The organism is Micromonospora sp. NPDC005413 (genome assembly GCF_040606435.1).
GTDB lineage: Bacteria > Actinomycetota > Actinomycetes > Mycobacteriales > Micromonosporaceae > Micromonospora.
Genome location: NZ_JBEXEV010000044.1, coordinates 1 through 43,236, shown reverse-complemented (window position 1 = coordinate 43,236; position 43,236 = coordinate 1). Strand labels below are relative to the sequence as shown.

Annotated in this window: 39 protein-coding genes and 4 pseudogenes; 27 read left to right on the top strand and 16 right to left on the bottom strand. The window is 68.7% G+C overall.

What is annotated here, in order from left to right:
* Together ABZS37_RS30100 and ABZS37_RS30095 are read left to right on the top strand one after the other, a co-directional pair.
* Window positions 1-100, top strand: a 100-nt coding sequence (locus ABZS37_RS30100) for a transposase (protein WP_355174541.1), incomplete at its 5' end; no start/stop codon positions are given.
* Between the two features lie 730 nt (window positions 101-830).
* The gene (locus ABZS37_RS30095; RefSeq protein ID WP_355174537.1) at window positions 831-1,961 is read left to right on the top strand and encodes a cellulose binding domain-containing protein; all 1,131 of its coding nucleotides are present in this window, start codon (window positions 831-833) and stop codon (window positions 1,959-1,961) included.
* Between the two features lie 116 nt (window positions 1,962-2,077).
* Here ABZS37_RS30095 and ABZS37_RS30090 read toward each other — a convergent pair whose 3' ends face one another.
* Complete coding sequence (locus tag ABZS37_RS30090; RefSeq protein WP_355174535.1) at window positions 2,078-2,251, bottom strand: hypothetical protein; 174 nt, start codon at window positions 2,249-2,251, stop codon at window positions 2,078-2,080.
* 19 nt (window positions 2,252-2,270) lie between these two features.
* Entirely contained in the window at window positions 2,271-2,870 is a 600-nt protein-coding gene (locus tag ABZS37_RS30085; protein ID WP_355174533.1) for a hypothetical protein, read from the bottom strand.
* 321 nt (window positions 2,871-3,191) lie between these two features.
* Between ABZS37_RS30085 and ABZS37_RS30080 the strand changes: the two genes are divergently transcribed.
* Complete coding sequence (locus tag ABZS37_RS30080; RefSeq protein ID WP_355174531.1) at window positions 3,192-3,656, top strand: hypothetical protein; 465 nt, start codon at window positions 3,192-3,194, stop codon at window positions 3,654-3,656.
* Between the two features lie 34 nt (window positions 3,657-3,690).
* On the opposite strand, the gene ABZS37_RS30075 is transcribed toward ABZS37_RS30080, so the two are convergent.
* On the bottom strand, window positions 3,691-6,477 hold the full coding sequence (locus ABZS37_RS30075) for a transcriptional regulator (protein ID WP_355174529.1): 2,787 nt from the start codon (window positions 6,475-6,477) through the stop codon (window positions 3,691-3,693).
* Between the two features lie 336 nt (window positions 6,478-6,813).
* On the opposite strand from ABZS37_RS30075, the gene ABZS37_RS30070 reads away from it, so the two are divergent.
* Window positions 6,814-8,574, top strand: coding sequence for a hypothetical protein (locus ABZS37_RS30070; RefSeq protein ID WP_355174527.1), 1,761 nt, complete (start codon window positions 6,814-6,816; stop codon window positions 8,572-8,574).
* 765 nt (window positions 8,575-9,339) lie between these two features.
* On the opposite strand, the gene ABZS37_RS30065 is transcribed toward ABZS37_RS30070, so the two are convergent.
* From ABZS37_RS30065 to ABZS37_RS30050, 4 genes are all read right to left on the bottom strand, one after another.
* A complete protein-coding gene (locus tag ABZS37_RS30065; protein ID WP_355174539.1) occupies window positions 9,340-9,774 on the bottom strand; it encodes a GNAT family protein in 435 nt (144 codons plus the stop codon).
* Between the two features lie 628 nt (window positions 9,775-10,402).
* Entirely contained in the window at window positions 10,403-10,858 is a 456-nt protein-coding gene (locus tag ABZS37_RS30060; protein ID WP_355174525.1) for a VOC family protein, read from the bottom strand.
* Entirely contained in the window at window positions 10,855-11,205 is a 351-nt protein-coding gene (locus ABZS37_RS30055) for a metalloregulator ArsR/SmtB family transcription factor (protein WP_355174523.1), read from the bottom strand. Before ABZS37_RS30055 ends, ABZS37_RS30060 begins: the two co-directional genes overlap by 4 nt.
* Window positions 11,192-11,623: an SRPBCC domain-containing protein gene (locus ABZS37_RS30050; RefSeq protein ID WP_355174521.1), complete on the bottom strand. Its 432-nt coding sequence runs from the start codon at window positions 11,621-11,623 to the stop codon at window positions 11,192-11,194. The genes ABZS37_RS30055 and ABZS37_RS30050 overlap by 14 nt, the downstream gene beginning before the upstream one ends.
* Before the next feature lie 188 nt (window positions 11,624-11,811).
* On the opposite strand from ABZS37_RS30050, the pseudogene ABZS37_RS30045 reads away from it, so the two are divergent.
* The 3 genes and pseudogenes from ABZS37_RS30045 to ABZS37_RS30035 form a co-directional block, all read left to right on the top strand.
* Window positions 11,812-12,171: pseudogene (locus ABZS37_RS30045) on the top strand (transposase); the annotation flags it as partial.
* A 479-nt stretch (window positions 12,172-12,650) separates the two neighbouring features.
* Window positions 12,651-13,376: a hypothetical protein gene (locus ABZS37_RS30040; protein WP_355174519.1), complete on the top strand. Its 726-nt coding sequence runs from the start codon at window positions 12,651-12,653 to the stop codon at window positions 13,374-13,376.
* 206 nt (window positions 13,377-13,582) lie between these two features.
* Window positions 13,583-13,741: pseudogene (locus tag ABZS37_RS30035) on the top strand (IS701 family transposase); the annotation flags it as partial.
* 234 nt (window positions 13,742-13,975) lie between these two features.
* On the opposite strand, the gene ABZS37_RS30030 reads toward ABZS37_RS30035, so the two are convergent.
* On the bottom strand, window positions 13,976-16,711 hold the full coding sequence (locus tag ABZS37_RS30030) for a sugar-binding protein (RefSeq protein ID WP_355174517.1): 2,736 nt from the start codon (window positions 16,709-16,711) through the stop codon (window positions 13,976-13,978).
* A 523-nt stretch (window positions 16,712-17,234) separates the two neighbouring features.
* Between ABZS37_RS30030 and ABZS37_RS30025 the strand changes: the two genes are divergently transcribed.
* From ABZS37_RS30025 to ABZS37_RS29995, 7 genes are all read left to right on the top strand, one after another.
* Entirely contained in the window at window positions 17,235-18,383 is a 1,149-nt protein-coding gene (locus tag ABZS37_RS30025) for an ROK family protein (RefSeq protein ID WP_355174515.1), read from the top strand.
* 261 nt (window positions 18,384-18,644) lie between these two features.
* The gene (locus ABZS37_RS30020) at window positions 18,645-19,697 is read left to right on the top strand and encodes an extracellular solute-binding protein (protein WP_355174513.1); all 1,053 of its coding nucleotides are present in this window, start codon (window positions 18,645-18,647) and stop codon (window positions 19,695-19,697) included.
* A gap of 62 nt (window positions 19,698-19,759) precedes the next feature.
* On the top strand, window positions 19,760-20,833 hold the full coding sequence (locus tag ABZS37_RS30015) for an ABC transporter ATP-binding protein (protein ID WP_355174511.1): 1,074 nt from the start codon (window positions 19,760-19,762) through the stop codon (window positions 20,831-20,833).
* Window positions 20,830-22,578, top strand: coding sequence for an iron ABC transporter permease (locus tag ABZS37_RS30010; RefSeq protein ID WP_355174509.1), 1,749 nt, complete (start codon window positions 20,830-20,832; stop codon window positions 22,576-22,578). The genes ABZS37_RS30015 and ABZS37_RS30010 overlap by 4 nt, the downstream gene beginning before the upstream one ends.
* Window positions 22,566-23,438, top strand: coding sequence for a creatininase family protein (locus tag ABZS37_RS30005; RefSeq protein WP_355174507.1), 873 nt, complete (start codon window positions 22,566-22,568; stop codon window positions 23,436-23,438). The genes ABZS37_RS30010 and ABZS37_RS30005 overlap by 13 nt, the downstream gene beginning before the upstream one ends.
* A gap of 46 nt (window positions 23,439-23,484) precedes the next feature.
* Window positions 23,485-24,945 carry a lyase family protein gene (locus tag ABZS37_RS30000; protein WP_355174505.1) on the top strand — a complete coding sequence of 487 codons (1,461 nt, stop codon included), beginning with the start codon at window positions 23,485-23,487 and terminating at the stop codon, window positions 24,943-24,945.
* Window positions 24,946-25,043: 98 nt separating this feature from the next.
* On the top strand, window positions 25,044-25,943 hold the full coding sequence (locus ABZS37_RS29995; RefSeq protein ID WP_355174503.1) for an ROK family protein: 900 nt from the start codon (window positions 25,044-25,046) through the stop codon (window positions 25,941-25,943).
* Between the two features lie 506 nt (window positions 25,944-26,449).
* On the opposite strand, the gene ABZS37_RS29990 is transcribed toward ABZS37_RS29995, so the two are convergent.
* The 3 genes from ABZS37_RS29990 to ABZS37_RS29980 form a co-directional block, all read right to left on the bottom strand.
* A complete protein-coding gene (locus ABZS37_RS29990; protein ID WP_355174501.1) occupies window positions 26,450-27,736 on the bottom strand; it encodes an ArsB/NhaD family transporter in 1,287 nt (428 codons plus the stop codon).
* Between the two features lie 456 nt (window positions 27,737-28,192).
* Window positions 28,193-28,615, bottom strand: a complete 423-nt coding sequence (locus tag ABZS37_RS29985; protein ID WP_355174499.1) for a CBS domain-containing protein — start codon at window positions 28,613-28,615, stop codon at window positions 28,193-28,195.
* A gap of 180 nt (window positions 28,616-28,795) precedes the next feature.
* Window positions 28,796-29,068: a hypothetical protein gene (locus ABZS37_RS29980; protein ID WP_354997517.1), complete on the bottom strand. Its 273-nt coding sequence runs from the start codon at window positions 29,066-29,068 to the stop codon at window positions 28,796-28,798.
* A gap of 253 nt (window positions 29,069-29,321) precedes the next feature.
* On the opposite strand from ABZS37_RS29980, the gene ABZS37_RS29975 reads away from it, so the two are divergent.
* The 6 genes and pseudogenes from ABZS37_RS29975 to ABZS37_RS29950 form a co-directional block, all read left to right on the top strand.
* Window positions 29,322-30,341, top strand: a complete 1,020-nt coding sequence (locus tag ABZS37_RS29975; RefSeq protein WP_355174497.1) for a sensor histidine kinase — start codon at window positions 29,322-29,324, stop codon at window positions 30,339-30,341.
* Between the two features lie 4 nt (window positions 30,342-30,345).
* The gene (locus ABZS37_RS29970) at window positions 30,346-31,002 is read left to right on the top strand and encodes a response regulator transcription factor (protein ID WP_354997515.1); all 657 of its coding nucleotides are present in this window, start codon (window positions 30,346-30,348) and stop codon (window positions 31,000-31,002) included.
* Between the two features lie 305 nt (window positions 31,003-31,307).
* Window positions 31,308-31,472, top strand: a complete 165-nt coding sequence (locus ABZS37_RS29965; RefSeq protein ID WP_355174495.1) for a hypothetical protein — start codon at window positions 31,308-31,310, stop codon at window positions 31,470-31,472.
* A 131-nt stretch (window positions 31,473-31,603) separates the two neighbouring features.
* Window positions 31,604-32,296, top strand: a complete 693-nt coding sequence (locus ABZS37_RS29960; RefSeq protein ID WP_355174493.1) for a hypothetical protein — start codon at window positions 31,604-31,606, stop codon at window positions 32,294-32,296.
* A 265-nt stretch (window positions 32,297-32,561) separates the two neighbouring features.
* Window positions 32,562-32,822: pseudogene (locus ABZS37_RS29955) on the top strand (IS110 family transposase); the annotation flags it as partial.
* Window positions 32,823-32,943: 121 nt separating this feature from the next.
* A pseudogene (locus ABZS37_RS29950) lies at window positions 32,944-33,627 on the top strand (WD40 repeat domain-containing protein); the annotation flags it as partial.
* Here the strand turns inward: ABZS37_RS29950 and ABZS37_RS29945 are convergent.
* Window positions 33,622-33,909, bottom strand: a complete 288-nt coding sequence (locus ABZS37_RS29945) for an NIPSNAP family containing protein (RefSeq protein ID WP_355174491.1) — start codon at window positions 33,907-33,909, stop codon at window positions 33,622-33,624. The pseudogene ABZS37_RS29950 and the gene ABZS37_RS29945 sit on opposite strands and share 6 nt — an antisense overlap.
* 573 nt (window positions 33,910-34,482) lie before the next feature.
* Here ABZS37_RS29945 and ABZS37_RS29940 point away from each other — a divergent pair.
* Window positions 34,483-34,857, top strand: a complete 375-nt coding sequence (locus ABZS37_RS29940) for a tyrosine-type recombinase/integrase (RefSeq protein WP_355174489.1) — start codon at window positions 34,483-34,485, stop codon at window positions 34,855-34,857.
* Between the two features lie 306 nt (window positions 34,858-35,163).
* On the opposite strand, the gene ABZS37_RS29935 is transcribed toward ABZS37_RS29940, so the two are convergent.
* Together ABZS37_RS29935 and ABZS37_RS29930 are read right to left on the bottom strand one after the other, a co-directional pair.
* On the bottom strand, window positions 35,164-35,766 hold the full coding sequence (locus ABZS37_RS29935) for a response regulator transcription factor (protein ID WP_355174487.1): 603 nt from the start codon (window positions 35,764-35,766) through the stop codon (window positions 35,164-35,166).
* Window positions 35,763-36,917, bottom strand: coding sequence for a histidine kinase (locus tag ABZS37_RS29930; RefSeq protein ID WP_355174485.1), 1,155 nt, complete (start codon window positions 36,915-36,917; stop codon window positions 35,763-35,765). Before ABZS37_RS29930 ends, ABZS37_RS29935 begins: the two co-directional genes overlap by 4 nt.
* Before the next feature lie 107 nt (window positions 36,918-37,024).
* On the opposite strand from ABZS37_RS29930, the gene ABZS37_RS29925 reads away from it, so the two are divergent.
* The 4 genes from ABZS37_RS29925 (at window position 37,025) to ABZS37_RS29910 (ending at window position 40,565) form a co-directional block, all read left to right on the top strand.
* The gene (locus tag ABZS37_RS29925; protein WP_355174483.1) at window positions 37,025-37,906 is read left to right on the top strand and encodes an ABC transporter ATP-binding protein; all 882 of its coding nucleotides are present in this window, start codon (window positions 37,025-37,027) and stop codon (window positions 37,904-37,906) included.
* 26 nt (window positions 37,907-37,932) lie between these two features.
* On the top strand, window positions 37,933-38,652 hold the full coding sequence (locus tag ABZS37_RS29920; protein ID WP_355174481.1) for an ABC transporter permease: 720 nt from the start codon (window positions 37,933-37,935) through the stop codon (window positions 38,650-38,652).
* Complete coding sequence (locus ABZS37_RS29915; RefSeq protein WP_355174479.1) at window positions 38,649-39,329, top strand: GPP34 family phosphoprotein; 681 nt, start codon at window positions 38,649-38,651, stop codon at window positions 39,327-39,329. Before ABZS37_RS29920 ends, ABZS37_RS29915 begins: the two co-directional genes overlap by 4 nt.
* A 180-nt stretch (window positions 39,330-39,509) precedes the next feature.
* Entirely contained in the window at window positions 39,510-40,565 is a 1,056-nt protein-coding gene (locus tag ABZS37_RS29910; RefSeq protein ID WP_355174477.1) for a PHB depolymerase family esterase, read from the top strand.
* A gap of 23 nt (window positions 40,566-40,588) precedes the next feature.
* Here ABZS37_RS29910 and ABZS37_RS29905 read toward each other — a convergent pair whose 3' ends face one another.
* Window positions 40,589-41,110 carry a MarR family transcriptional regulator gene (locus ABZS37_RS29905; RefSeq protein WP_355174475.1) on the bottom strand — a complete coding sequence of 174 codons (522 nt, stop codon included), beginning with the start codon at window positions 41,108-41,110 and terminating at the stop codon, window positions 40,589-40,591.
* Between the two features lie 63 nt (window positions 41,111-41,173).
* Between ABZS37_RS29905 and ABZS37_RS29900 the strand changes: the two genes are divergently transcribed.
* Both ABZS37_RS29900 and ABZS37_RS29895 read left to right on the top strand, forming a co-directional pair.
* Window positions 41,174-41,623: a Rid family hydrolase gene (locus tag ABZS37_RS29900; RefSeq protein ID WP_355174473.1), complete on the top strand. Its 450-nt coding sequence runs from the start codon at window positions 41,174-41,176 to the stop codon at window positions 41,621-41,623.
* Window positions 41,624-42,073: 450 nt separating this feature from the next.
* The gene (locus tag ABZS37_RS29895) at window positions 42,074-42,571 is read left to right on the top strand and encodes a hypothetical protein (RefSeq protein WP_355174471.1); all 498 of its coding nucleotides are present in this window, start codon (window positions 42,074-42,076) and stop codon (window positions 42,569-42,571) included.
* A gap of 36 nt (window positions 42,572-42,607) precedes the next feature.
* On the opposite strand, the gene ABZS37_RS29890 is transcribed toward ABZS37_RS29895, so the two are convergent.
* Window positions 42,608-43,236: transposase family protein (locus ABZS37_RS29890; protein WP_355174469.1), on the bottom strand; the 629-nt coding region annotated here is incomplete at its 5' end.

Sequence of the window (43,236 nt, the reverse complement as noted above, 5' to 3'; positions counted from 1 at the left end):
CAACAAACTCTGGTCGGGTTCGTACTTCGCGGGCTCCGTGGGCGGGGCGCCGCTCAGTGTCGTGCGTCAGTACATCGAGCAGCAGAACCGCCCGGTCTAAGGCACTGCCCGGGCCTTGGCGGCCCTCCCAGCGCGGGCTCTCACCCCCGCCCTGAAGGGCGGAGCACTGGCCCGCAACCCGGTAGCAGCGTCGTGGGATCCCACCTCGACCCCGCTTGGTGCTCCATCACTCCGACCGCGGTGAGCGGATCAAGCAGATGCAGATGCCGTCGGCTAGCTGCTGCTAACTCCAAGGCGCAGCGCAGCACTCGATCCAGTCCGTCAGGTCAGGCAACTCACCTGGAGGTTGGAATGCCGACCGTCGTGAGGTGCCCCTTCCCCATCACGTGCACCAAAGATCGACCATCGGGAAGTAGCCGGTCGATGCGTGTGGGAAGTCGCACGCGAGCGGTGATGGCCCCGGTCCGGTTCACTACAACGAGTTGGTTGCAGGACCGGGCGAAGAGTGCACCTCCGGGGACGGGGACACCACCACAGGTGGCACCGTACGGAAGATCCGGTGCCCCGGTCGCCGCCGGATCCCTCCACCCACAGCGGTGGCACGTCCTGGCCGGACCACCTGGTTGCCCGAACCAATCGCGCTCGGGTTGCGGAGGCTCTCGACCAGCTCCGCAACCCGACCGCGAGCAACCGCGTCCGAAGCCCGATCGACCGGTGCCGGCAGTGTGTGGGATGGCGTTGAGCTTGACCCGAAGACCTGATCGAATGGCTATGGGAGCAATCGGGCCGTCACCGACCGTACGACGTCACGTGACAGGAGTCCCGTCATCATGCTTCGAAGGTCAACCGTTCCCACCCTGCTCGCCACCCTTGCGGCCGTCTCCCTCGCCCTGCTGCTCGGTTTGGCCGCCACGGCGCCCGCCAAATCCGCGATCGCTGCCCCACCCGCGGCTGCCGCGCCGGTACGGGTCATGCCGTTAGGCGACTCGATCACCGGCTCGCCCGGCTGCTGGCGGTCCACCCTGTGGAACCGCCTCCAGACCACCGGCTACCCCAACGTCGACTTCGTCGGCACCCTCGGTCCACAGGGCTGCGGCCAGCCGTACGACGGGGACAACGAGGGCCACGGTGGCTACCTGGTGACGAATGTCGCCAACCAGAACCTGCTGCCCGGCTGGCTCTCCGCCACCCGCCCCGACATCGTGCTCATGCATTTCGGCACCAACGACGTGTGGAGCAACATCACGCCGACGACCATCCTCGCCGCGTACTCCAAGCTGGTCGACCAAATGCGGGCCAGCAACCCCACAATGCGGGTGATCGTTGCGAAAATCATCCCGATGGCACCGCCCACCTGCGCCGAATGCGGGCAACGCGTTGTAGCCCTGAACGCCGCAATCGGCGGCTGGGCGGCGGGGAAAACCACGGCGCAGTCCCCGATCGTGGTCGTCGACCAATGGACGGGCGTCAACACCGCCGCTGACACTTACGACGGGGTGCACCCCAACGCCTCCGGCGACCAAAAGATGTCCGACCGCTGGTACCCGGCGCTGGCCGCCGCCCTCGCCAACGGCGGCACCCCGACCCCGACGCCCACCGCGACCCCGACGGCGAGCCCCACTCCGACGGCCACCCCCACCCAGACCCCGGCTCCCGGCCCGACCTGCACGGCCGACTACCGCATCGTCGGGCAGTGGCAGGGCGGGTTCCAGGGCGAGGTGACCGTCCGCAACACCGGCGCCGTCCGAACCGCCGGCTGGACCGTCGGGTACACCCTTGCCGGCGGCCAGCGGATCAGCCAGGCGTGGAACGCCGAGGTGACCCAGGCCGGCGACACGATCACGGCGCGCAACGTGACCTGGAATGGGGCACTCGCTCCGGGCGCGGAGGCCACCTTCGGCTTCCTCGGCAGCGCTACCGGCACCCCCACCGCTCCTACCGTCAGCTGCACGGCGAGCTGAGGCGGCACGGGTCGGCGGGGCTCCTCAGCGCTTCACGGGAGGGGCCCCGACGGCCCGGGAGCCTCCGGCACCGGCATCGGTGGTCGGGCTGGTGTCGCGCTCGTCAGCGTGCGGTTCTACGCCGGCTCGCGCACACCGCCGGCGTTGCCACCGTCGTCCGGCATCGGTTCGGCCGGGGCTTCTGGCAGTTCGTCAAGGGTGTCGGGCAGAAGGACGCCCGCGTCGTCGGGCACCGGCTCACGCGGATCGATGGGCGGATACTGTTCGGGGTCGAGATCCGGTCCAGTCATCAAGCGAGTATCCGTCGCCTTAGGGGTCTGCCGCTCGTCGGACCGCACGACCAGGCCCGGCGCGGCGGTCTCTCCTACCTTGAGGTGGTCCGCTGCTGATGGACGGACCAGGGTGAGCCGCAACGGGCAGGACGGTGGCTGTGGGGGCGTAGTCGATCTTCCAGTCGGTGTAGACGCCCAACCTGCCGTCGGCGAGGCAGCGTAGGCCGAGGCTGACCCAGCGAACCTCGTTATCGGCGTTCATGGCGTAGCCAACGCCAACAGAGAACGCCTCGCCCCCGCAGGGACAGCCGCATTCCTCCAGCGCCGCATCTTCGACGTGGTCGGCGCTGTCGGCGATGGGCGTCTCGGCCCGACAGCCTTCGCAAAGAATCAACGCGCAGCCTTCCTCGTCGTCGACCGTGACGCGAAACGCCGATCCATGGCAGTGCCGGCAGCTGATCTCTACGACGTGCTGGACGGGATAGCCGCCCGCTTGGTGCTCCCGAATATAGGTGGCGAGATCATCGAAGTCGTCACCACACCACAGACCGGCGGACTTCCTAACGGCCACGTCGACTCCCAGCAAGCTGAGCAGAGTGAAGGTGTCGCGAGCAACGTAGCGCTTGAGACACCGCATGATCTCGGTCCTGCTCTTCCCGCAACGCGCGACGGGTGACGTAGTCCCTGGCGGGGTTGAGGCAGCGACATGCGCACGAGGTGATGCGCCAGGGCGCTGTTGGCATCACGGTCATCGCCGAGGCGCAGGCGGTGGCGGTACGTCCGGAGCTGGCGCGACGGAATTGTTCGCGTCGATCCTCACCGCATCCAGGTAGCGTCGCCGCCGTTTGATGTGGCATATCCCCGGGCGTACCGACTCGACCGCCCGGGGCCCTATAGGGTCCACGCTCAGGCGGCCCGCCAGCGTGCCCGTTCCTCCCCAGCCTTGCGTGTGCACCGCATGGGCGTGCCTTTCGATGTGACACCTCGTGCGCCTTCCGGGGTGCAGAACGCGCCCGGGTGCACGCCCTGCCGCACTGACGGCGTTGGCGGTTTCGCGGTGGTCGATTTCGGTTTCGGCTTGACCGTGGTCGTTTTCGGCTCGGGAGCGGTCGTCTTCGCGGGCGCGGGTTTCGTCGCCGGTTTCACGGTGCGCGTCGGCGTGGGCGCCGGCTCCGGCGGGGCGATTGTCGCGTTGGCTGAAGTCTCGCCGACGGCCGGGGTGGGCGTGGTGTCACCGTCGACAAGCCGCCCGATGGCTGGTGGGGTGGACGAGCTCGGCGCGGACACGGGCTTGGTGCTGTCGTCGAACGCGCTGCCGATTCCGCCGCCGCAGCAGCACAGGCCGAGTAGGGCGGCGACTCCGAGGCCAATCTTCTGTTTCCGGTTGAGTCTGCTCACCGAACACATAGTGCTGAGTAGGTAGGGTGCTGGATACCCGCCGACCCGATGGGGCGGTGTCAGGTAGGTGACTCGCCTGCCGTCAGCGCCTTGGCCTGCTGCCGTCGCCGCACAGGCATCTCCGCGCGGCTGTTACGCAGTTGTGTGGCGAGCGTGATGGTGTCTTCGTGCGGTTCGGCGTCGAGGTCGGCGAGGGCTTTGGTCAGGGCACGCAGGAGGGTGCGGATGCCGTCGGCGTCGCCGAGTGCGTGTCGGGCGTGCATCGCTTTGGTGTAGAGGGCTTCGTTGTAGCGGTCGAGTCCGATGGCCTTGTCGAGTAGGTCGGATGCGGCCTGCGGGTTGCTGTCGAGCAGGTCGTCGGCCAGCAGGAGATGGGCTTCGGTGCCCCACCGGCGGACCGTCTCGCGGTGGGGCTGCAGCCACTCGTAGTCCTGGCCGTCGGCGAGGGGTGCGGTGTAGAGGTTGCAGGCGGCGGTGAGGAGTTCGCGGCGGCGCGGCTGGGTGGCGATGGTGGCGCTGCGCATCAGGTCTCGGAGGGTCCACACGTCGACGTCCACGGTGGCGGGGTCGAGCAGGTACCGTCCGGCGGATTTGATGACGTAGGCGTTCTTCGTCTCTGCGGTGCCGGCGCGGCCGAGGACGTGCCGCAGGTTCGAGGCATTGGTGTGGACACGTTGGTCGGCTTGGCTAATGCGGGCGTCGGGTTCGAGGAATTCGCCGATGTCACGGGTGCCGGCTCCGTCCGGGTGGACGGCGAGGTACACCGCGAGTTCCAGGGCTTTGGCTCGCAGCGGCCGGCCTTCCGCGGTAATGCCTTCGATGCGCGGTGCGCCGAGCACGCGCAGCCGCGCCCGTCCCGACAGGGTGGCGGTGGTGGGCTTGACGGCGGTCGGGGTGGCCGGGTCCGCGGCGGTGGGCGTCGTCTCGGTGCGGCTGGCGTGCAGGGGCACGATCGTGACCGGTACGGCGGGTGAGGTGATGGCGGGCGGTTCGCCGGTCTGGGCCTCGCGCAGCGTGGTCAGGATCTGGAGGGCGTTAGCCGGTTCGAGGACGGGCAGGCGCGGTGGCACCGGTTCGGCGGGCTGCCCGGATATGAGATTGGTGTGTCCGTCCGGGGCGACCTCGACGGTGACGCCGTAGGCCCATTCGCCGAGTAGCAGCGCGGACACGTGCAGGCCCTCGCCCAGGGCGAGGGCGGCCTTGGCGCGCATCTGGGCGCCAGTGGGTGGGGTCTCGGTGATGAGCATGACCGGCGGTAGCGCTTCCTCGTCGGGCACTGTCCGCCGCAGCTCATTCAGGTCGGTCAGGGCGTGTTCGTCGAGGATGCGGCTGCGGTGCAGCAGCCGGGACTCGATGACGGTGAGCGAGTCGTTGATGCTGTCGGTCACGTGCAGGCGCGGCCATGGGTTGAGGGTCACCGCGTCCGGGCCGAGCAGCGTGGCCATGGTGGCGGCGTCGATGACGACCTCGCCGCGGGCGTCGGGGTGGTGCGGGCCGCCGGAGGCCAGCACGGCGACGAGGGCGGCGCGGGCGGCAGCATGTGCGCCGTCGCCGACGATCCCGCATCCGCCACCCGGCAACAGCCCGAGGTCGGGTACGAGAGCGAGCGGCGGGCCATCGTTGCTGCTCGCATCCGACGGCTCGAGGTTACGGGCGGCCACGGCACGGTGGACCTGGACCACGGTCGGGGGCAGTCCGGTGGGCGGATCATCGTCAGGCTCGCCGGTGTAGCGACGGCGGCGTTGGAGCCAGAGCATCGCGGCGGCGGCGCTGATCGCGGCAGCGAGCGACCAGGGCAGCCAACCGGAGTCCGACAGATCAACACCCTGGTCGTCTGTGCCCGCCGTAGGACTGTTAATGGCGGGCGGCGACGTGGCGGGGTTGGGGACCCCCGACGACGGCGCTGGCGACGAACTGGACCCGCTTGGGGCTGCGGACCGCGTGGTGGTAGGAGTAGCGGCCGGTGGCGTGGGTGGCGACACGGCGGGATCGGGCGGGTCAGGTGCGGCGCTCGGCGATGCGGGTGGTGTCGCAGGCCGGCCCGACCGGGGGGTGGGGGGCGTTGCTGGTGTTGCGGCTTGTGGTGGGCGGGCGTCGGCAGGTAGGCGGAGCTCCCAGCCGGGGTAGATGAGGTCGCAATCGCGCAGGACACCGCCGACGGGAAAGTGGCGGTGCTTGTTCAGGCCGCACACCTCCGGCCACCGGCCCGCGTCGCCGAGCCACTCCTTCGCGACCTTGGACAAGGTGTCGTGTCGCTCGACGTTGTAGAGGTAGCGCTGATCGGCGACGTGGATGATGGCGGGTCCGCGGGCTGCGGCTTGCCGGGGAACGTCGGCGCGCTTGGTCGCGGCGGCGGGTGTAGACGGGCGATCCGTGTGCACCGCCGCGTCGAGGGAGCCGGCGGGGGTGACGGCGAGCGCGGCGGTGCCAGCCAGACCGAACACGAGCCGGTGCATCGGGGCCGGCAGCCTGAGTACGGGGATTCGCCACCGTGTCGCCGCCGCGAGGATCTCGGCGAGCAGGAGCAGTGTGAACGCGCCCCAGAGCAGCCACATTGCCCAGAGGGCCGCGCCGATGAGGAAGTCCGGGGTGAACCGTCCGCTGGAGCGCGCGAACCAGTCTGGAATCTGCGTCCAGGCCGGCAGCCGGCGGAGAGGGTTTCCACCCGTCGCCCACAGCAGGGCCGGAACGCCGGCCAGGAAGAGGCCGGCACCGATGACGCCGCGAACAGCGCCGCCTAGGGAGGGCCTTGCGCGGCGCGGCGGCGAATCGTGTGGAATGCGGACGGTGGCCCGTGCGCCGTAGTCGGCGAGTTTGGCGTCTCTGCCCCGGCGCGTCTGCGGCACCTGTCCCCCTATGGTTGATCCACGATCTTCTCCGGATACACGAGGGTGAGTGTCTTCGACTATCCCATCGGGAGAGATTCTCACCATCCGCGTACAACGAGTCACGTTCAGCGGATCACGGTTGACACCCAGTCGCCCTCAGGGGCGAGACTGCCCCCCATGCCAAGCGGGGGCACTGTGTTGTCGATCGACCTAAGCTCGTCGGCCATCGCGGCCACTGTCAGCCGGCACAGCCTGAAGATCCCCATCCTCATCGATGGTCGCCTCGCCATGCCCCCTGGTGTCGTTATCGGGCCCGCAGGGGAGATTTACGTCGGTCTCGACGCCATGGCTGCGATGTCCTTGCCGGTAGACCACCGGTTCGTCGATAACCCCGCGGACCTCCTCGGTCGGCCCGCCAACACCGCCGATGCGACGCAACCCGACCCGGTGGATCTACTCGCCGCCGTGCTGCGGCACGTCACCCATCACGCTGCCGTCCACGTCAACGGGCCGATCACCGCGCTCACCGTGACCGTTCCGCCGAGCTGGGGACCACGCCGCTGCGGACGCGTCAGCGAAGCGGCAACCCGCGCGGGATTTCCACCTCCCGCCCTGGTCACCGCACCCGCCGCCCTCGCCGCCTACGCCACAATCCTCGGCGTCACCGCGCCGGAAGGCTCCTGCGTGCTCGTCTGCCAGGCAGACCGCGAACCGGCGACACTGACCGTTCTGCAGAGCGCCGCCGACGGCTACCGCGAACTGGCGACACAGCAGATCACCCTTGCCCTTGGCCTCGACCACCTCATCGCCCAACACGTCGTCCAGACGGCCACCGCAGACTCCGACCCGCTCCAAGCGATGATCACCGTGCCCAGTGGCGACCAGGCAGACGGCGCACGTGCCCTCCTGGAATCTGTCCGCACCGCCAGGCATCTACTCACGACCCAGGACCAAGCCCCGATCCTGCTGCCCGCGCCCCGCCAACCCGCCGTCATCACCCGTAACGACGTCACGGCCGCCGCACAGCCCCTCCTCGACCAGATACCCGGCGCAGTCGACGGACTCCTCGACGCCGCCGACGTCGACAAAACTCACCTCGCCGGCGTCGTCCTCAGACCCGCCTCCGGCGTACCCGCGCTGACCGAAGCGCTCACCGCGGCCACCGGCAAAACCCCCACGCTCATCGACCACCCCCACGCCCTCGCCGACGGGGCCCTCTCGCTCACCACCACACACCAATCAGGCTCGGCAGCCGCCGCACGCCTACCCCGCGTCCGCCTACGTATCAGCGACCTCACCGGCGCCCTGCTCCTCGGCGCCTGTTCCCTGGCCCTGCTCCTGCAAGCCGTCCTCACCGCTTACATCTCCACCTACAGCACCTGGGTCGTCGGCGTCCGCACCTCCCTACCGCAACTCGGCACCGCCGGCGCACTCGTCATGCTCACCGCATTCGCCGTGGCGCACCTAGCACCCACCACCTTGCTCGCCGGAACGCCCGCCGCATCAACACCCGAACCCACCACCGGCAGCCTCATCCGACGCGGATACCTCACCGCCGCCGTCGTCGGCGCCATCACCGCCGCGCTCTACGGCCTCGCCACCGGCACCGCCGTCAAACACGACTACACCCCCTACCTCACATGGACCCTCGGCGCCGCCCTACCCCTGGCCGCCTGCGCCACCCTCATCGCCGCCACCGCACCCCGCATCCCCGCTGATGCACTACCCACCTGGCTCGCCATGACCCGCCCCGCCATCACCCACGCGATCACCGCCACCGCCGGTATCTACCTCATGCGCGCCGCGCTCACCCTCACGACACCCATCTCCACGAACACCATCGCCCCCATCGCCGGCAGCATCGGCGCAGCCCTCGTCGGCATAGCCACCGCCCTCACCATGAGCCGCAACCGGACGATCCGCGCCATCACCGCACCCGGCCTCGCCATCGGCTACGCCCTCGTCTTCACCATCGACACCAACAGCGCCCTCATCGTCGGCTACCTCGCCGCCCTCACCTGGTGGAGCATCCGACTCACCGCACACACCCTGCGGCTCGCCTTCCCCCAGCCAGGTACAACGCTGCGCCGCCTCAACGACCGGACGGGCGGCTGAAGGACCGCGAAGCCGCTCGGGCCGCTAACCCCGCACCTACAGCGCCGATGACAACGACGCCAATCGCATCGACCATGCGCGCATCCCCGTCGGCGAGCAGTAGATCCTCGACCAACTCGACCCATTGCTCGTCCGAGCTTTCCTACCTAACCCGCGTCATGGCAACAAGCCAGCAAGTCACAAACGACCAGTGAACTCCTGACACGCCCGCCGAGGAGGAGGTAGGCCAAATGCCGCACCTATAAACAGCGACGTAGAGCAGCAGGCACGCACGTTTGTCCAGGTCGCATGAAGCATAAATTGGCCGAGTCAAGGAGTGCTGTTGCTCTCCACCGACGCGGTGCCGCACCCGCCGGTGCTTGAGGCCCTCTGATGGGCACAGCCAACGGAAGATGCCGCTGCTCGTCCGGAGTTGATCACGCCATCACGGGTCCTGCGATTGGATTCGGCGTCGACGTGCCGCCGCCGAACGCTCAGCCGGTCGAAGCATGTACGCGGTCCTCGCGTGAGGCCAGGGCGGCTCGGACGTCCTCGGGCAGCGCGCCGTCGGGGTCGACCTGGCGCTCAAACCGGCGGAGGAACGCCCCGGTGCCGGAGGGGGTGCGGGCCGTACGGTCAGGGTGAGATGGTTGGTGCCCGTGTCGTGCCGGTTACACGGCACGGGCCGACCTTCGGTGCCACGAAAAGGTGTCGCGCTGCCGCGAGTGCGGGAGCGGATCACCGGTCAGCTTCGGCTCGACACTCGTCGTTCGATGAGCTGACGCGCTAGGGCCGATCGGCCTTCCACTGGCGAGCAAGCGTCGCGTAAACGTACTCGCTGCCCCAGCGCTCTCCGTCCAGATCGTTCTCGACGAGGTGCGCTTCCCGGCGCATGCCGAGGCGCTCGCACAGCCGCACCGACCCGCTGTTGAGTACGTCGAGACGGGCGAAGAGCCGGTGAACACCCAGTTCGGTGAAGGCGAGCGAGGCGACCGCAATCGCCGCCTCAGTCGCGTAACCACCACCACCATAGGCAGGGTCGAAGATCCAACCGATTTCGGCTTGACGCGCCCGCGCGCTCGCTAACTTTAGGACGACCTCACCGACGACCCCTGGCTCGCCGATCCGGCAACCGGCGATCACGAGATCATCGCCGTCCTTGGTCCACGCCGTGCCGGCCGCGCGCCGTGCCAGACTCTGCGCGCACTGCTCGCGACTCAGCGGGGACCGGTAGAGCTAGCGGGCCACATCAGGAAGGCCTTGGTACGCGTACAGGTCATCGAGGTCGTCCGGCGTGAACAGACGCAGGTTGAGCCGTGCGGTAGTGACTGGTAGCGACACGCTGGGCATCGGCCTCGTGTCTCCTTCTGTGGGTTACCCCGCTAGCCTAATCGATCACCCACGACCCGAAGGCAGGCGTCCCCGACGGATCATGGCTGCACCCCTTGTCAAAGCTCGGTAACACGACTTCGAACGTGAGGCTCGGCGTAGGGCAGCTGATCGTGCACTTCGCCGGCCTTCGGTGTCGCCTCCCTTATCCCGAGCAGGGTCTGTCGCCGTCGCCATATAGATGCGGGCTTGCTGCGCCGACTCCTCACCCTTATCGGGGGCGACATGATCGCTCCCGCAGTCGGCGGCCCTCAATGGGCAACGTAACGCTGAAAACGTTGGGCACAATTGACAACGGGCAAGTACCACCCACTGTCACAGCCGCAGGCGCCCTGCCCCCACGGCGGGCGTCCGGCTCCCGTTTGTGCGTGCTCACGCAGAGGAGGTCCGAAGTTCGTCGTAGCTGTCGTCCGTGAGTTGGTAGCGGCGACCTTCAGATGTCGTCACAAGGGCCCATCGATCACATGGTGGCGATCTTTGTGCGGGCCGCCCTTACCCGGTCTCTGCCATCAAGGTCGCAAAAAGTGTCGCTCATGTTATCCGGGAGCCGCACGATGTGCGGGATCCCGACCGGGTTGCTGATCCAGTGTGCGGCCATGCCCGAGGGCAGAGTTTCGAGCTCGTCCTGCGGATGCACGTGGTGCTCGGCGAGGTGGCGGGTGGCCACCTCCACGTCGTCGGTGAAGAGTTCCAGCCACACTTGCGCCTGGGCGTAGTTGTCCACTCGGTCGAACCACAGCTTCACCGGTCCGAACTGGACGGACGCACACTGCGCCACCGCATCGTCCACCCCCTCGCCGTTCTCCTCGGCCACCTCCATGCCAAGCACGTCTCGATAGAAGGCGACGGTTCGGTCGAACTGGGCCTTGGGCAGTTTCATGGCGATGTTGCGGCCGCCCTGGAACGTCGGTCTCATGGCTGGGTCTCCTGATCGCGGTCGAGGTAGGTGCTGAGGGCGTGCAGGGTGCGGTCCCAGTCGCGGGCGAGCACGGCTAGGAAGGCTTGGGCGGTCGTCATCGGGGCCGATTCGAGGTGGTAGCGGACGCGGCGGCGTTCCGCCGGCACCGCCCGCACGAGACCGGCGCCGGACAGCAGGGCGAGGTGCTTGGCGATCGCTTGGCGTGTTATGGGCAGGCGATCGGCGAGGTCGGTCGCGGACGCCGGGCCGCGGGCGGCGAGCTCGGCCAGGATGGCCCGCCTGCTGGAGTCCGCCAGCGCGGCGAACACGGCCACCGCCACATCCTCGGGGTCAGTGTCGGCCATCGAGGTGACGCACCAGCTTGGCCAGAGCCTCCCGCCAACCCTCGAGGTTGCCCCGGTAGGCAGCGGCGAACTCGTCGGGCAGCTGCGCGAACCCCGTCTCGGTCAGGCCGAGCCGGGTGCCACCGCCGACGGCATGGAGCACGATCTCGACGTGGGTGCGGCGCGGGTCGCCGGGCGGGAGCCCGTCGAGGGGCCAGGCGAAGCAGAGACGGTGCGGCGGCTCGACGGTCTCGATCCGCAGGACCGACCACGTGCCGCCCCAGCACACCCTGATTTCGGCGCCTGGCCGCAGGTCGTCGATCTCGGCCTTCTCGCCGAGCCAGCCGGCGAGCCCGTCGGTGGTGGTCAGGGCCGTCCACACCCTCTCGATCGGGTGGGCGACGTCGAGCGTTCGCTCGATGCGATTGGGGAGTGACATTCGGCACCTCCATAGCAACCATCCGGTTGCCACAACCGTACAGCAACCTGATGGTTGCGACTACCCCAGTAGTCCGGTGGCCCCGCGGCATGCTCACGCACGTTTGTCCAGGTTGCCGGCAGTGTGAACCAGCCGAGTAAAGAAGCCGTCCCAACACTCCCCCGGCAGCGCCGCGCCGAGAACCCGATGGCGCCGGCTCGGGCAACATCCGCAACGGCAGCCGGCCGAAGACGGTGCTGACCGACGCGTCGGGGCCGGTGCAGATTGACGTTCCGCGGGACCGGGCTGACACGTTCGAGCCCCAGATCGTCAAGAAGCGGCAGCGCCGCTTGTCGGGGGTCGACGAGGTCGTGTTGTCGTTGTATGCGAAAGGTTTGACGACCGGCGAGACCTCGGCGGACTTCGCCGAGATCTACGGCACCTCGGTCAGCAAGGAGACGATCTCGCGGATCACGGACAAGGTGATCGAGGAGATGACCGACTGGTCGCACCGCCCGCTGGATGAGACTTACGCGGCGGTGTTCATTGACGCGATCGTGGTCAAGGTCTTCCGGAACGTGGCCCGGCGCGGCGGCCGCGCGCAGTACCGGGCGGTAGCCGCGGACGAGGTGGCCGCAGCGGGCCGGCAGCGGCCGAAGGCGTACGGGGTCAACCGCTCGCCACGGCTGCAGGCTGTGGTCACTGAGTTGCTCAAGGGCGGCTGGTCGCCGGCGTCGATCGACCTCAGCGCTTCACGGCGTTTGACAGCCGTTTTCGGGCTCGATTGTGCCGAATCTGTGCCGGATGATCATGCAAAGCCATTGGCCTTTATCATCTTGATCAAGCTAGCTCAAGATCGTTAGAGTGCTTGGCGTGAAGCGGGAAGCCCCTGCCTGCACCCTGGCTAACTTCGATGAATCATGACAGCGATGGCCGGGCCCATGGATCTTTCGCCGAGCAGTAATCGACCAACCAGAATCCGGGCCGAGAAAGGTAGACTTCGTTGTCACGGGCGACCGGCGAAGCATCCGGTGGTGAGGAGGACCCGATGACACCTCGGCCGTGTACGGACGGCACATTCCAGCACCTGTCGGTGGATCTCGCTCTCGACAACGCTGGGGATCACGGGTATTCGGGTCTCACGCTATGTTCGGCTCCGGAGCGTCCGGTCTGGGGCCATGACCAGTGGGCGATCGACCTTGCCTACGAGATGCATCGCAGCGACACGTACGTCGACATCGCCGCGTTGCCGCCGTGTGTGGAGTGCCTGCGGGTGGCGGAGTTGCTGGCCGACCCCGATACGGCGCCACCGCTGCATCGGAGGCCTCCCCCGCCGGGTTTCGCTTCGGGGTTCACCGGTGACGCAATTCGGATCGCCCTGCGCACCGACATCGCCACCGGCGCCTTGCTCGGCCAGCGGGCCGCCGTGCACCTGCTGACCTTCACCGCGCTCCCGGACCAGCCGGGCTTCGGTGACCTCGTGCGGATCCTGGATCTGTTGTGGGACGACGAGATCGTGCGGATGGGGCAGGTCACCGATTGGTCGGCGGTGGTCGGATTCGCGGCGACCGCCGACGTGCCGGACCGTGACCGGCGAATGATCGCCGTGGCCGCGAGCCTCGCTGGCGGGCCGCCGGTCGACCTCGAAGCCGCCGCCAGCTTCGCCGATGACCCAGCGGCGGCCCGACGGGTGGTCGAGGCGGTCGCGATCGCCACGGGTCACGGCGACCGGTGGAAGCTCACGGAGTCACCCGCTCCGAGCGCCCACACCTAATACTCCAGCCGCACTTGCTTGATGCGGAGTTTCGGCAGCTCATCGGCATGGTTCGTGCCGATGTTACGCCAGTAGTTTAGCGGTCAGTGTCGATGCTATTCCTGCGGCGCGCGGTGATCGCACTGTCTGTCTGTTGTGGTCTGTCGTAGGCCGGGCAGGCTTCCGTGCTTGTGTTGATCGATGAGACCGTGGGCTGGCGGGCGGGTTTGGATGATCTACTGGCGCGGTTCGCGCACCGTTTTGGACGCGCGGAGCCGCGCCGGCAGGCGCTGACCTACCTGCTCGGGTTGTTGTCACCCCTGGCGAGCAAGAACGGCTGGACCTTGGCCGAGGCCGCCGGCGATGCGACGCCGGACCGGATGCAGCGGCTGTTCAAGCGGCCCTGATGACCTCTTTGTGCCGCCGACGAGGTCACCACTCAGAAGTGCCTGGTCAGGGCAGTGCCCATGAAATCGGTGTCTCGGATAACGGAACCGCAGCCGGTCACGTCCGCTGGTGGGTGACGTGACCGCACCAGCGGGGGCGGGTGCGCTCATGGGCCGGGCCTCGCGGCCCGGCCCATGAGGTTGTGCGTCAGGTCGACGCGGTGAGCTATCTGATCAGCGCAGCTGCTGGGCGAGCCCGGTGGTAGCACCACCACGCTCGTACGAGACGAGCAGCGAGGAGCCGGCCGGAATGGCCCCGTTCAGCGGCAGGACAAGCGTACGGTCCTTGCTCAGGTTGGCCGTGGTCTGCGCCACGACCCGCTGTCCGTCCCAGACGAAGACCCGGGCGGTGCCGGAGTGCTTCACGTGAAGCTCCACCGAGACCTTCGAGTTGGTCCGGGTGACCTTCTTGATCTTTACGGTGTTACCTGGCAGCGCCGCGTAACCACCCGGTGCGACTCCGTCCGAGGCGGACTGCAGGATGGTCTGCGGCGAGTCGACGCTCTGCGCCGCGGTGTCGGGCATGATCGGAGCCTTGGGCGCCGACGGCCGCGCCGTCAGACCTGGCAGGGTCGCCACGCCCCAGCGCCACGGGTCAGCCCGCACGCCGCTCCAGGTCGACCAACCAACCCGGGTCTGCCCGGACAGGTCCTGCGTGTCCGAGTCGTTGACCAGGATGTTCATCCCCATCCGGTTCGGGTCGATGGTGTCCGGCAGCACGCTGAACGGAACCTTGACCTCGATCCGGTACCCCGTGTAGGGGCTGTTGGTGACGACAGAGGCGACTTCGAGACCCGGCGCGGTCTCCGGTCCGCCCTGGTGGTTGTCCCGCTCCCGGGCGAAGCACGGCGGGTTGCCGTTGGCCGGGTCGTTGGTGGCCGGGAAGAGCGCCACGTTGAACACCGTGGAGGTGTTCGCCGAGTTGCCGCGCGGGTCGATGCCGAACTCGATGTTGTCGTTACGGCGCGGACGCTTGCAGTCCTCCGGAGGCAGGACGGTGCCGAGTACGTCATCGGTGATGTTGAAGACGGCGTACAGGGCGTCGTCGGTGTAGGTGAGCTGGGCGGTGCCGGAGATGTCCGACGCCGGAGCGGCGGTGCCCTCCCAGCGCGTCGAGATGTCGATGACCTCGCCGGTGTACTCACCCGGTGAAACCGTGCCGTCGACCGACGGCGCGGTGCTGGCCCGCGCGATCGTGGTGACCGGCACCAGGTTGAACGCCCCCGGCTCGGTGGCGCTGCCACCGTCGAAGCTGGTCTCGATCCGCACTTGGTACGCGCCGTTGTCCGGCGCCCGGTTGGCGGTCGGCAGCGACGCGTCGGTGTTGGTGACCGTGAAGGTCACCGAGCCCTTGGCGCCCGCCTGCAGTCCGCTGTACGGCAGCTGCTGCTCGGCCACCGAGAAGCCGGCCGGCAGGTTCAGCTTGACGTTGCCGGACTGGGTCCGGTTGCTGTGGTTGGTCAGGTTGACCTTGACGCTGCGGGTGCCACCGCTGGGGATGTTCAGCAGGGACTCGATGAGCGCGTCGAGCTGCTGGGTCTTGTTACGTACGGTCCACTCGCGGAAGTCGGCGATCTCCTCCAGCGGTTCGAGCGTGCCCCGCACCGGAGCGGTCGCCTGCACGAGCCCGCTGCTGGTGCCGCTGCCGTCCTTCTTGCTGGTCAGCGTGGCGTTGATCCGGAATCGCGTACCCACCTCAAGCTGCGCGGGAGGGGTGACCGTGAAGCTCTTCACGACCTCCTTGCGCGGGGTGAGCGTGCCGACGTTGCCGTTGCCGGTGACCTTCCAGCCGGCCGGAACCTGCAGGGAGACGTTGGCGCCGGGGATGGCCTTCTCGGCGTAGAGAACCGTGTCGACGCGCATGGGCTGCCCGGCAAGGGCCTCCCAGTTCTGCGGGCGCACGTGGACCTCGGTGCCGAGCGGCAGTCCACCAGGGGCACGGAGGTTGGCGCCCTGGAGCGCACCGAGGCCGGCGCCCACGTTCGGGTCCGGGTACGGGGTGCGGGTGTCGATCAGGGTCAGCCGGTTGCAGCCGATGCTGGCCGGGTTGGTCGTCGGGAAGGAGCTGTTGCCCCAGCCCTGCGACGCGTACTCCCGGCGGGCCCAGGTCTGGACCGTGTTCCACCGGTTGCCGTCGTGACGCGCCGACTCGTAGCCCTGCCAGGTGCCGAAGATGACGTTGCTGGCCTCAGCCGGGGTGAAGGTGGTCTCGCAGGCGGGGCCGTTGGTGCCGGTGGTGCCGCTGCCACCGGCCTGGAAGATGCGGGAGACCCGCCAGGGCTTGAGCCCTTCCTGCTTGATCTGCTCCGGGAACGCCTTCGGGTCGGCCGCGGCGTAGAAGGCCTCGACGGCCAGCATGGCCGCCTTCTGGTGGTTGCCGTGGTTGCCCTGGGTCGCCGAGGGGTTCATCGTGAGAATGACCTCGGGCTTGGTGGTCCGCAGCACCCGCACGATCCGGGAGAGGGTCTCCTGGTAGCCCCAGACCTCCTCGGTCAGCGGAGCGCTGGCGGTGTACCAGAAGTCGAGAGCGTCCAGGTTGTAGACGTTTTCGACGCCGGCCCAGCCCACCGCCCGACGCTCCTCGGCCTCCCGGAGGATGCCGAGCTCGGGGCCCTCCTCAAGGCCGGTGGCGTTGCCGCCGCCCTCGCCGCGGGTGGTGGTGATGACGCCGGCCTGCATGCCGTGATACTCGTTCCAGTACCCCAGCATGCCGAGCTGGCCGGCCTCGTCATCGGGGTGCGCGCCGATGAACATGATGTCCAGGTCGACCGGCTTGATCGGCTTGTCGGACGGCTTCTTGGGGGATGTCTGCTCGGGCGATGGGCCCTTGGGACCGGCCTGGACGGGACTGGCCAGGCCAAGCGACAGCAGACCGCACAGGGCGATCGACGCCGTGGTGCGCCATTTCATGGCATACCTCTTCGTGTGGGGGCGAGTGCTGCGTGGGACGGTTACAGGCCCGGCAGAGACCTACTGGCAGTTGGCTCCTGCCGGGACTGAAGCGTGAACAGCTGTCCACTGGAGACCGAAGATGGTCTCCACGCGTGCGTGTCGCTCGACAGTGGGGGTAGTGGTGCCTGCCCAGCGTTACGTGGTGAGCGTGTACGCACAGTGGTAGGGATAGATCCACCGAAGGCCTTCGGCCGGTAACGCTAGGGATCTTGTCGGCGGCCAGTCAATAGTCCGGTACGACTTTCTTCCTTCTTTGAAGAAACGATGTGCCTGTTCATGCCCCATGGGCTATCGCTCAGCAGTGGCGATCGGCGCTTTTTGTCCGACTTTGGGCCGCACGACTTCTGCACTGAGGCCGGATTAGTCCGATCGGACGGAGCAATCCTCGGCAGCGTCCCTTGTGGATCTACGTTCTCCCTAGCCGAAGGCCGAGATGATCTCGTTACTTGACGCCACCGTTTTTTCTCAGTAGGAAATAACTGTGTCCGACAAAGCCCCGACCAGCCCGGTCAGCCGTGAACGATCCCGTGAGATCAAACGTCTCTCGGTGATCCTGGCTGCCCGGCAGGCTCGACTGCTGTCCCGAGTTGATTTCGCCGAGATGACGGGACTCCCGGCAGCCACGGTGACCGCGCTGGTGCGGGAGCTCATCGCCGAGGGTTACCTCATCGAACGGGGGCCGGGTGCCCCCACTACCGGCCGTCCCCGGGAGATGCTCGAGTTCAATCCGCGTGCCGAGCTCGTCGCCGCGGTCTCGCTCGAACCGTCCCGGATCAGTTGCGAGATCGCCGACAGCGAGGGCGCGCTCATCGCCCATCGCACCACGCGGTTCAGTGGCGACGTGGTCGAGACCATCTGCTCGTTCGTCCTGGACCTGGTCGGCGACAAACTGCCGTCACTTCGCGGCGTCGCCATCGCGGTGCCGGGCGTCTCCACCAACGGCGCGGTACGCCTCGCGCCATCGGTTGGACTGGTCGAGGCGTGGCCGATCGGCGAGTCAGTTCAGCGACGGCTCGGCGTGCCCGTCGTGGTCGACAACGACGTCAACCTGATGGCCGCTGGCGAGTGTGTCGCCGGTGCCGGAGCGGACGTCGCCAACCTGTTGCTGATCCACGTCGCGGACGGCATCGGCGCCGGGCTCGTGCTCGACGGCAAGGTCCGCCGGGGCGCCAGCGGAGCAGCGGGCGAGGTGGGCTTCCTGCCGCTGGACGCCGCACCCAAGCGCAGCTACAGCGGCGTCGGCGAGTTCGAGGCCCGCTGGTCGGTGAACGCCATCGCCGAGCGGTTGGTCGCCCTGCACCCGGGGCGGCGACCCGAGTCGCCGGTACGGGAGCTGATCGAACTCGCCGCCGCGTCGCGTCCGGCCCGCGACTACCTCGACGAAGTTCTCGACGCCTGGGCCCGACTCATCCTCTCCTGCGTCTGTGTGATCGACCCGGGGATGGTGCTGCTCAGCGGCGCCGCCGCGGAACTCGACGACGCCGCACTCGAACAGCTTCAAGGGCTCCTCTCGGCCAAGACTCCCGCCCCCACGGAGGTACGCCGGGCCACCCTCGGCGACCAGGCCGTGCTGCACGGAGCGATCAGCTACGCGCTGTCGGCCGCGGTTCCACTGCCCTCACTGCCCTGACCACCCCACCGCCGACCGACGACCCCAGACCGCCCCCGACACCGACACCCTCGTTCGCCGCCGCACCTCCGTACCCCGAAACAACCGGATGCGGTGCGCCCGCGACGCCCGCCCCGGCGGAACCCCCGAACCCCGCTCCGGGCACGACCCGATCTCCGACGCCGTAACCCGGACCGGCGAACCACCGCATTGGCACGACGAGTTCGATTTACGACCTGCTATCAGAACCTTCCCGTAGATCCCCCGTGAGTGGAGGTAACAATGAGACGTCCCTGGGTCATGGCGATCGCGCTCGGCGCGATGCTCGCTGCCACCGCCGGCTGTGGTAGCAGCGACGACAGCGACACCGGCTCGTCCGCGAACGCGTCGGCCGAGAAGTTCGTCATCTACAGCGCCCGCGACAAGGCGGTCACCGACTACGTCGTCGAGCAGTTCACCTCGAAGAACCCCGAGTACAAGGGCAAGGTCGAGGTGCTCAACATGGGCGCCCAGGAGGTGCTCGAGCGGGTCCGCGCCGAGAAGGCCAACCCGCAGGCGTCGGTGTGGTGGGGCGGCACTCAGCAGGGCCTCGCCACCGCCGCCACGGAGAACCTGCTGGAGGCCTGGCAGCCCTCGTTCGCGGGGAAGATGGACGCGCGGTACAAGGACGCGCAGGGCCGCTGGCACGGCGAGATCCTGCTGCCCGAGGTCATCATGTACAACAACAAGGCGCTGAGCCCGGAAGAGGCGCCGAAGGACTGGGACGACCTGGTCGACCCGAAGTGGAAAGACAAGATCATCATCCGGGACGTGGCTGCCTCCGGCACCATGCGCTCGATCTACTCCTCGATGATCCAGCGCCTCTCGGCCGACGGGTCCAACCCCCAGCCGGGCTACGACTGGCTGCGCAAGCTCGACACCAACACCGTCGAGTACGCCGCCAACCCCGCAGACCTCTACCTGAAGATGTCGCGTGAGCAGGGCGTCGTGAGCGCCTGGAACCTGCAGGACGTCCTGCTGCAGGCCGACAAGAAGATGCCGTTCGGCTACGTCATGCCGGCCTCGGGCGCCCCCGTGCTCGTCGACGGGGTGGCCGCAGTCAAGGGCGGCAACACCGCCGCAGCCCAGAAGTTCCTCGAGTTCCTCTTCGACGACTCGCTACGGGCCACCCTCGCCAAGGACTACTTCCAGATCCCCGCGGTGGAAATCTCCGAGAAGCCGGAGTGGTTGGCCAACCTCGGCCTCAAGCCGATGGACGTGGACTGGGACGTCATCGGCAAGAACGAGACGGCCTGGATCAACCACTGGAACGCGGAGATCAAGGACAAGGGCTGAGTTGACCGGGACCGGGTCGTGCCACGGCACGACCCGGCTCCGTCCTGGAAGGACCCAGAAACATGATCGATGTCCGGCTGGCAACCGTCAGCAAACGTTTCGACACGTCGAGCGACGCGGCGGCGGTCGACAACGTCACCATCACCATCGGAGCCGGTGAGTTCTTCACCCTCCTCGGACCGAGCGGATGCGGCAAGACCACGACCCTACGGATGGTGGCGGGGTTCTACTTTCCGACCTCCGGGCACATCCACTTCGGCGATGACGACGTGACGCGCTGGTCGCCGAACAAACGGGACACTGGCATGGTGTTCCAGAACTACGCGCTCTTTCCGCACATGTCGGTCGCGCAGAACGTCGCGTACGGGCTGAAGGTCCGCCGGGTCCCCCGCGCGGACCGGGCCCGCCGGGTCGAGGAGGCCCTCGCCCAGGTACACCTCACCGGGTACGGCGACCGCCGCATCGACGCGCTCTCCGGCGGTCAGCAGCAGCGGGTCGCGCTGGCCCGGGCGCTGGTCATCCGGCCCCGCACCCTGCTGCTCGACGAACCGCTGTCCAATCTAGACGCGAAACTCCGTGAGGAGACGCGCACCGAGATCCGCCGGATCCAGCGGGAGAGCGGCATCACCAGCCTCTACGTGACGCACGACCAGGCCGAGGCGATGGCGATGTCGGACCGGATCGCCGTCATGCAGTCCGGCCGGGTCCAGCAGGTCGGCACACCGCATGAGGTCTACTACCAGCCGGCGAACGCGTTCGTGGCACGCTTCATCGGACGCAGCAACGTACTGAGCCTGCCGGTGGTCAGCGCGAGGGAGACCCGGGTGGAGGTACGCCTGCCCGGCGGCGCGACGCTCGACGTCCGCGCGGCCGTGGGGCACCGCCTCGCCGAGGGAGACACCGCGCTGGTGTCGGCCCGGCCGGAACACATCACGATCGCCGGCCCGGACGAGGAGTCGGCACTGCGCGGCCGGATCAGCCACATCGAGTTCACCGGCATGGCGACTCACCTCAGCGTCGACGTCGACGGCACCGACGTGATGGCGGCGGTGATCGACGCACCGGTCGGCATCCAGCTCGGCGACGTCGTGGGTCTGCGTCTCGTACCCGAACGGCTCTGGGTGGTCCAACCGTGACCGTTCGTTCCCTACCCGCCCCCGGCTGGCTGACCGGGCTCGGCCGGCGCGTGAGCGGCGGCGCCAGCTCACGGTGGTTCCCCTACCTGCTCGTGCTGCCCCTCGTCCTGGTGCTCTGGGGCTACGTCGTACAACCGATGTTCGCGACCTTCGCCGAGAGCGTCAGTGCCGACGGCACGGAGAACTACCTCCAGTTCCTCAACTCCTCCGGGGTGGCCCGGCAGTCCCTGCTCACCTCGCTGTTCATCTCGGCGGGGAGCGTGCTGCTCTGCGGCACCGTCGGCGTCTCGATGGCCTTCCTGCTCAAGCGGTTCACCTTCCGGGGCCGCCGGCTCCTCGAGGCGTTCATCCTCGTGCCGGCGGCGCTGCCGCCGCTGATCGGTGCCGTGTCTTTCCAACTGCTCTACAGCAACATCGGCATCCTGCCGCGTGGGCTGCAGGCGCTCCTCGGCACCGACAAGCCGGTCCTCGCCTTCGACGGGATCGCCGGGGTCCTCGTGGTGCACACGTTCACCATGTACCCGTTCTTCTACCTGGCCGCCGCCGCGGCGCTGGCCGGAATGGACCCGTCAGTCGAGGAAGCGGCGTACAACCTCGGTGCTGGCCGGGTGCGGGTCTGGCGGACCGTCATGCTGCCGATGCTCACCCCGGCGCTGGTCTCGGCGTCCCTGCTGGTTTTCATGACCTCGCTGGCGTCGTACACCGCGCCGCTGCTGTTCAACGTCAGCCAGACCATGACGATGCAGATCTACATCAACCGCACCAACGGCGACCTGCCGATGGCCTCGGCGTACGCCTCCGTGCTGGGAATCGTCTCCATCATCTTCCTGCTGTCAATGCGGTGGTACGAGGGTCGGCGCAGCTACCAGTCCCAGTCGAAGGGGATCTCGGCGACCCGGCGGGAGATCAACAATCCGATCGGTCGCTGGTTGGCCCCGCTCGCCTCGGTGCTTGCCACGATCGTCCTGCTCGCACCGGTCGCCACGATCGCGCTCGTGGCCTTCTCCGAGAACCGCTCCTGGACCACCCAGGTGTTGCCGACGACGTACACGCTCGACAACTTCGTCACGATCTTCTCCGACCCCAAGGCCTTCCAGCCGATCCTCAACTCGGTGCAGATGAGCCTGATCGCGGTCGTCGGCTGCGTGGGGATCGGCGTGCTCATCGCGTACGCGGTGCGACGGCTGCGGTTCGTCGGGCGGGGTCTTCTCGACGTGGCGGTGATGATCGCGTGGGCGCTGCCCGGAACGGTCGTCGCGATCAACCTGATCTCGGCGTTCAGCACCGGCAACGCCTTCAGTCTCGGGCAGGTCCTGGTCGGTACCTTCTGGATCCTGCCGCTGGCCTACTTCGTGCGGTTCCTGCCGATCGTGTTCCGGTCCAGTTCAGCGGCCCTGGCACTGATCGATCCGTCGTTGGAGGAGGCCGCACGCAACCTCGGTGCCTCCTGGGTCCGGGCCTTCGGCAGCGTCACCCTGCGGCTGATGCTGCCCGGCGTGCTCGCCGGCGGACTGCTGGCGTTCGTGCACGGTGTCGGCGAGTTCGTCGCCTCGGTGCTGATCTACACCTCTTCCACAGTGCCGATCTCGGTGGCGATCAACAATCGGATGTACTCCTTCGAACTCGGTACCGCGGCGGCGTACGGCATGCTCCAGGTGCTGCTCATCTTCGTGGTGATGTGGTTCTCCGGCCGGCTGGAAAGCAGCCGCACCGCGACCAGGAAGGCCGTTCAGTGGACGAACTGATCGATCGCTGGCGGGCCGAGGGCGGGCTGCTGCCGATCACCCGGGTCCCCGGCCACGCGCTCGCCGCTGTGGCCGAGGCGGCGGACCTCGCGGTGCTGCCGGTCGGCGCCGTCGAGTGGCACGGCCCGCACCTGCCACTCGGCACCGACCTGCTCCTCGCCGAAGGATTCGCCGGAGAGTTGGCCGCCGGGTCCGCCCGTGCCGTGCTCTTCCCGGCCGCACCGTACGCCGCCTGCCCCGGCCAGACCCGGCCATGGCCGGGCACGGTGGCGCTACGGCCCGAGATCGCCGTCGGGTACCTCAGCGACGTGCTCGCCGGCATTGTCGAGGCGGGTTTCCCTCGGCTCCTCGTGGTCAATGGTCACGACGCCAACCTCTCCACGGTCCGTGCCGCCATGGAGTGGGTCTCCGGCCGACACCTGGCGAGCCTGCTGCTCGCCAACTGGTTCCAGCTGGTCAGCCCGGACGAGACGGGCGAGATCTTCGGCGCCCTGCCGTCCCGGGGGCACGGCGGAGCGTACGAGACGTCGGCCGTGCTCGGCTTTGACCCCACGACGGTGCACCTGGACGCCACACCGGACCTGCCGCCAAAGCCGAAGCTGGCCACCGGCTACCCGTACGTGCTGGTGGAGTCGCGGCCCGACCCGTGGCAGGGCTGGTCGGGTCATGTCTCGCTGGCCAACGAGTCGGCCGGGCGACGGATCCGCCAGCTGGCCGGCGCGCGGCTGCGTGAGGTGATCGAGGCGTGGCTGGCCACGCCGCTACCCGGCCCGCCCGGGGCGGACCGACCCGCCTCGTCCAACCAGGCCGCCTGGTCCGACCAGCGCGGACGGGACCGGTCGGACCAGGCCATTGGATGACCCCGCTCGTCACCCGTAGGACACCGCACCGCATTGGGAGGCCACGATGACCCCATCACTGACCATCTACCAGCAGCACCACCTTCGCGTCGTGTTCGATCACCACGCCGCCCACCTGTACCCCGCGATGGTCAAGGCGAGCCAGGCCCACGTCGTCATGCTCGCCGAACAGGGGCTGATCCCCGCCGACTCCGCCACGATGATGCTGCGCGGGCTGCTCGTCCTCGCCGAGGACCGGCCCGAGGACCTGGACTACGACGGCAGCGTCGAGGACGTCTACTACACGTTGGAGAAGCGCCTCGCCGCCGCCTGCGAGGTCGAGGTGTCCCAGCTCAGCGTGCAGCTCGCGCGCAGCCGTAACGATCTCGACGCCGGCGTCTTCCGGATGGTGCTGCGCAATCAGCTCCTTCAGGTGCTGGACGCGATGCTGGCGACCGGCCGGACGGTGCTGGACCGGGCCGACCGGCACGCCGACGTGGTGATCACCGGCTACACCCACCGCCGCCCCGCCCAGCCGACGAGCATCGGGCATGTCTTCGCCGGCTACGCCGAGGCGCTGGCCGGCGAAGGGCTCGCCTACGCCGACCTGCTGGACGAGATGAACCGTTCGCCCCTGGGCTCCTGCGCCTTCGCCGGCACCGACCTGGACATCTCGCCCCGCCGCCTGGCGGACCTGCTCGGCTTCGAGCGGCTCATCGTCAACTCGTACGAGGCGGTGGCCGGCGCCGACCACCTCGTCCGGGTCGCCACCCTCAACGCGCAGGCCCTCGCCACGGGCGCCCGGCTGGCCCGCACCCTGATGGACTGGCTGAGCTGGGGCTGGGTCGTCACCCCCAGCTCGTTCACCCAGGGCAGCAGCATCATGCCGCAGAAGCGCAACCCGGTCGTGCTGGAACACCTCGTCTCGATGGCCGGCGCCGCGGCGGGCGATGCCGTCAGCGTGCTCAACAACGTCGGTGCCGCCTGGTGGGAGGACTCCAACAACGCCACCACCGACGTGCAGGCCCGGCTCTGGGACGGTGACGACCGGGCGTACCGGTTCTTCTCCCTGCTCGGCGGGCTGATCGCGGAGCTGGACCCGCTGCGTCCGCCGACCAGCGAGGAGATCGTCGCCTCGGGCGCCACCACGACGGCCGCCGCCGACGCGCTGGCCCGCCACGGCGTTCCGTTCCGGGGCGCCCACTCGCTGCTCGGCCGACTGGTGCGGACCGGCCCGCCGGCCACCTGGACCGAACAGGACGTCCGGTCGACCGCCGCCCACCTCGGTCTGGCCGACCAGCTCGACGAGGCCGCGATCCGGGACCTGCTGGCCGCCGCGGTCCACCCGGAATTCGTGCTCCGCCGGGCCCAGGCCGACGGCCCGGGAGAAGCGGCCGTACGGGAACAGGTCGCGCAGTTGCGTACCATGCTGGCCGCGGTATCGGCACGGGTGGATGCGTTCCGCGACCGCCTGGCCCGCGCCGACGAGGCGCTGGCCGAGGCGGTCGCGGCGAGGGTGGGCCGGTGACGGGGCAACAGACGCAGCACTGCGTGAACGAGAATGTTGTGTCGCCGCGACCGCGGCACAACCTGGACCGACGGCCCGAAGGGCGATCTGACATCACCATGGAACAATCGGCAATCCCGCGGCTGCTCGGCGTCGATTTCGGCGGCACGAAGATGGCGATCGGTGTGGGCGACGCCGACGGCCGGCTGCTCGTCTCCGAGCGACTGCCCACGCACGCCGAGCAAGGCGCGCAGCAGGCCCTCACCCGGGCTCTCGACCGGGCCCGGGAACTCGTGGCCCGCACCGGCGGCACGCTCGTGGCGGCCGGCATCGCCTCCCCCGGGGTGGTCCACGACCACGACATCGAACTGGCGCCGAACGTACCCGGCTGGGAGCAGCTGCGGTTGGCCGACGCGGTCCGCGCTCACCTCGGGCTGACCTCCGTGCGGGTGTCGAACGACCTCAACGCGGCCGCCTACGCCGAGCTGCGCCTCGGTGCGCTGCAAGGCATCGATCCGGGCCTGGTGATCGGCATCGGGACCGGGGTGGCCGCGGCGGTGACGGTCGGCGGCGAGGTGATGGCCGGTTACCACGGTGCGGCCGGGGAGATCGCCTACGGTCTGACCGACCACAGCTGGCCCTCCGGCCTGGAGCCGATGCTGGAGACGACCTTCTCCGGTCGAGCCCTGGACGAGCTGGCGCAGCGGCTGGGGCTGACCGGCCAGGCCGCCGCGCTCTGCACCGCCGCAGCGCAGCCCGGCCGGGCCCGCGACGAGTTGCGTCAGCGCGTCGACGAGTTGGCCCGCCAACTCGTCACCTGCTGTCTCCTGCTCGACCCGCAGCGGATCGTGCTGGTCGGCAGCGTCGCAGGCAACGAGGTGGTGCGGGAGCTGCTCATCGAGCGGCTCACCCACGCGCTGCCGTACCGGCCGGACATCGTCCTGTCGGCCTTCGCCCAGGACGCCGCGCTGCTCGGTTCGCTCGCCATGGCCATGGAGGCCCTGCCCGCGCCCGTCTGAGCGCCGCCGGTCGTTCCCACCCCCGGGGGTCTGCTCCTGACCGAAATGTTCCCGGGGGCCGGTGCGGTGCGATAGGTGACCACCTTCCAGCGTCGAAGCTCCGATCGTTGGCGAGGGCGGGTGTCCGTCGGTCGTCGGACAGCCGCCCTCGACCGACCGGCCGTTCCGGTGGTCGCGCGCCTGGACACCTGTGACCCGCCGACGTACGAGCGGTGCAGGCCGCAGTTGCGCAAGACATCGAGGCGACCATCCACCGATACGGATACCAATAGCGGGTGGTCGCCAAGATGCCGGCCCCGGCCTCGATGATGTGAATCGCAACGGCTGGCAATCCCTGCTGAAACTGTGAGCTGAGGCGATAGCCGGCCGGGTCGATGCTTCCCTCAGGCCCGGCCGGCACCGCCGCCCACCACTGCGGCCGGCGCACTGTCGCGGAGATCGGTGCAGAAGCAGAGGCCTCCGCCCCGGGGAGAACCCGGGGCGGAGGCCTGCGACCCGCCTCGTCGTTAGGTGAAGTAGCGGAGCCAGACGTACAACCAGGCGATCAGCGTGCTCAGGATCGTGACCACGATGCCGTACTTGGTGAACTGCCAGAACGAGATCCGGTGCCCGTTCCGCGCGGCGATACCGATGGCCACCACGTTGGCACTGGCCGCCACCGCGGTGCCGTTGCCGCCGAAGTCCGCGCCGAGGGCGAAGGCCCACCAGAGCGCCTGACCGGTCTGCGGATCTGGTGCTTCGGCGACCAGACCCTCCACCACTGGCGCCATCGTCGCCACGTACGGGATGTTGTCGAAGAAGGCGCCGAGCACCGCGGAGCCGAAGAGCAGGGACGTTGCCGCGGCGAAGAAGTTGTCACCCACCGCGTCGATCGCCCACTCGCCGATCGTGCCGATGACGCCGGTGTGCACCAGCCCCGCGACCATCACGAACAGGCCCATGAAGAAGACCAGCGTCGGCCACTCCACCTCCTCCAGCACCTCGGAGATGTTCATTTTCGAGACCAGCACCATCACCCCGGCGCCGATCAGGGCGACCACCGAAGGGTCGATGTGCAGCACGGAGTGCAGTCCGAAGCCGAGCACGACGAAGCCGAGGACGATCAGGCAGCGCACCAGCAGGCGTACGTCGGTGATGGCCCGCCGCTCCTGCAGCGCCATCACCGACTCGACGCGTTCCGGGTTGTAACGGAAGGACTTGCGGAACAGCACCCGGGTGAACAGGACGAACACGGCGAAGATCACGACGACGATCGGTGCCATGTGGACGAGGAAGTCGACGAACGTCAGCCCGGCCCGGCTGCCGATGATGATGTTGGGCGGGTCGCCGATCAGGGTGGCGGCACCGCCGATGTTGGAGGCCAGCACCTCGGCGATGAGGTACGGCTGCGCCGGGATGTGCAGCCGGTTGCAGACCACCACGGTGACCGGGGCGACCAGCATGATCGTGGTGACGTTGTCCAGGAACGGTGAGGCGACGGCCGTGATCAGCATCAGCAGCACCATCAGCCGGTACGGCTTGCCACGCGACTTCTTCGCCGCCCATATCGCGAGGTAGTCGAAGAGTCCGGTCTGCTTGATGACCCCGACAATGATCATCATCCCGAGTAGCAGGAAGATGACGCGCCAGTCGATGCCCTCGTGCTCGGAGAAGAAGACCTCGGCACCCGGGATCAACCCGAAGATGGCCATCGCCGCGGCGGCGATCAGCACAACCTTGACCTTGTCCACCTTCTCGGTGGCGATGAAGAAGAACGCCACCACGAAGATGACGAGCGCGATGATGGCGCTCATCGGGCGGACCCCGGCGGTCCGGAACCGACGCCGGCCACGGCCCGATCGGCGATGTTTCTACAGAACGGGATGACGTCCGTGTGGGGCGATCGCCGGGCAGGCGTCACCGCAGGACCGTGGAACATGAAGGTACCTCCGGACGATGGCGTTCCGCGGCGCGGTACGCCGGGCGGATACGAGGTCAGCCGTGCGCGCACGCCGCAACGCGGGGCGCGCGGGTGGCGCAGGGCTCCCGGGCCCAGCGCGGTGCCGAGGGCCTGTCGGCGGCGGCCACCGCAGTGGGCCCGCCGGGTGGCGTCAGACGCGCGACGCGCGACGGACGTGCGGCGCGCAGGGCAGCGCGGGTTGCCACGCGCGCGGCGGCGCGCCCGGTGGCGCGCGGGGCGCCACACAGCGCACCGGCCACGCGGTCATGGTGGTAGAGGTAGCGGGCACCCGTCAGGCGGGTGCTCCGGATCAGGCGTCCGGGTCCGGAACGGCCAGCCGGGCGAGCAGGCGGTCCAGAGTGATCGCCCCGACGAGTACGCCACCTCGGTCGACCACTGCCACCAGCGGGCTGCGCTGGCGGGCCATCAGGGCCGCCACCTCGAGCAGGGTCCCATCCAGGCCCACGATGATCGGCCGAGCCGCGTCGCGGACCAGGCAGTCGCCGACAGTGAGGACGCCCAGTTCCTCCCAGAACAGATCGGCGTGGGCCTCGTCGATGGCCCGGGCAAGCGCGGAATCCTCCTGGTACGTCCGGGGAACCGCCAGGCGGAGCACCTGGGTTCCGGGCAGCACCGCCCGGGGCCGCCCCCGGTCGTCGACGACGATCAGTCCAGGCAGCCTGTTGAGCGCCATCAGGCGCACGGCTTTCGCCACGGAGTCCCGGACGGTCACCGTCGGAACTGTCACGGCGATCTCTCGTGCTTGCATAACACCATTCCTTGGGACATGGCCCAGCCTCGGGCAACGCTCTCGGATCCGGCCACCGGCGGGCCGTGCTCAGGTGTTCCGCCGACTCGGGTACCAGCGAACCACGGAAACTGTCGCTGAGCTGACCATCCTCGCGTCGCAAGATCATGTGGAATCGCCAGCCAGCTCGGACAAGCGCCGCTCGATGGTGGCCAGCCGGTCGGCGACCGAGCGGCTGTGCAGGATCTCGGCGAGCTGATCGGCCTCGTCGTGTTCCATCGCGATACGGTCGACCGGTACGTCCGGGTCGTCGGGGCCGTAGATCAACAACACCCGCTGATCGACGTTGTCCACGAGCATGCCGAATCGCTGCCCGCCCCTGGTCCGGAAGTGGTGCACTACGCCGATGCCGGGGACCGTGGTGTGGGTGATCTGCACTGTGCCTCCGCTCGTGTAGGCGGCCATCGGTCGGGAAAGAACATCGGCCGGACGGGGCCGGCTACCCGGCCGGGTCCGCTCGACGTCCCGGTTCCAAGCCTCCGGGCAGGGCAGACCCGCCACCATTGGGTCCAGCACCCATCTCCACCCGGGTGGAACGTGTAGGTACCGCTGGTGTGGGGGCAGATGTTCGAGACCTGATGAGTGGCGCGCCGGATGGACAAGACCGTCGTGTCACGTCGACGCTGGCGACATGACCAACACCGCCGTCCGGCGAGGGCGCCCGCCGCGCGGCCACCTTCCGCGCGGCCGACCGCCGACGCATGCCCTGTTCCGCCGGCTGTTCGCGCTCAACGGCCTGGTCTTCACCGTCGGCACGCTCGTCCTCGCGCTCTCCCCCGCCACGGTCTCCTCGCCGGTGCTGCTCACCGAGGTACCCGTGCTGATCATCGGGCTCACGCTCATCCTCGCCGTGAACGCGCTGCTGCTGCGGACCAGCCTGGCGCCACTCGGCGTGCTCACCGCGCTGATGCAGCGGGTGGATCTGCTGCACTTCGATGACCGACTGCCCGACAGCAGCAACGGCGACCTCACCAATCTGATCGAGACCTTCAACGCGATGCTCGACCGGCTGGAGGCCGAACGCAGCGCGAGCAGCGCCCACGCGCTCGCCGCTCAGGAGGGTGAGCGGCAGCGGATCGCGCGGGAGCTGCACGACGAGATCGGGCAGAGCCTGACGGTCGTGCTGCTCGGCCTGAAGCGGGCAATGGACCGAGCCCCGAAGGAGCTACGCGAGGAGTTGCAGGCCGTACAGGAGACCGTCCGATCCAGCCTCGACGAGGTGGGGCAGGTCGCCCGCCGCCTGCGACCCGACGTCCTGGAGGACCTCGGGCTGCACAGCGCTCTGAACGCCCTTGCCACAGAGTTTTCCCAGGTCAACGGAGTGCCTGTGATGAGAAAGTCGGATCCGGACCTACCAGCCCTGAGCGCCGAGGTGGAACTGGTGATCTACCGGATCGCCCAGGAGAGCCTGACGAACGTCGCACGCCACGCGCACGCCACGAAGGTGGACCTGTCGCTGCGGGCCGAGGACGACACCGTGGTGCTGAGGGTCGCGGACAACGGGACCGGCGACATACGCCACGAGGGCGCCGGGATGCGCGGCATGCGGGAGCGGGCGTTGCTCATCGGCGCGCGTCTCACCCTCTCCACGCTTCCCCGTGGCGGCACCGAAGTACGCCTGATCGTTCCTATGATGGCCGAGGGGAGTTGAAGCGGTGACCGTTTCCACAACGAGGATTCTGCTGGCAGATGATCATGCGTTGGTCCGTCGAGGGCTGCGCCTGATCCTCGACGCCGAACCGGACCTGACCGTGGTCGCCGAGGCGGCCGACGGCGCCGAGGCGGTGGAGGCCGCCAAGGAGTCAGAGGTCGACCTGGCCATCCTCGACATCGCGATGCCCCGGATGACCGGGCTCCAGGCGGCCCGCGAGATCTCCCGGCGGGCACCGGGCATCCGGATCCTGATCCTGTCGATGCACGACAACGAGCAGTACTTCTTCGAGTCGCTCCGGGCCGGCGCCTCCGGCTACGTGCTCAAGTCGGTCGCCGACCGGGACCTGCTGGAGGCCTGTCGGGCGGCGATGCGCGGCGAGCCCTTCCTCTACCCGGGCGCGATCACCGCGCTCATCCGGGACTACCTGCACCGCGACCGGCAGGGAGAGCGGATCCCAGAAAGCATCCTGACCCCACGCGAGGAGGAGATCGTCAAGCTGATCGCCGAAGGCAACTCCGCGAAGGAGATCGCCGAGGCGCTGTTCATCAGCACAAAGACGGTCGATCGACACCGGGCCAACATCCTGCAGAAGCTCGGGATGCGCGACCGGCTCGACCTCACCCGGTACGCGATCCGGGCCGGCCTGGTCGAACCGTGAGCAGGGCGGTGGTGTGCACCGCCAGGCGCTGGATCGACCCGGCGGTGTCCGTGCTGGCCGTCATCGGCGCTTGCCCCTCAGCGAACGGGAGATCGACGGGCACACGACAGGGCTGAACGTGAACCCGGGAAGTGGTGGGCCAACACCGGTTACCGCGGCGCGGAAGGGCTCAGCGAGGAGCAGCAGTTCTACAACCGTGTGCCGGCCGAGCCCGTCGCGGAGGCAGCCGCACATAGCCGGGACCAGGTCAGCGCAGAAGGAACGAGCCGTGGCCCCTGGACGCCTGGCCAGACGTGCCGACGACGGTGCTCATCACACGCGAGGACCGGTTCTTCCCGGCGGACTTCCAGCGCCGGGTGGCCGCCGACCGACTCGGCGTCGCCCCGGACGAGATGGACGGCGGCCACTCAGTGGCACTCAGCCACCCGAAGCAACTCGCCGACCGGCTAACCGCGTACCTGCTGCCCTGAAGTCGGGACCACCACGGTCCGAACCTTCGGGCGCCCCAGGGAGACGAAGATGGTCGCACAATAGCGACCTCTCGGCGGCATGTGCGGACGCCTACGGCGAGGCAGAATTTGATCCCGGATATGTTCGTGCGATGAGTGACCGGTTACCAAGCGGTGGTATCCAGGTATCGCCGGGCGACCTTCGGGCACTCGAAGCCCGCTGGGCGGGATGCTGGACGCCCCACGAAGTCGGACAGCGCCTGGCCGGCATCTCCGCGCCTTGGTACGTGGCGGCGGGCTGGGCGCTGGACCTGTTCCGCGGTGAGCAGACCCGCGACCACCACGACATCGAGATTGGCGTGCCCGCCGGGCGGTTCCCGGAAATTCGCGAGCGCTTCGCCGAGTTCACCTTCGATGCGGTCGGCGACGCCCGGATTTGGGAAGCGGCGACAGCGCAGGTGCTGAATGCCACTCGGCAAACGTGGCTGCGCGATCCGGCGACCGGACGCTACCTGCTTGATGTCTTCCGTGAGCCGCACGACGGCGACATGTGGATCTGCCGAAGAGACGAGACGATCAGGCTGCCCTACGCCGAGATCATCCGGCACACCGTGGACCGGATCCCCTACCTAATACCCGAGCTCGTTCTTCTCTTCAAGGCCAAGCACGTGCGCCCCAAGGACCAGGCCGACTTCGACGGCGTTCTCCCGCTGCTGACCCGTACCCAGCGCGAGACGCTGTCCAGGCTGTTGACGCGAATACATCCAGGACACACCTGGCTGGCGGCCTTGTCGACCCCGTCCGCAGCGAGCCACGGCACTGGTAGCCCGACGTCCCCGCACTGATCTCGGCTACTTGTTTCATTGACCTGCGACCGTCCCGGCCAGGCTTCGGTCGAGGCGCTCGGGTTGTCGCTCTCAATTCGGCTGCCCACGCTGGTCGTGTGGCTCTCATTTGGCCTGGGCGGCTCGGGCGTCGCTCTAGAGCGGGGAGAGGCTCAAGAGGGGTTTGCTCGGCTCGAAGTAGCGTTGCCCTCCCGGCTCGACAACCCAGGTGGATCGAGCATCGGAGGGCACGTTGACTGTCACATCAGACCGCGTGGTCATCGGAATGGACCCGCACAAACGCTCCGCCACGATCGAGATCATGGCCGGCGACGAGAGCATCGTCGGCGGCGGCCGGTCCGACACGGACCGCGACGGCTACACCATGATGAGGAAGTACGCCAAGCAGTGGCCGAACCGAGTCTGGGCGATCGAGGGCTGCCAGGGCATCGGCCGGCACATCGCCAACCGGCTACTCGCCGACGGCGAACAGGTCGTCGACGTCCCGCCGAAGCTGTCGGCCAGGGCACGGGTGTTCGCCACCGGACAGGGCCGCAAGACCGACGCCACCGACGCCCACTCCATCGCGCTGGTCGGCACCCACCGGTGGCGCCGACGGCACCGTACGAATTTGGCAGCCGGACGGCACGGCCGCCGTCACGACGTGGCCGGAAGCGGTCGTGGCCCTTGCCTGCGCGCCGACAGCCGACGTGCTCGCCGTGGCCCTGCGCGACGGCTCGGCCCACCTGGTCGGTACCGACGGCGACGTGCGCTTCGGGGCCGAGGTCGAATCGCTGGCCTGGTCACCGGACGGGTCCCGGTTGGCAGCAGGCTGCAAGGACAATTCAGTACGAGTGTGGGACGTCCGCACAGGCAGTTCTGCCGGCGTTCTGCGTGGGCACGCCGACTGGGTGGGTGCGCTCGCCTGGTCCCCGAGCGGCCGCTACCTCGCCTCCGGCTCCGACGACCGAACCGTCCGCGTCTGGGACCTCACCGGCACCAACCAGCCGCGGGTACTGACCGGCCACGACAAGCGCGTCCGCGCAGTGGCATGGGCACCGGACGGCCGGCGCCTCGCGTCCTGCTCCGACAACCGCACCGTACGGGTCTGGGACAGCGCGGACGACGACCAGGGCGAGGTAATCGGCGTACACCGCGACGGCGTCACCAGCCTCGCGTGGCTGCCGGACGGGCGGCAGGTCGCGACTGGCTCAACGGACGGCACTGCCCGCGTCTGGGCGGCCTCCGTCGACTTGGCCGAGCTGACCGCAGTAGCGCGCTCACGGGTGTTCCGCGCCCTCACCGACGACGAGCGGCAGGCACACCTACTACCCGGCGACGCGGACTCATAGCGTCTGCTCGACCTCGCGAGTCTCCTCCCCCACCAGGTAATCGTCCGGGTCCAGGCCGAGCCTCTTGCGACGCTCCGAGGCCCAGTAGGCCGCATTGGCCTCATCGAACGACTCAGGCCCCTCGTGAGAGATCACCCAGACGTGCTGACTCCGCGCCCGGTCCTTCCACGACCCATGAATCTCAAAACCGAGATCACGACGCAGCGGGACGACCAAACGCTGCCATCTATCCACCCACTCGTCCAGCAGCCCCGCCCGGACCGTGTAGGTACGGATCCGCACAGTCCTCGCAATCCCTGTCACCTCAGCCGCGCCGCGTCCCAAGGCGTCCTCTCCGACCCTAACCGAGGCCGTGGATCCAAGCCGGCTAGACAATCCGACGTCGAACGACGTCGGGCAGCGAGGCGAGACACTCCTCTTCAGACCTGTCCGCCATCCTGTCTGCCATCGACCCGCCCGCCGGGGAGCGGACCGGCGCCCGGTCCGCTTTGTCACGCGGACCCAGAGGGCTCGTACGGACGCTGGCGGGTCGGGCGGCGGACTGCTCGGCTTGCCCGGGTCGATGGCAGACAGGATGGCCCACCACCGCCACCCGCAAAGCCGGCGGCCGCAGACGGCCTCCGGCCATCCTGGAGCCGGAGCGCCCCCGCCGGAGGCGCAATGACCGCAACCCACGGGTGGCGCGACTCGCCGAAGCAGCCGAAGCCCTCGCCCACATCGGGCTTGGTCATGCCAACGTGCCCAGCGCCAGGCGAACGACGAGCCCCTGGCCGGCGTCGGCGCCGGCCAGGGTTTGGTCAGGAACTGCAGGTATAGAAGGAAGTCAAATCGGCGGCTGGCAAACGGGGCCGACCGATGCCCGCGACGGTGACGAAGGCGCTCAAGGCGTTCCACACCCTCCAGAAGAAGGAACGCCTGAAAGCCGGAAACGCCTACACCGACAGCGGCTACGTCCTGGTCAACGAACTCGGCCAGCCGCAGCGCACCGACTGGCTCCGCCGCCGGGTCTACGAACTGATGGCCAAGGTCGGTGTCCGCAAGGTCCGGCCATACCACGCCCGGCACGCCTGCCTGACCTACCTCGCCGGCGCCGGAGTGCCCGACGTCGTGCTGGCGGCCTGGGCCGGCCACGCAGACGGCGGCACGCTCGCTAAACGGGTCTACGTCCACCCCGACAGCAGCCACCTCAAGGTGGCGGCCGAGCACCTCGAATCAGGCCTGTTCGGGTGACTCGATCGCCCGAAATTCAGCAGTATGGGCGTACGTGAGAAATTGTGAGACGAACGGCAAAAGGCCCCGACTCACCGAAGTGAATCAAGGCCTCTGACCTGCCGAAACCTGTCGGGACGGCCGGATTCGAACCGACGACCCCTTGTTACCATCCGTAGCCACCCGGACCTTGTCGTTGCCTGCCAGAAATGTCGCGGAGTTCATGCCGATCCGGCATGAGCCCCTGCCCGGGACGGCCCATCTTGGATCTCAGCCGGTGACGAAGAGTCGGCCGTTGCCCTGGAGTCCCCCGGGCCGGACCGCCGGTTACAGCCAGTCGTGTTCGCGGGCGTAGCGGGCCGCTTCGTGGCGGGTCCGGGTCTGGGTCTTGCGCATCGCGTTGGAGAGGTAGTTGCGTACGGTCCCCGGGGCGAGGTAAAGCCGAGCGGCGATGTCGGCGACCGAGTAACCCTCGCCGGTGACCCGCAGCACGTCGGCTTCACGGTCAGTGAGGGGGCAGTCCTCGGTAACGGCGAGCGCGGACACGTCCGGGTCGATCCAGCGTTTCCCCGAGTGCAGGGTGGCGATGACCATGGTGATGTGGGCCGGCTCGGCGGATTTGCTGACGAAGCCCTGGACGCCGAGCCGCAGCGCCTTGCGCAGCACGCCGGGGCGGGCGTGCCGGGTCAGCATGAGGATCACCTGCTCCGGTCGCTCGCGGCGGATCTCGGCGACCGCGCCCAGGCCGTCCACGCCCGGCATCTCCAGATCGATGACCAGCACGTCGGGCCGGTGCCGCAGGGTGGCGGCGATCGCCGTCCGGCCGTCCTGCGCCTCGGCGAGAACGGTGATGTCGCCCTCCATCGGCAGCAGCGCGGCAAGGGCCGTGCGCAGCAGCGCCTCGTCGTCGGCGAGCACGATGGTGGTCATCGGCCGTCCTCCTCCGATGCTGTCGGGGCCGCGTCGGCCCGAGCGGGTGGGAAGACCGCCGCGGTCAAGAAGCGTCCGTCCTCCTGTTCCACGGTCAGCTCACCTCCGTCGCCCGCCACCCGTTGCCGCAGTGCCGCCAGTCCCCTGAGCTCGAGGGGCGTGGTGGCGGTCACGCCGTCATTGACGATGGTGATGCCCGACGCGGCGAGCATGATCTGCACCTGGGTGGCCTGCGCGTGCCGCAGGATGTTGGTGGTCGTCTCCCGCAGCACCTGCCCGAGCAGTTCGCTGGTAGGGGCATGAACCTCGGCCTCCCGGGTCACCCGGACCCGGATGCCGGCGGCCTCGAAAAGGTTCTTCGCGTTCTCGATCTCCGCGGTGAGGTTGAGCCGCCGTTGCGCGTAGGCGAGTTCCTTGGTCTGCGCGATGGTGTCGCTGACCAGCGCGTACGTCTCCCGCAGCTCCTTCTCGGCCCGAGCGGTGTCGCGGAGCAGCAGTCGCTGGGCCAGGGCGATCTTCAGCTTGACCACGTGCAGGGTGTGGCCCTGGATGTCGTGCAGGTCGCTGGCGAAGCGCACGCGCTCCCGGACCACGGCCAACTCCGCCTCGCGTTCCCGGGTCTGTTCGAGCTCCCGGATGAGGTCGTAGAACCGCTCGCCCACCACCGTGAAAACCGTCACGATGACGGTGAGGGCGGTCGGGATGAAAACGTAGGTGACCAGAACGTGACCGATGTCGTCCCGCTGCACCAGCAGCCGCGCCGCGCCGACGGCGGCGACATAGGTGAACAGCCCGGCCACCGCCAGCCTCCGGTGCCGCCGGACCTCGCGCAGGGCGAGGGAGCCCACGGCGCAGAACCCCCAGTAGGCGTTGGGGCTGCCGGTGACCAGGACCCCCAGTGGCCACACCGCTCCCGCGACGATCAGGCATGGCAGCGCCACCCGTGGCAAGTCGTTGGCCGTCCACCGTTCGAAGGCGACCAGGGCCGCCGCGGCCCCCGGCGCCAGGACGACGACGTGCCACCAGGTACGCGCGTCGGTATAGACCAGGACCACCGCGGCGAACACCACCGGTGGCAGTGACGTGGCGAGATTGAGCCGGCGCAGCTTTCCCTGCGTCGACTCCGTAAAGCGCGGCGATCTCGCGGTCACCGCACCAGTATCCGGCAGCCAGGGGCCACGACCAGTGACACCACGTCACATGCGGTGGTGACGTGGTGCCACTGACGGGTCGGCCGCGCCCACGCTGTCATGGGTACATGTCCAACACATCTGTCATCGAAGTCGAACGGCTGAACCTCACCTACGGCGACTTCCACGCCGTGAAGGACTTTTCCTTCGAGGTACGGCCCGGAGAGCTCTACGCACTGCTGGGCACCAACGGAGCCGGGAAGACCTCGACCCTGGAAGTTGTCGAGGGACACCGGAGGCCGACCTCGGGCACGGTACGCGTGTTCGGGCACAGCCCCGCCGACCGGCGAGCGGTACGTCCCCGGACGGGTGTCATGCTCCAGGAGAGCGGGTTCTCCCCGGACCTCACCGTCCGTGAGTCCGTCGGTCTGGTCGGCCGGCTCACCCGACGCACCGACGACGTCGACCGGGTGCTCGACCTGGTCGACCTCACCGGCCGATCCGGCCGCAAGGTGTCGCATCTGTCCGGTGGGGAGAAGCGGCGGCTGGACTTCGCCACCGCGGTCTACGGCAGCCCGGAGCTGATCTTCCTCGACGAGCCGACCACCGGCCTGGACATCCAGTCCCGCGACGCGGTCTGGGCGACGGTGGACCGGCTGCGGGAGAACGGCGCGACCATCCTGCTCACCACGCACTACCTGGAGGAGGCGCAACAGCGCGCGGATCGGATCGGGCTGATGCACGAGGGCGCCCTCCACCGGGAGGGCACCGTCTCCGAGCTGACTCGCACTTTGCCGGCGGTCATCCGCTTCTCCCTCCCGGCATCGGCGCCGATGCTGCCGATGGGGGCCGCCGTCGACGCGGACGGGAAGGTCACGGTCGAGACCTTCGAGCTGCAGAAGGACCTGCACCTCCTGCTCGGCTGGGCGCAGGACCACGCCGTGGAGCTGCGAGACGTGGCGGCGGGGCCGACCCGGCTCGACGACGTCTTCCGCGCCATCAACAGTTGATTCGTTCTTCCGAGAGGGCCATCACCGTGTTTTCCATCGCGTCCAGCGAACTGATCCAGATTTTCCGCAACCGGCTGGTGCTGATCACCAGCCTCATCATCCCGGTCGCGGTCTGTGTGTTCTTCGTCCGTCAACACGAGACCTACGCCGCCATCGGGAGCCTCGGCTACATCGCCGCGATCGTGATGTTCACCGTGGCCGCCTTCGGGCTCTACGCCACGGCCGTCACGACCCTGGCCTCCCGACGACAGAATCTCTTCCTCAAGCGGCTGCGCTCCACCGCCGAAGGCGACGCCGGCATCCTCGCCGGCCTACTGCTACCTGTGGTCGTCCTCGCCGTGGTGCAGGTGACCGCGATCCTGACCGCCCTGGCGGTGGTCGCCGGCGGACCGGCCAACGTCGCCCTGCTGGTGGTGGCGCTCCTCGCGACCGTGGCCATGATGATCGGTATGGCGCTGGCCACGGCCGGGCTGACGAACTCCCCCGAACACGCCCAGGTCACCACCCTGCCCGTTACCCTCGGTGTGATCGCCATGGCCAGCTGGGTGGGCATCTCCGGCACCGAGAACCTCGCCTGGCTCAAGCGGCTGCTGCCCGGCGGCGCGGCCACCGAACTGACCATGAACGCCTGGAACGGCGGCGTCGCCGTGACCGACTCCCTGCTCCTGCTCGCGCCCACGCTCGGCTGGGTCCTCATCGCCGTCGCCCTCGCCACCCGACTCTTCCGCTGGGAGCCCCGCCGATGACCACCGAACCCCGGTCGGACGTCCCGACCCTCGTGGAAGATCTCCTACTGCTTCTGTTCCAACCCAGGTCCGGGACCATCGCGGGTGAGAACACCCTCTTCTACGTCCTCGGTGGAGCGGTCCTCGCGGACCTCGCCCTCGGCGATCACCTGACGACGGCGGCCCGCGGGCGGGTCAAAAGCGTGGCGGGTCACCCACCGCAGGATGGCCTCCTCCGCCCGGCGTGGGACTACCTCGCCGAGAAACCGAGGGGGGTGCAGACGGCACTGGCGGCGATCGGTCCCGCCCTGCGCAAGCCGGTGTTGGAGCGGCTCATCACGCGAGGTGACATCGACCAGGAGCCCCGTAAGGTGCTCGGCCTGTTCCGGACGACGGCCCTGCGGGACGGCAGGACCGAACGACGGGCCCGCCTCCTCGCCGACGTTCGGCAGGTCCTCGTGGACGGTACGGAGCCGCAAGCCCGTGTCGCCGCGCTCGCGGCGCTGCTCTCGGCGAGCGGGACGCTCCCGCAGTTCCACCGCGAGATCCCGTGGACGTCATCGGTGATCAGCCGAGCCAAGGAACTCGAGCAGGGCGACTGGGGTGCCGACGCCGCGGCGGCAGCCGTGACCCGCACCGTGACGGCCACGGTCGTCAACAGCGCCATCGTGGCCATCACCGTGCTCCCTCGAAGCTAGGGCCTGGGTGAGCCCTCGTCGAATGGTTCGGGGCGGACCTTTCGCTGGCGGTCGCCGACCAGGGGCACCTACTACGCCGGCTGCGACGACGGCTACCTCACCTATCCGGTGTACGCCCACCCACGTCTCGCCGCGACGACATCCGTCTGACGCGGTCCCCGTACTGGAAAGGAGGCCCGTGTGACCTCCCCGCCAACCGAATCGCATGCTGGCATCGAGCCCACCCGTCCCCCGCGCCGGCGGTGGCTCCGGATCGTCTCCGGCGTCCTCGCCAGCGTTGTGGCCGCCGGCAGCGTCGGCGTCGCCGCTCTTCAGCTCGGCCTACCCTGGCAGATGGGTGAGGGCGACCGCAACCACGTCTACGAGGGCGATGCCGGTTCGCAGCGCTACCAGGTCCATCTTCCCCCGCAGCACGACGGGACGGCCCGGCTGCCGGTCGTCATGGCGATCCATGGCTGTGCGATGACCGGCTACGGATGGAACTCCATGAAGTCCACGACGCAGTTCAACCGCCTGGCCGACCAGGAGGTCTTCATCGTCGTCTACCCCACGCAACTGGTCTCCCGCAACGTGATCGCCTGCTGGAACTCCACCGACCCTCAAGACCAGCGCCTGGACACCGGCGAACCCGCGCTGCTGGCCGGTATCGCCCGCCAGGTGGTCGAGAAGTACGACGCGGATCCGGATCGGTTGCACGTGGCCGATGCCTCGTCGGGGGCGGGGACCGCCGCCATCCTCGCCGTTACCTACCCCGATGTCTTCGCCACGGTGACCTCGGTCGCCGGCGGCGAATACCGGCTCAACCAGGTCGACCCGGACTCGACGTCGCCGCTGGACACGGCACATCAGGTCTGGGCCCAGATGGGCGATCGGGCCTGGCGAGTGCCGCTGCTGGTCATCCAGGGCGAGCGGGACGAGGTCGTGCCGCCCCTGGTCGCCACCCGGCTCGTCGAACACTGGACCGCGGTGGGCGATCTCGTCGACGACGGGCTGCCCAACGACAGCCTCGACCCGGCCGAGGAGACCGTGTCCGTGCCCGGCGCCGCAGGTCGGCACGCGTACACGCATACGACGATCACCGCGCCGGACGGCTCGTCGATTGTCGAGTCGTACCGCGTCCAGGACATGGGGCACGCGTGGCCGGGCCCCGACGGCGACGGTAGGTACACCGATCACGCGGGCCCCGACGCGAGCGCGAGGGTGTGGGAGTTCGCCGAGCGCCACTCGATGCCGTGAGGAGCGCGTCGGCCCGGCTGCGCCTACCGGGGATCGGTCGTCGCCTGGGCCAGGTCGACCGGCCGCACCTTGAGTTTGGTGGCGATGCGCATCAGTGCGCGTCGGTCGGCGGGGGTGAGGGGGTCGAGCACGTACCGCCGCACCGAGCGCACGTGTGCGGGCGCGGCGGCGACGACGACGTCGTAGCCGGCGTCGGTGAGAGCGGCGATCGTGTAGCGACGGTCCACCGGGTCGGGAAACCGTTCGACCCAATCTCGCTGCTCGAACCGCTTGACGACGTTGGAGAGGCGGGACAGCGAGCCGTTGGCCAGGTAGGCCAGCTCGCTCATCCGCAGGCGCCGGTCGGGCGCCTCCGACATGTGGCTGAGGGTCAGGTAGTCGAAGAGGGTGAGGCCGGCCACCTGCTGCAGGGGCGACTCCAACCGGCCGGGCAGCAGCAGGACCAGCGAAACCAGACCGGTCCAGGCGTCCTTCTCATCCGCCGAGAGCCAGAGCGCCTGGTCGGTGGCGTCCTCGTCGGGGCCGGGGGTGGCGGTGGTTGCCATGCCGACACCATACCCAGCGGCCAACACTTCATGGTTGAAGTCACTCGTGCTACCGTTCACTTCATGCGTGAAGTAACGACGAAGGAGAGCAGCATGACCGAGCCGAAGTTCTTCGCCACACCCGGCTACGGCCCTTGGATGCTGGAGAACAGGCACTACCAGCAGGCCATGCGGATCGGTGACCGGGTCGACATCTCGGGCCAGGGCGGATGGGACGACGAACTCACCTTCCCCGAGTCGCTCGAGGGGGAGATCATCCGGGCCTTCGACAACGTCGAGCGCACTTTGGCCACGGCCGGGGCCACCTGGCGGGACGTCGTCTCCGTGGACTCCTTCCACGTTCCGGACGCCCCCGACTTCATTGGCGAGACTCACGGCCAATTCATGGTGGAGCAGTTCCGTAAGCGGATGGGTAACCGGTCGCCCATCTGGACCATGATCGGCGTCGCGGCTCTCGGCGCGCCGAAGATGCGCGTCGAGATCCGGGTGACCGCCGTCGTCAGTCGCGCCTGACCGGGCACGAACGACTCGCGCTGACGCAGTACGCGTGCGCCAGGCCGGCCTCCCGCCGGCCCGGCGCACCCGTGTCGGGCCATTGTCCGCCGGCTTTGCCGCCTGCAGGAGCCGGCGGACGCCGGCCGCCACCTGCACCAATACCTGCACTGGCGAAACGCCAACGCCCGCCACCCCGACATCCTCGCCGCCCAACGCGCACGTGTCCGCAGCGAACGCCAACACCGCTGGGGCCACCCGACCACGAAAGCCGCCTAACCAACCGGCGAACGCTTGTGGTCACGGCACTAGCGCCCGCGCGCTCATTCGGCCCCGAGTCTGCAACAGCAGCAGAGCGGACAGTAGGCGGCTCGCACGCACTCCTCGATTGCCACCCGCCACCACTGACAGGAGATGTCAGTGGTAGCCCCGCATGCTTACTCGTGACACACGACGACCCGGGAGGAACCCATGTCCGACGACGACGGCCGGCACGATTTCGACTTCGTGCCCGGCGTGTGGCAGATGCGCAACCGCAAGCTGGTAAACGCGCTCGACCCGGAGTGCGACGAGTGGGTCGAGTTCGACTCGGTGTCCACCGGCGACATACGACTATACGGGCTGGGCAACACCGACCGGATGCTGGTCGAGTCGATGCCGCCCGACGGTCAGCCCTATGAAGGGATGACCCTGCGCCTGTTCGACCCGCAGGAAAAGGTCTGGCGGATTTGGTGGACATCCAGCCGCTACCCGGGCACGCTCGAACCACCGGTCGTCGGCCGATTCGAGGAGGACGGCGTGGGCCGGTTCTACTGCGACGACGTCGTCAACGGCACCCCGGTCAAGGTGCGGTTCGAGTGGTCGGACACGACGACCGAGACTCCGAAGTGGAATCAAGCGTTCTCGTTCGACGACGGGCAAACCTGGAAACCAAACTGGTACAACCGGTTCGTCCGACTGTCCCACTAACGACCTGGTGCACGGTTGCCGGGAGGGTCAGTCACCTCATCGGCGGTGAGGTGCGGCTGGTAGGGCCTTGAGCGGCTTGGTGGCGTTCTCGGTCCGGTCGGTGTGTTGGTGGTCAGATAGCAGGCCGGCGATCGCGCGGATGGTGGCGTCGAAGTGTTCGCGTCGGCCGTGGTAGCGGGCCAGGATCCGCCAGTTCTTCAGGTGTCCAATGACATGCTCGACGCGGATCCGTTGCGACGAGTGCCGTTTGCGGGCCGCGTCGTGCGCGGCGATGACGCTCGGCGGCAGTGACTTCTGGTGTTGGCGCGGCTTGGGCTTCGGTGTGATCACCACGCCGGCGGTGTCGGCGCCCAAGCCCTGGTAGCCGGCGTCGGCGAGGACCTGAACCCCGAGCGGCGCGTGGAGCAGGAGGTCGACAAGGCCGGCGGTCCGCGCCTGGGTGAGGTCGTGCATCGAGCCTGGCCGAGTCTCGCCGCAGAACAACAGCCGACCAGCCGGATCGCAGATCACCAGCGCCTTCATCGTGTTCAGCCGCGCTTTGCCGGATACGAAGCGGTCCCTACCCGCCCGGCCCTCGACCGGTCGGCGGACCCGCACCTCGGTGGCGTCCATCAACGCGCGCGGGTGCTGACCCAGATACCCGACTACGTCGGCGAGAGTGCGCA

Excerpts from the sequence above, each read along its gene's own strand:
- ABZS37_RS30020 (WP_355174513.1), top strand. The coding sequence starts at position 18,645 with ATGAGACGTCCCTGGGTCATGGCGATCGCGCTCGGCGCGATGCTCGCT.
- ABZS37_RS30055 (WP_355174523.1), bottom strand. The coding sequence starts at position 11,205 with ATGGCCGACACTGACCCCGAGGATGTGGCGGTGGCCGTGTTCGCCGCG.
- ABZS37_RS30070 (WP_355174527.1), top strand. The coding sequence starts at position 6,814 with ATGTCCTTGCCGGTAGACCACCGGTTCGTCGATAACCCCGCGGACCTC.
- ABZS37_RS30090 (WP_355174535.1), bottom strand. The coding sequence starts at position 2,251 with ATGACTGGACCGGATCTCGACCCCGAACAGTATCCGCCCATCGATCCG.
- ABZS37_RS30030 (WP_355174517.1), bottom strand. The coding sequence starts at position 16,711 with ATGAAATGGCGCACCACGGCGTCGATCGCCCTGTGCGGTCTGCTGTCG.
- ABZS37_RS29905 (WP_355174475.1), bottom strand. The coding sequence starts at position 41,110 with ATGGCAACCACCGCCACCCCCGGCCCCGACGAGGACGCCACCGACCAG.
- ABZS37_RS30050 (WP_355174521.1), bottom strand. The coding sequence starts at position 11,623 with ATGTCACTCCCCAATCGCATCGAGCGAACGCTCGACGTCGCCCACCCG.
- ABZS37_RS30060 (WP_355174525.1), bottom strand. The coding sequence starts at position 10,858 with ATGAGACCGACGTTCCAGGGCGGCCGCAACATCGCCATGAAACTGCCC.
- ABZS37_RS29990 (WP_355174501.1), bottom strand. The coding sequence starts at position 27,736 with ATGAGCGCCATCATCGCGCTCGTCATCTTCGTGGTGGCGTTCTTCTTC.
- ABZS37_RS29895 (WP_355174471.1), top strand. The coding sequence starts at position 42,074 with ATGTCCGACGACGACGGCCGGCACGATTTCGACTTCGTGCCCGGCGTG.
- ABZS37_RS30015 (WP_355174511.1), top strand. The coding sequence starts at position 19,760 with ATGATCGATGTCCGGCTGGCAACCGTCAGCAAACGTTTCGACACGTCG.
- ABZS37_RS30095 (WP_355174537.1), top strand. The coding sequence starts at position 831 with ATGCTTCGAAGGTCAACCGTTCCCACCCTGCTCGCCACCCTTGCGGCC.
- ABZS37_RS29935 (WP_355174487.1), bottom strand. The coding sequence starts at position 35,766 with ATGACCACCATCGTGCTCGCCGACGACGAGGCGCTGCTGCGCACGGCC.
- ABZS37_RS30080 (WP_355174531.1), top strand. The coding sequence starts at position 3,192 with ATGGGCGTGCCTTTCGATGTGACACCTCGTGCGCCTTCCGGGGTGCAG.
- ABZS37_RS29940 (WP_355174489.1), top strand. The coding sequence starts at position 34,483 with ATGCCCGCGACGGTGACGAAGGCGCTCAAGGCGTTCCACACCCTCCAG.
- ABZS37_RS29900 (WP_355174473.1), top strand. The coding sequence starts at position 41,174 with ATGCGTGAAGTAACGACGAAGGAGAGCAGCATGACCGAGCCGAAGTTC.
- ABZS37_RS29915 (WP_355174479.1), top strand. The coding sequence starts at position 38,649 with ATGACCACCGAACCCCGGTCGGACGTCCCGACCCTCGTGGAAGATCTC.
- ABZS37_RS29995 (WP_355174503.1), top strand. The coding sequence starts at position 25,044 with ATGGAACAATCGGCAATCCCGCGGCTGCTCGGCGTCGATTTCGGCGGC.
- ABZS37_RS30040 (WP_355174519.1), top strand. The coding sequence starts at position 12,651 with ATGACACCTCGGCCGTGTACGGACGGCACATTCCAGCACCTGTCGGTG.
- ABZS37_RS29925 (WP_355174483.1), top strand. The coding sequence starts at position 37,025 with ATGTCCAACACATCTGTCATCGAAGTCGAACGGCTGAACCTCACCTAC.
- ABZS37_RS30000 (WP_355174505.1), top strand. The coding sequence starts at position 23,485 with ATGACCCCATCACTGACCATCTACCAGCAGCACCACCTTCGCGTCGTG.
- ABZS37_RS29975 (WP_355174497.1), top strand. The coding sequence starts at position 29,322 with ATGACCAACACCGCCGTCCGGCGAGGGCGCCCGCCGCGCGGCCACCTT.
- ABZS37_RS29960 (WP_355174493.1), top strand. The coding sequence starts at position 31,604 with ATGAGTGACCGGTTACCAAGCGGTGGTATCCAGGTATCGCCGGGCGAC.
- ABZS37_RS30085 (WP_355174533.1), bottom strand. The coding sequence starts at position 2,870 with ATGCGGTGTCTCAAGCGCTACGTTGCTCGCGACACCTTCACTCTGCTC.